Raw genomic sequence first — 57,671 nt, 5'->3', positions numbered from 1 at the left:
GGTCCAGAGTCCATCACCAATTTCCCATGCTTTTTCTACCACTTCGTTACCCAATAGGATACTTCTATTGGTTAAAAACTCCTTGCGTTTTTTCTTACTCATTTTAGCTACCTCTTGGTCGATGGCAGCTTGATCTTCGAAATATTGTTTCTGTAGAGGAACAAAAACTGTATCAACATCATGTCTCATATCACCCCAGCGTTGTGCTGTTAAAGTACCTAAACGGTTAAAGGCCCACCATGCCGATTTACGAGTATAGCCTGTTCTGCGAGCTTTTACCTTGTAGGATTCGGCCAAATCGGTAGTTCCTGCATATACAGGAATGTAAATTGATGTAGCAACATTATCCTGTGCCAACCAAACAATTCCACCTACTTCATCAGGTAACCAGTCTCTACACTGAATAATGGTTGCATACATGGTATACCAGCGAGCGATGGTTCTTTCGCCAAGTTCGCCCCAACCACCGTTAACTCCGAACAAACGGTTCATATCGTAAGGCATAAAAGGATTCGCAAATGGAGAAAGCACCTCTTTACCATCCTTATCTGCCTGTTTAATGTTTTTAACGAAGTTATATGGAGTTCCTTCATAGTAATCCTTGAAGATTTCAACCAACTTATCCATTGTGATTTTTTCATCAGGTTGAACAGAGAATGGATAATCTTTGTCATTGGCATCTAGTTTTAAGGAAGGAGCAGCCATTGAAAGCACTCTCCACTCTCTTCTGCGAGAAGCCAATGATAATCTGCTTTTAGGTGCATAAGCGTAGTTCCACTTAAAAACCTCACCTTCTTTCCACCATCCATTTTCTTTGGCAACTGCGTAAATATTTTTCGATGCCATAAAATGCTCTTTGTCTTGAAGGTTGATTTCTTTAATGGTACTTGCATTTGCGTTTACCGAAATGTGATTGTCAGGTACACGCTGAGCAACCCAAACTGCACCTACTTTTCCTTTACCAGGACCTACAACTTCAAAATGCCAAACTTCCTTTTTATCGGCAATGGTTAAACATTCTCCGTAATCTCTCCAACCATATTTCATTAAAAGCTCATCAGCCATTTGAATTGCTTCTCTTGCAGTTGTACATCTCTCAAGCATTAATTGTTGTAAGCGCTGACAATCGATTAAACACTCTTTCGAGAACAATTCTTCACGCCCACCAAAAGTGGATTCACCAATTGCCAATTGCTTTTCGTTGATACAAGGATAAGCTGTATTAAAAAACTGGTAAGTTTTTTCAACCTGGTCGATTTCTCCAATCTTTTTGTGCTGGTAAGTAGGCATTGCCAAACTATCGTATGCTGATCTTTCATACAAAGCAAACTTACTTCCCTTTTTGTGTTTCATAGAAGGAGTAACATCCATCCAAGCACGTGTTCTGTGGCTATCATCTGTATGCGAAGTGATAACCGATCCGTCAGTGGTGGCCAGTTTTCCAACCGTTACAGTGGTACATCCTTCCGGTACACCTGCTTTCCAATCCGATTTGTCCTGCGCCATTGTATTTGTCGAAACCAACAATACAATAGCTAGAAATAAATTTCTTAGATAATAATTCATGTTTAGTTAGTTGTGTTTTAGTGATCTTGTATTAGAGGATTTAATTTTGTGCTAACTGCTAACTGCTAACTGCTAACTGCTAACTGCTAACTGCTAACTGCTAACTGCTAACTGCTAACTGCTAACTGTTCACTGAACCAGGTAAATTCCAGTATCCTCAATGGTAATTAGCTTTTGTTTGTACAAAAGACCAATTGCCTTTTTAAAATTTTTCTTACTCATTTTAAGGGTATAGTAAATGTCTTCCGGCGAACTCTTATCATTCAAAGGAATGAACCCTTCTTCTTCTTTCAATAAATCAAGTATTTGTTGTCCCGATTTTGGTACTTCGTTGACATAACCTTGTTGTTGAAGGCTAACATCAATCTTGCCATCACGGCGGATTTTCTTAATGTATGCTTTTCTTTGATCACCGATTTTCAGGTGTCCAAAAACTTCGTTTTTGTATACCATTCCCAAGGCATCATCATTAATCAACACCTGGAAACCCAATTCACTTCTTTTTCCTACTAAAATATCTACTTCATCACCTTCTTTATATGATACTTCATTGTCTCGAAGGATTCTTTCAATTTTAGCTGTAGCAACAATTCTACCTGTGGCATTATCCAAATAGATGTATACCAGGTACGAAAGATCAACCTGCATTTTATCTCTTTGTTCGCTAAACGGAACAAGCAGATCTTTGGCCAATCCCCAATCTAAAAATGCACCTACATTGGTTACCGATTTTACTTTCAGAACAGCAAATTCTCCAACAATTGCTTTTGGTTTTAGCGTTGTGGCTATAATTCGATCTTCCGAATCTCTATATATAAATACTTTAATTTTGTCGTCAATTTGTGTTTTTGGAGGTACATATTGATTTGGTAGCAAGATCAAAGCTTCATCTTCACCCTCTAAAAACACTCCAAAGTCAACCAATTTGGCAACTTTTAATTCTGCATATTGTCCAATAATACTCACGAGGTATATTTTTAATTGATTCCAAGCTAGAATAGAATCATGGATTGATAATTAACAGCGTAAAAGTAAGCAACTTTTTAAGAATTTACCGTGACAATATTGAAAAGAAAAGAATGGCAGAAATTTAAAAATACAAAGCTTGGTTTGAACTGGATGTAATTCTTGTTTTTAATTCAAATCGGAAAAAATATTCATGTTGTAGAGCATGTTTGATGAAATCGATAAAATAGGAATGGGTGTTTTACTGTTTTTTTAATAAACAGTAAGTGAAAATAGTTAAGTAAGGGTATCCAGTGCTTGAACTTACGAAGCTATGCACTATTATTGAGTTTTTTCAAAAATGTAAAGTTATGATGGCAATTTTCGTTATCGATTGCGAATTTTAGTCTTTATTATTAGGGAAAAATATCAGTATTAAACATGAGTGTTTATACCCATAAAATCAGATATTGTAGAACATACTTGTTTTAATAAAGAAATAATTCCTTATTTAAGAATAGTTTTTATTTTTGATGAGTGATCAAGAAATCGGGGATTTTGAGATTAATAAAATAACTCTCTCTCGAGTTAATTTGGTATAAGAATTCAATAAGTCAGGTTATGAAGACAAGGAAATTATTAGTTAGAGATCTAACATTAAGAGATGGTCAGCAATCTCTTTTTGCAACCAGAATGCCACAGGCAGAGATAGAGAAAGTTTTGCACTTGTATAAAAAGGCGAACTTTTATGCGATGGAAGTATGGGGTGGTGCGGTACCTGATTCTGTAATGCGTTATTTGAATGAGGATCCTTGGTACCGTTTAGAGTCCATTAAGAAAGAGATTGGCGATGTTTCCAAACTTACGGCCTTATCTCGTGGACGCAATCTATTCGGATACAGTCCATATCCTGAATCAGTAATTGAAAAGTTTAATACACAAGCTGTAAAATCAGGATTGGGTATTATGCGTATTTTCGATTGTTTGAACGATATTGAAAATATGAAGTCGACCATTAAGTATGTGAAAGCTGCTGGTGGTATGGCCGATTGTGCAGTATGTTATACTGTAGATTCTAAATTTCCTGAGAAAAAAGAGGATAGAGAAAGACTTACCATTAAGAATCTTCCGGATCAGATTTTTGACTTGGAATATTTTGTGAACCTGGCGAAAAAATTAGAGGCTCTTGGAGCTGATATGATTTCCTTGAAAGATATGGCTGGTTTGGCTTCACCTTCTCGTGCGGGGCAAATTATTCGTCGATTTAAAGAAGAGTTAAGTATTCCGGTTGATTTCCACTCGCACTCTACACCAGGCTATGGTTTGGCTTCGGCTTTAACTGCCATTATTAATGGTGTGGATGTTATCGATACGAACATCATGAACTTTGCTGGTGGATCCGCAGCTCCTGCATACGAGTTGATTTACCTGTTCTGTCAGAAGTTGGGCATTGAATTGGATGGAAATCCTGAGGTAGTGGTTGAAATCAACAAAATTTTGAAAGAGATTCGTGCGAATGCTTTGGCTGAGGTGGATAGCTACAAGCAGTTCCCAATTGAATTTGATATTACGAAAGATAAGCTTCCTGCTGAGATCGATCAACTGTTCGATGAGGCAATAGAATATGCTAAAGCTGATAAAGAGGCTGAGCTCCTGGATGCTTGTCATGCAATTGAAAAATATTTTAATTTCCCCGCTCCTAACGAAATGGTTAAGAAGGCGGAAATTCCTGGTGGTATGTACACAAACATGCTGAACCAGTTGAAGGCTTTAGGTTTGGAAACCCTGCTTGAGAGAGTGTTAGAAGTGGTGCCAGTGGTTCGTTTGGACGCAGGTTGTCCGCCATTGGTTACCCCTTCTTCTCAAATTGTTGGTGTACAGGCAGTAAACTGTGTTATCGATGAGAACTCGGGTCGCCCGTTCTATACAAATGTATCCAACCAGTTTTTTAGCTTGGTAAAGGGAGAGTACGGTACTACTCCAATCGAAATTGCTCCTGAGTTTCGTGAAAAGATCACTGGAAAGCCAGAAAGAGAAGATTATGATGTGAGCAATTACCAGGCACCGGAAAATCCAAATCTGCCACAATACGGAAATGTGAAGTTGGCTGTAGATGATAAAGAATACATGCTTTTGGAACTGTTCCCATTGGTAGCAAAAGGATATTTGGAAGGCAAGCGCAAGGATGAATTCGAAGCCCAAAGAGTAGAAAATCGCAAGAAAATTGCTGCTGAAAGAGCTGCAATTAAGAGAACCCGCAAACTGAAGATTCGTGATTTGACATTGCGTGATGGTCAGCAATCACTGTTTGCAACTCGTGTGCCACAGCACGAAATAGAAAAAGTTCTTCCTTTGTATAAAGATGCAAACTTCTACGCATTAGAGGTTTGGGGTGGTGCAATTCCCGATTCGGTAATGCGTTACCTGAACGAAGATCCATGGCATCGATTGGAATCCATTAAGGAAGTAATTGGTGATGTTTCGCACTTAACAGCATTGTCGCGTGGTAGAAACTTATTTGGTTACTCGCCTTATCCTGAGTCGGTAATCGAAGGTTTTAACAAGAATGCTGTGAAATCAGGCTTGGGTATCATGCGTATCTTCGACTGTTTGAACGATGTGAAGAACATGGAAACTACCATTAAATATATGAAAGAGGCAGGAGGTATTGCCGACTGTGCGGTTTGTTATACGGTAGATCCAAAGTTCACCAAAAAACAAAGATGGAAAGCCCTTTTATCAGGAAAGAAATTGCCTAAGAAGATTTTTGATGTAAATTATTTCGTGAACAAGGCCAAGCAAATGGAAGCACTTGGCGCGGACATGATTACCGTGAAGGACATGGCAGGCTTGATTCCTCCATCATTATCGGGTAAGATTGTGAAGCGATTGAAACAAGAGCTTAATGTTCCGATTGATTTTCACACCCACTGTACTCCAGGTTATGGTTTAGGTGCTGTATTAATGGCCATAGTGAATGGTGTGGATGTGGTAGATACCTGTATGCTGAACTTTGCAGGAGGTCCTGCTGCTCCATCATTCGAAATTATCCAGCTTTTCGCTGATAAATTAGGTTTGGATACAGGAGTGAATTTGGATTCTGTTGTTGCCATTAACAAGGAGTTGAAGGGAATCCGTGAAAGAATTGCAGACTTTGATTCTTATAAAATGTTCCCATTAGAGTTTGATATTACTGCTGATTATCTTCCTAAAGAAATTGATGCATTATTCGATAAAGCAATTGAATTGGCTAAAGACGATAAAGAAGAAGAGTTGTTGGCAACCTGTCATGCAATCGAGAAGTACTTTAACTTCCCTGAACCAAACGAGAAAGTGAAAGCTGCTGAGATTCCAGGAGGTATGTATACCAACATGCTGGCTCAGTTAAAAGCACTAGGTTTGGAAGATTTATTACCAACCGTTTTAGAAAAAGTTCCAGAGGTTCGTGTAGCTGCAGGTTGTCCTCCGTTGGTAACTCCATCCTCACAAATTGTAGGGGTGCAGGCAGTAAACTACGTATTGGATGTGAACAGTGGCAAAGCTCCATATACAAACGTAAACAATCAATTCTTTAATTTGGTAAAAGGAGAGTATGGGGAAACGCCAATAGATATCGATCCGGAATTCCGTCATAAAATTTGTGGACAAAGTGAGGCTACCGATTATGATGTAAACAAGTATCAGGCTCCTGAGAATCCGGTATTGGATGAGTTTGGAGGAGTGAAGCTTGCCGGAAATGAGAAAGAAATGCTGTTGTTGGAATTGTTCCCAACTGTAGCGACTCCATTCCTGAAAAACAGAAAAGCGGATGCTTATTACGAAAAAGTAGCTGCAGAAGAGAATGAAAAGCAAAGGCTTATTGAGGAGAAGAAAGCTGCTTATGCTGCAATTCCGATCCAAGAAAAGTATGAAATGATGCTTCGTGGATTGTACAGCTTAGCAGGAGATTCTAAACAGGCTACTGCGGATATTACTCAACCGGAAGAGAAAGAGTCGAAACTTGATATCAAAACCAAAGAAATGCTAACGACACAAAAGCCAAAAAATAGATTAGTAGGATAAAGTTTTCTGTTATATTTTTTATAATCAACTTAAAAGTGCTATTCGTATAGGGTAGCACTTTTTTTTATTATCTCTCTACAATTGTTACAGACAGGGATATTTTACTACAATCCTCTAAGCTTGGTAGAAGTGGCAGTTACTATTTTAACAAATGCTTACTATCACAATAAAAAGTAATACCTAGCATTTTTAAAAGTTCTACCTACCACTTTGTAACGAGGTAGTAATCACTTAAGAAAGTTCTAGTAACCACTTTTAAAAGTTGTAGTAAGAACATTGACAAATTGTAGTAACAACAATGTATAATGATAATTAAAACAGGAAAAAGACTGTATCTTATCTAGGATACAGTCTTTTGTAATATAATCAAGTTTGTATTGTTTGACTATTCATATTTTAATGCATACACCGGATCTTTCCTTGCTGCATTGTAGGTTTGCCAACTAACGGTGATGATTGCAATCAAGATGGCAATTACACCTGCCAAGGCAAATATCCACCAGCTTAGATCAATTCGATAAGCAAAACTTTTTAACCAGTCATCAGCAGCATAGAAAGCAATTGGAGATGCAATTACGAAAGCCAAAGCCACCCATATAACATATTCGGAGATTAGTTGCAGCATAATTTCCAAGGAACTTGCTCCATTGGCTTTTCTGATTCCTATTTCTTTTGTTTTGTGTTGAATACTGTAGGAAGACAAAGCATACATTCCCATTATAGACAATAAAATGGATAGAATTGCGAATAGGGTAAGCGTTCTCATTTCGTTGTATTGATTTCGATACAGTTTCGCATAAATGTCATTTAAAAAAGCACACTTCAATGGATCATCAGTAAATAGTTGATCCCATTCCTTTTTAAGGATTTCAAGAGCTTTGGCTTTTTTCTGCTTGTTGATTTTTAAAAGAAAAGTACCATTGAAAATTCTTTTTAATCCAAATGCCATAGGAAGTTCTTTCTCAAACAAACTGGTATAGTGTAAATCTTTAATTACTGCTACAACTTCTCCCTTTCTAAAATATTCAGGTGCTCTAAAATGATACTGAAACTGTTTTCCAATTGCTTCTTTAGGATCTTTAAATCCCAATTTTTTGATAGCTGCTTCATTTAAAATGTATTGTTCTTTAAAATTGGTATGTTTCGCATCTAGTTTGGATAACATTTCATTGGCTATCTTTTTGTCTGGAATGATTGCCTTCGATTCCCATACAAAATCAGAACCACTAGTTAAATTCACACTTCCTGCTATTGGTTCAATATTAAAAAGCTTAAAGAAATCTTTTTCTACCGAATTAATCATGATCCGATTCCCTTTTTCAACTCCTTCCATGTCAAAAGGATGCTCAAAATCAGAAACCATACCAGGAGGCATCATAGTGGCGCTTAAGTATTCAATTTCGATATGTTGTTCTAACCTTTCTTTCAATAAATCGAATTGGGCAATTGCTTGGTAAGGAATATTGCTTATTGCTACAATTGCTTCCTTATCATCACCAGGATGCATTTTATGAATGTGCTTCACTTGTTTGTGCAACACTATGGTAAGAATGATTGCACTTATAGATAATACAAATTGAAATACCAATGAAACAATGAATTTTTTAGAACCTTCTTTCGGAGCAAGATTGAGATCATTGGATATTTTCTTTGTAAAAAATGGCAATATCGAAATCAATACAAATGCGATTGTAAACAGTAAGCTGACCTTTAGAAATAATGGTAATAATATTTCATAGGAAAGGTCGAAGTGCAATAGCTTATTGAAATTAACAATCAATACCGTTCCTATTATCAATGAAATTGTAATTTGAACAATCGTTTTTTTAATTTGATTGGCAGATAAGTCTTTTATTGATGCGCCATTGATGATCTTAATTTTTACATCTTTTAATTGAGTGGTAAACTTCACATAGTTTATGTTGGAGAAGTTTACTAAAGAAATTAGTAATACAATTAATGCTCCAAAAATCAGCACAATAATAGAGTTCCAATTCCCATTTGTGCCCAATTCATCTGTTTTATGACTTTTAAGGTGAATGTCTTTTAACTTGAGTAAGCGAAAAGTTGGGGATAGTTCTCCTTCTTTTACATTTTTCTTCCAATACTTGTTTAAAGCATCAACCAAAGTTTCGGGTTGATTTTCTTTTTCGAGAAGCAGATATGTATAGGCAAATGGATTTTGTAACTGTTCGTTTTTCTCTGAGAGTAAAATGTCAGGCGACATGTGTGAGTTATCAGGAAAATCTTCTAAAATGGCTTTTATCGTGTATGCTTCTTCACCATTCAAATAATAGTTTGATTTTACTTTAAATTCCTTTCCCAGGATATCAGTAGTTCCAAAATATTTTATGGCAGCCTTTTTACTTAAAACAGCTTCGTTTGTATTTTTGAATAGTTCTTTTTTATTGCCTTGTAAAAGCTTAAAATCAAAAATGTTAAAGAAGGAGTGGTTAGTGTAGCTTACGGATTTGATGTCAAAAGATTCATTTCTAACTTCTAGTTTTCCACCAGGCATATTTTTTAATAAAGCCACATCTTTTATTTGCGGGAAATTATTGAATAAACTTGGTAAATAATAATTGCTTATGGTGGCCGTCTTTAAATCATCTGCAGTTTGCAAAAATCCAACTCTGCCTGGTTTATCTATGTGTAGCCTGTAAATATCATCAGCTTTGGAATGAAAATTATCGAAAGACAATTCTTTTATTGTGTAGGCGCTAACAAATAGTACGGAAGCAAAAGCAATTGCAATTCCAATGATATTAATCGCAGCCCATTTATTTTTTTTTGTTAAAATATTCATAGCTATCTTATTAATATTCAATTTGCGCAAACTCTTTTTTTGTATTTTCTATTGTAACTTCACCATCAAATAATCTGATTACGCGATGTGCGAACTCAGCATCGCGTTCTGAGTGGGTTACCATTATTATGGTGGTTCCTTCGGCATTCAGTTCGCTTAATAAGTTCATTACCTCAAGGCCGGTTTTTGAATCGAGGTTACCAGTTGGCTCATCGGCCAATAAAAGTTTTGGGTTGGGTGCAATGGCGCGCGCAATGGCAACTCTTTGTTGTTGTCCTCCTGATAATTGTTGTGGATAGTGATTTCTTCTGTGACCTATTTTCATTCTATCCAGCATTTCCAGTACACGTTTTTTCTTCTTGCCTAAATCGTATCGTAAATACTTTAATGGCAATTCCACATTTTTATACACACTCAATTCATCAATCAGGTTGAACGATTGAAAAACAAAATTGATATTCCCTTTACGAAATGTATTGCGCTGTTTTTCCTTAAGGCTACTAACCTCATTGTCGCAGAAATAATATTTGCCATCGGTAGGACTATCTAACATTCCCAGGATATTTAAAAGGGTAGACTTCCCACAACCCGATGGTCCCATAATGGCTACAAATTCGCCTTCTTTAATTTCCAGGTTTACTTTATTCAAGGCAGTGGTTTCTACCTCTTTGGTACGAAATACTTTGCTTAGGTTCTCTACTTTGATCATTTTGTTTTATTAAAGATTCGTAAGTTATATAATTATTATTGTCATGCATAAAAGAATAGTGGTTCTTCACACTCAAACAGTATTACTATAGTTGTGCCATTGGTTCTAATTGTTAGTTTTAGAGATAGTTGTGTGGTAGTAGTGGTTTGGGCAGGATATTCTAGCTGTAAAAATTCTTTATTCTTACTGTATAGTTTCTTTACATTCTGTTGAGTTGTTGATTCCAATTTTCTACATTTGAAAGACCTAATCCGAAAAAATATGTCAATAGGAAATATTTTAATTGTAGACGATCATAAACGCATACGAATTTCTCTTCAAATGTTATTACAAGATGAGTTCGACACGGTTAACGTACTTTCTAATCCCAAAAGTTTACTTAGCGAGTTACAGGACAATTCATATGACATTATTCTTTTGGATATGAACTTTTCCGCTGGAGTGAATACTGGAAATGAAGGCTTGTTTTGGATGAATGAAATCCTAAAATATGATCCTGATTTGGCAGTTGTGTTACTAACGGCCTATGGAGATGTAGAATTGGCAGTAACAGCGGTTAAAAAGGGAGCTACAGACTTTGTATTGAAGCCATGGGACAACAACAAGTTGATCTCTACTTTGAAATCGGCTTTAAGCTTGAGACAATCGAAAAAGAAGATACAAAAGCTGGAAACCGATAAGCAAGACTTAACCAGAGAGTTGAACCAGAACAAGTCTGAAATGATTGGTAGATCAACCGTAATGATGAATCTGCGAAAGCTCCTGCAAAAAGTAGCTGTTACCGATGCAAATGTCTTGGTATTGGGTGAACATGGAACAGGAAAGGAGTTGATTGCACGAGAAATACATCAGCAATCCAATAGAAGCAATAAACCAATGGTTTCGGTAGATATGGGTGCCATGAGTGAATCGCTTTTCGAAAGCGAATTGTTTGGTCATGTGAAGGGAGCCTTTACCGATGCCAGGGAAGACAGGCAGGGAAGATTTGAATTGGCTTCGGGTGGAACCATTTTTCTGGATGAGATTGGAAATCTATCATTGGCCATGCAGGCTAAATTATTGTCGGTATTACAAAATCGAGAGGTAATTCGTGTTGGCGATCATCAAACAAGGAGTATAGACATTCGTTTGGTGTGCGCTACCAATAAAAATCTTCAGGAAATGGTTGCCGAAGGAACTTTTCGTGAAGACCTGCTTTATCGCATTAATACCATTCAGGTTGATGTGCCAGCTTTGCGCGATCGTACTAGTGATATTGCACTGTTGGCAGAGTATTTCCTAATGAAGTATGCAACGAAATACCATAAAAGACCATTGACCTATACTGATGAAGCTTTGGTTAAGCTGCAGAATTATCCGTGGCCGGGAAATGTCCGGGAATTGCAGCATGCAGTAGAAAAAGCAGTAATCCTTTCTGAGGGAAATAGGATTACCAAAGAAGATTTTCTATTAAAGCAGAATACAACTCAGACAAGAAGTATACCACCTCTAAGCTTTGTGGATATGGAAAAACAAATGATACTTACTGCCTTGGAACGTCACGAAGGAAATCTAACACATATGGCTCGAGAGCTTGGCGTTACCCGCCCAACTCTTTATCACAAAATCAAGAAATATGATTTATAAAAGCCTCTTTATTCAGGTTCTGATTCGCCTCAGTAGTATTCTATTGTTGAGTTTTCTTATGGGATGGATCTTTTGGGCTACGGCTTATCCCTATATGGCAATATTGGTGTTAATGCTCATTCTTTGGTTAAGTTATGGTTTGGTTCATTATCTGAATACAACCAACCGTTTGTTATCGCAATTTTTCCTGTCGGTTAAGAATGAGGATTCTGCACTAAGTTTTCCTAAAAACATTTCTGGTAAATCCTTTGGTGAGTTACGCAGGGGAATGCAGGAGGTGAATTACACCATCAGGGATTTACGCATAAAAGCACAGAAAAAGGAGATGATAAGCGATGCCATTATTGAACATGCATCTGTAGGTTTGTTATCCTTTGACGAGAATGGATTGGTAGAGTGCATAAACCATAGAGGACGTGAACTATTGGGGGTGCATAACCTCTACAACATTAAGGCTTTACAAAAAAACGATGTAAACTTGTTTGAGCTGTTTGAGATAATGAAGGCTGGCGATACTCGTGTCTATCATTTGCAGGGGAATGGAGTAAGTAAATACTTGCTAATTTCTTGCACTACTATTAAACAGGAAAACAAGGAATTAAAGCTGTTATCTTTTACGGATATTAAAAATGAGATGGATGCACAGGAGTTGGAATCCTGGCAGAAGTTGATTAATGTGCTTACCCATGAAATCATGAATTCTGTATCGCCTCTTACCTGTTTATCTGAAAAGTTAGAAAGTAATTACCAGCAAATTGAAACGGGAACGGTTCTTACTGAATCGGTTCTTACAAAAACACGCAACGGACTTCAGGTGATAAAAGAGCAGGGGCAGGGACTCATGTATTTTGTAGAGGCCTATCGTGAACTCTCTAGAATTCCAAAACCTAATCCGCAAGCCATTGTTGTATCTCAACTGTTTAGGTATCTGCAAGATTTGTTGCACATGTATTCCAACGAGCAAGTGCAATATCATTTCAGTATAAGTCCAAAAGACCTTCAACTCTATGCCGATGAGGCTCTTGTGAAACAGGTTTTAATTAACCTGGTAAAGAATGCTCGTCAGGCCATTCACAGCAATGGGGAAATATTCCTGACAGCAGAAGAAAAACAAGATGGCCATGTAGAAATCAGAATTACCGATACTGGCTGTGGTATCTCTGTCGAGGATATGAAAAATATATTCATTCCATTTTTTACTACCAAGGAGGAAGGATCTGGAATCGGCTTAAGCCTTACACGTCAGATTATGCGTTTGCATAATGGTAACATTTCAATAGAATCTGAAGAGGGAGAAGGCACAAAGGCCAAATTGGTTTTTCCAATAAAGTAGTTTAGTAAAGGAAAAAGCTTATATCCATTGGGATACCCTGTTAGAATTAAGATCCCTTAAGGATTTTTAACCAATTTTATACTTTATTTCGTCAAACTATTGGTTTGAAGATAAAACATATACGCTATTTAAACCGTATTTAAATAGACAGCAATTCCTTTTTATTCAGCTTTAAACCAAATACCATGTTATACAAAAAAATGAAATGTATTATTGGTAGGTGTTATTTGATACTTGCCATATTGGTTGGCACAGCCATAGTTACAAGTGCGCAGGAACAATTTATACAAGATTCTATCCCATATGATGATGTACGTGCTGATGAATCAGATCAAATTCAGAAGCAAGAAAAACAGAATAAGAACGACATTCCCATTGGGTTGTTTGCCTACAATAAATGGGTGGATTTAAACGAAAATGAAATCGTTGAGAAGAATGAGTTTTTTGGACTAGGGAAACAATCTTATGCCAAAGGAGAGTCTATTAGTGCTTCTTTGTACGATCCGGCAATACAAGAGGGAACAAACCTGAAACTTAGAATTTGGGATACAAGCGGAAACTTAATTCGAACGGTTCGTAAAAACTATACTACAAAACCTTTGTTTACCTATTCAAATTTCGATGCTTTTCTGCCTGTGGGAGAGTATATAATGACAATTAATCCAGCAGAATCGGGGAAAACATATCAGATTAAGTTCTTAATAAAGGAACCTAATGGCAATGCATTTGCAAAAATCAGAAAAAAACTACTCCCTGAGAGTTTTCATCTTTTTAAAGAATGGATTGATGAGGACGGAGATATGAAAATGGATAGTGCAGAGGTAATTGGTTTAAATCAAAGGCAATTTGAGCTAGGAAAAGTTGATTTTCAAGTTGGACTCAACCTTCCAATGAATAATAAACAAGTGGTTTATCAGATTTGGAATTCTACCTATGATATGATTGCGATGAATATTTCCCGAATGGATAGTTTGCAACATTATACCATGAAAGAAGATACGATTCATCCTGGCAATCAATTCTTACGAGTTTTAAAAAAGGTGCCTGAGGGTGAGTATATGATTACCGCTTCTTTGGATATGAAGGACCCAATACAATATCGAATATTAATACAAATAGGCGATTCTACTGCCAATATTGTTAAAACCGATGAGGCTGTAGCGGCCCAAACTGATGAAATACCAGAACTGGAAGAGGTAACAGAAGAGATTCCCGAAACTCCAGCTATGGCAATGAATATTAGTGAGAATGTTGAGAATTTGGCTCCAGAGTTCACCAAAGGTCAGGAAGGATTCTTCTTTTTTACAGGTTTTATTGATTTGAATGAAAACAACAAGCAGGAGAGAGAAGAATTTATGGGAGCCGATCAGGAGTATTATTATTCAGAATCGGAGAATGTGTTTGTTCAGTTTCATTTAAAGCAGTTTGTCAATAGTGAATTGAATTTGAAACTATTTAATACAGAAGATCAGCTGGTTCGTGAACAAATTGGGAATTATACCGAGTCTCCTTTTGTATTTAAAGTATCAATGCCTGATGAGCCTTTAATTCCTGGCGAATACAAATTAATTATGCAACCAGGTGGTTCGGAAATCAAATACCGATTGGAGCTTACAATTAAATAAGCTTACATTTATAAAATATAAAAACTCCCACTTGGCATTGTAGCTAAGCGGGAGTTTTACTTGATCTATAAACTATAAAGAAAACTAATTACTTTTTTATCACTTTTTTGGTCAGTTTAGAGCCATCTTCCATTTCGAAAATGAATAAATACATGCCACTTGCTAGGTTGCTAAGATTTATTTCTTCCGATCTATTTGGACTACCGATTGTTCTTACCATACGACCATTTAAACCATATATCTTAATCTGATCAACCCCTTTTAAATTTGATATGTATAGAATATCTTTAACAGGGTTAGGATACAGCTTAAGCTCTTTTTCCAGTATGTCATTTATTCCTGTCGTGAAAGCGATTACATCAGTATAATTACTATACACTTTATTTCCTGTAAGTAGTTCTCCTGTTTGGGCAACCGGTGTAACTGCAAAGCGGATGTATTTACCACCATCAGCATTAAGAAGCGTGTAACTTAAGCTTGTAGCACCCGAAATTTCGCTTTCATTTGTGCCTTGCGTATCGTCTGATCTGTACCATTGGAAAATTGAAGTGCCTTCTGCATCATTTTCAGGATCACTATATACATAGCTTGCAGTTAGAGTTTCACCTTCGGTAAGAGTTCCAGTTATTTCTACATTGCTTGCTACAGGTGCATTTACCAATGACACTACCTGTTCTGTATAGGTAGAATAAACTGTTTTACCCTCAAGTAATTCGCCAGTTTGTGCAACAGGAGTCACTGAGAATCTAATGTATTTGTTGCGATCATCGCCAGTAAGCTGATAAGTTGTATTTGTGGCACCACTTATACTCATTTCATTCCTACCATTGGTATCTTCAGCTCTGTACCATCTGTAAACAGATGCTCCTTCAGTATCTCCATTTACATCTGAGTAGGTATACGATGCGGTAAGAATTTCGTCTTCTTTAGCTGTTCCGGCAATACTAACATTACTAGCAACAGGTGCTGAAATAATATTAGGTTGAGTCAATTGCTTTGTAGTATAGACGTGATATTCACCTGGCTTAAGAGTAATGTTGGCATTTGCATCCGTTACATTAACCTCCTGACCAGAGAAATAATCATACCATGTTCCTGTTTTACTAAAATTAGCAGAAATACTACCTTCCTTGATATCAAAATTACCGATAATACGAACATCCATATCAGTATGGTTGATTTCGATACGCTTTAAGGCTTGTGAAGTAATTAAATTAAAATTATCTGATTCAAATGCAGGTTCTTTCTTTTTAATCTTTGCCAAGGCAGAAAATACCTGATATACTTTTTTACGATAAGGATCATCCTGATATTCCCATTTTACTGGTTTTTTACCAGTTCTTCCATTCTCGTCAATTGAGATATCGTATCCCAATTCCCCGAATTGCCAAATCATTTTTGGTCCAGGAATGGTTAGGAAGAAAGCTGCCGCAGTTTCTATTCTGGAAAGAGCAGTATTCAGACTTCTTACATTGTAGCCATCTAAAGATTTACCTTCATTAAGGTTACGATACATCATGCGTTCTTCATCGTGGCTTTCCATATAACTTACAAGCTTAGGTCCATCCCAACTTCTGCTTTTCCATGAGGTCCAATTAAAATCTGAACCATTGCCTATGGTTGCTGCACTATAATCATGATTGGCATTACCCCAAAGCATAATGCCATGAGCTGCCAGCTCTTTCTCTTCCTCATTATCCGAAAGATGCTCGAAAATAACCACTGCATCTGATTTTACAGCCCAAATTTCATTGGACATTCTCTTTAGTAGTCTAATACGATCATCATCTGGATCGCTTCCCCAATTATCTGATCCACTATTAGGATGTATTTTATTTGAGAATCCTTTGGTGAAATCAAAACGGAAACCATCAATGTGATACTCTTCCATCCAATACTTGTTGATGCGATCCACAAGGTCCTTAGTTGCCTGGGCTTCATGATTCAAATCATATCCCCAATGAGCAGCCGTGTTTTCGAAATTATGCTCCTGGTTGTACCATGGATTATTAGCTGTTGGTTTGCTACCATCAAAATACATGCGCAAGAATGGCGATTGTCCGTAAGTGTGATTCAACACCATATCCATAAATACGGCAATTCCTCTTTTGTGACATTCATTGACAAAGGCTTTGTAATCGTTTTTAGTACCATATGCTTTATCGGGAGCAAAATAAAATGATGGATTGTAACCCCATGAATCATTTCCTTCAAACTCGTTAAATGGCATTAGTTCAATTGCATTTACACCTAATCTTTCCAAATAATCTAAAGTATCAGTAACTGTCTTGATATTACCAGCTGCAGTAAAATCTCTTACATGAAGTTCATAAACAACCAAGTCTTCCTTTTTAGGCATGGTAAATCCAATATCAGTCCAGCTAAATGCTGTTTGTGCTGTTTGGAATACACTGGCAATTTCGCTTGTTTTTCCTTCCGGATAATCAATTAGATTAGGGTAGGTTTCGTCAGTAATGTATTTGTCATTCCAAGGATCTGATATTTTATCGGCATATGGATCTGCAATTTTAATGTCTCCATCAATAAGATATTGGAAAATGTACTCTTTACCAGCTTGAAGGTTATTAATGGTCACCCAGAAGTTATCACCATCCTTTTTCATTTGGTACATGTTATCAAGTTTCCAATCTGAAAAATCTCCAATGGCATATACATATTCCTTTTGGGGAGCATACAGAACAAGTGTTACTGAGCTATCATCAGTATAATTGATACCAGCAACAACATTGGCAGGCATACTTTCATTTACAACATCATCTCGAACGAAGAAATTAACTGTATCTCTTACCTCTTCTGTACCATCTGAGGCAACAGCTACCAATTCATGATTACCTGCAACATTAGTATTAATGATTTTACTAATTTCAGTTTCGGTGGTAGTTTCATTTTCAACCCCATCTAGAAATAGGCTTAGATTTGAACTGGCATTTGATTGTATTGTTACCTGCAAATCTTCATTTTTTTGAATGACTTTGTTGTTGGCAGGAGCAGAGAAGCTAACATTTAAGCCACCTTCGCTCACATCTACAAATATATCAGTTCCGCCATCACCTTTTCCTTCTTTTTGAGTATCCTCAGAACGGAATACGAAAGCCATTTTTAATATTTTTTCTCCATCAGCAACAGCATAGTATTCACGAATGCTTGGAGTAATCTTCAATTCCCACTTGTTATTTCCAAGTGAGGTTAATTTGTACTTGGCACTATTATCTCCCCATTCAGGAGCATATTTCCAGTCGGTATCTGATGTGCTTTTGTCAGTGATTACACCTGTATGGGCATAAACATCTCCGGTGTAATCCTTTAATCCTCCAGTTCCCAAAGTAGCGTCAAAAGTAATGGTTACTTCATCACTTTCGGTAGGAAAGGCGGGAGAGGTTGTTATGATTTGTGCCTGACTAATGAATGACATTAGCAGGAATATAAAGGTAAGGTATGTGTAAAGTTTCTTCATAATCAGAACTTTCTATTGATTGAATTCCGTTTGGTTTCAGTATAAAAAAATGCAATCAGCAACCAGAATAGTTACCAATTGCATTTAATTATTTAAAGCAGGGTAGCCTCATGACTACCCTACATGCTTATAGTTTTATTAAGGAGTTGTGATCGAACCAGCTCCAGTTAAGAAGTTAAGAGAGATATTGTCACCTGCAGTAACATTTACTCTTTCCTGATCACCACCAGTTCCTCTGAATTCAATTTTGTCATTAAGAACGATAAATTCAGCTTGCCACCAATCACAGTTTAAAGTTGGTGCATCAACATACATTCTTAATTCTCCATCATTAGGAACTCCATCAAATTTAATTACTTTATTGGTATTGTCAACAGTGAAAAGATCGGCAGGATCTCCACCATCCCATCCACCAAACACATTACCCATACCGTAAACCTTAGGCTCGGCAATTTCGATTGTGTTATTTGCTAAATCAACAACAACCATATAATATCCGGCAGTACCAGGAGCAGGAATATTAGTACTTCCAGTAGTGTAGACTCCATTGGTTGCATCACCATCTCTACCAAAGTCGTTACCTGCCCAAGCTGCTTCAGGAGCACATTTAAATTGACCATCACTATCCATCCATACAATTTTCCAGAACAATTCAGGATGACTGTGAACAGGAACAAATTGAAGTTTATTTTTCCAATCCCAGTTTTCATCATCTGGACCAACGCCGCTACCAGTCATGTAAAGTTCGGTTGGATAAACAGGCTTGGCAACAATTGAGAAAGTACCTGCGTTAAGATCAACAGTAATGGTATATTCAGCGTCACCACCGTCGAAAGTAATGTTACCATTAGCAGTTTTTGGACCTAAGATACCTGTGTTACCATTTTCTTGAATGTTACCCCAATCAAGGTCACCCCAGCTTTGTTGGCCAATAAATTTGAATAAAGCACCATCTTTGATTGATTTTTCAATAGTGAAAACACCTTCACTTACTTTAGTCATTGCAACAGCATTTTCAGGATCCCATTCAGGATCTGTAGAGTTGTAACCTCCTACCAAGTAAAGATTGTCATAGTCAAATCCATAAGTAGTTGACTCTACAACATGTGAAGTAATAGTAAGTGCACTTGATACAAAATCAGCTTCAACTTTATACCATCCTGTTTCACCAGTGAACTTAAAGTTTTCAGCATTGTCTCCAGCAGCTTCGATATTATCAGATTTTGTTGCGAATTTACCAAAGTTGTAATCATATCCATCGCTAGCCTGTTTTTCAGCAAATTTGAATAAACCATCTTTAGTAAGCTTCAAGTATTTGGTGAAAATGTCATTAGCACCATAAGCTTTTAATGCCTTTGTTACATCTGATTCAGAAGTAGCGGTTCCATAGATGTAGAATTCTGATGGAATTGGTACATCAAGGTATGGAGTTACTTTCATAGAAACAGCATTCGAGTATAAGCTATTTAGATCTTCATTTGCAAAAGCTCTAATTCTTGCTTCCAACTCTACTTGTTTCGCAGGAGGATATCTTCCTGATATCAACTCATTAAGACCTCCTACTTTAATTGCCGTTGTTGTTTCTGCAATTCTATCAAATTCCAATGGGTTGGCAAATTCATTACCCACAGTATCAATCTGAACGTAATATCTCACTCCAATAGGATCTGCGAAAGTAGATTCAGACCAGGTAAGTTCAACAATGGTTTCATCTTCGTTCTTTTTCATAAGAACCAGGTCAATCTCTTCTGCTAGTTCATTAAGTACCGGAGCGGTACCTTGAACTGGTTCTGTTACATTTGGCGTGTCAAAATCATCGTCGCAGGCAACGAATAGAACCGCCAAAAGTGATATAAATAAATATTTTATATTTTTCATGTTTATTTGATTTTACCAGTTTGATTAATAAAGTCAAGCTCTATAGTCTGTTCGCCTGCATTAACATTAACTCTTTCCTGATCATCACCAGCTTCTCTGTAAACAATCTTACCATCAAAGAATAAGAATTCAGCATGCCACCAGTCTCCAATATATGGGTGGGTAACGTGTAATCTAAGTTCTCCAGCTTGTAAAGATTTTGTCAAGAACATTTTCTTGTTCTCAGCATCTAACTTAAACTTGTTATCATCTACAACAGAATTAGTAGGCCAAACATTACCAATTGTAGGACCTGTAATGTATATGTTAGCAGGTTCTATTAGTAATTTGTTTGTTTCTAAATTAACACCAACGGTATAATAGCCAGCAGTTCCCGGAACAGGAATATCTTCACCTCTATTGTCAGTAGTACCTAATGTGTACTCTCCAGTAGCAGGGTCAGCATCTCCAATTTTACCGATTACTCCTTTATAGTTTTCATCCGAACAAAGTTTGAAAGTACCATTAGCTTCCATCCAAACAATTGTCCAGGAATCATCTGGTTCACTATGAACTTTATTGAATTTAAGCTTGTTGTTTTGTGCAACACGTCCTACACCATCACCAAATAGATAGAATGTTTCAGGAGCAAAAAGAATGTCCAAATATGGAGTAGTTGCAAAGCTAACAGGTTCAGAATAAAGAGTATCAACTCCTGATAAAGAATAAGTCATAACTCTTGCAGAAACATTTGCTTCTACATCTACGGGTAATAAAAGAGATTCAGTAAGAAGCTCATTTAATGCTCCTACTGTGAAAGTAAAAGAATCGTCTGCTGCGTCAATATCAAAAGTAACAGGGTTTGCAAAATCACTTGATGTAGCAAATTGAAGCTGATGAGTTGTAACAATATCCACACCGTATGATGCCGGAGTATATGTTATTTTAATTGACTCAGCTTTAATATCCTTAGAAATGTTCAAAGTTGAACCGAAACCTGTAATGTTACTAGCAGGCTCATAGTTTGAATCATTTAATTTGATAATATCATCGTCATCGCAAGAAAAAAAGCTTACTGCGAGAAGTAATATTAGTATGTATTTTATATTCTTCATAACGTATTTTTAAATCTATTAATAACCTGAGATATTCGACAGATTTGGATTCGCATTGATATCTGAAGCAGGGATAGGAAATACATTGTATTTGGCATTAGTTGATGTACCATTAGCAACGGCACCTTTCCAAGGCCAGTTGTATTCTCCACCTGTTAGTTTTCCAAATCGAATAAGGTCAGTTCTTCTATGGCACTCCCAATAAAGCTCACGAGCTCTTTCATCAAGAATAAAATCTAATGTAAGATCAGCTTCTGAGATATTTTCTGAGGTATTACCATATGCTCTTTCTCTTAATTCATTCACATATCCAACAGCAGTTCCCAAGTTTCCACCTTGACCACCACGAACAACAGCTTCAGCATAAACTAAATAGAAGTCTGCCAATCTGTACAATGGGAAGTCGGTATCAGGGAATGATAAACTCGAGCCTACAGAACCTGTTGAAGTAATGTTTTTAAACTTACGTAATGCATACCCATCTCTAAAGTTAAAAATATCAGCAATTTCAAGGTTTTGACCTTCTGTCCAAATTAAACCTCTTTTATCTGTTCCATCAACATCAGGGAAAAGATTTACAAAAGCAGAAGTAGTTCTGTTACCACCCCATCCGCCATCAATACCGGATTGTACTGCAGGCATGTCACCACCTACTGTTGAGTGAATGATAAATGTCATACCTCCCCATGTCTGAGAATTATTACCATCAGAGGCAATAGGGAAGATGATCTCGTTGGTTCTTAAGTGATTATCTGCTAAGAATAAATTCTCATAGTTTGGTTCAATAGAATATCCACCTCCAATAATTTTATTACTGTAAGTTATTGCTTCAGTATATTTTGGAGTTCCAACATAAATTTCAGCATTTAAATACATTTTTGCTAAAATTGCCCAAGCTAAAGCTTTATCAGCTCTACCATATTCATTGGTTCCTGGTTCCATTAAATCATCCTCGATAGTTGTTAATTCAGTTTCAATATAATCGAAGATTTGTTGTTGTGTGGCCATTTCTGGGAAGAAAAATGAACCAACTTCATCTTCTTCAGTTACGAATGGTCCGCGGCCAAACATATCCAACATATGATAATAGCTTAGAGCTCTTAATGCTCTTGCTTCATCTCTATAAGCTTTGTAATCTGGCTGATCAGTTGTCAGCTTAATTAGATTGTTACAATAGGCTATTTGAAGGTTAATACGATAGTACATTGCTCTTACGAATTCATTTGAACTGTCCCAATCTTGATCATGTAAATCTCTCAAGTTACCATCGTTCCAAGCACAAATGGCTTCGTCAGTTGGAAGTTCTTGGTGATTCCAAAGTAATCTTAAATATGATGAAAACCCGCCATTGATACTACTGATGTCTGGTTCTCCGTCCACAGCTTCTTGTCCACCTAGAATAAGACCTGCATAGCATTTTGCCAATAGTTGCTTATATGATTCCGCATCAGTTAAAACATTATCACCAGTTTTAATATCCTCATCAAGAGGTGTCGTGTCCAAATCATCCGTACATGATACCAATGCAAATATTAATGCAAATGCTATCAGGATGTAATTTGTTTTATAATATTTCTTATTCATTGTTAATGTTGTTTGCTAATTAAAACTTAACATTTAATCCAAACAAGAATGTTCTTGGTCTTGGATATACATCATTATCGATTCCTCCGTTAACTTCAGGATCTAAACCGCTATAATCTGTTATCACGAATGCATTTTGTACTGAAGCATACGCTCTTGCATTAAAATCAAAACCTAACAAAGGTTTCAACAATTTAGTAAAGTTATAGCCAAGAGTTATATTATCAATTCTTAAAAATGAAGCATCTTCAAGGAAATAGTCAGAATATTGCTGTGCAGTTTCGAATTGTGATTTGTTAATTTCCGTAGGTAGGTTTGTTAGGTATTCATTTACAGTCATCTCCTGATATCTACCTCCAACAATAACATTGTTGTAAATTTGTCCACCAATTCCAATTCTACCATTAAATCCAAAATCAAAATCTTTGTATTTCAAGTAAGATGAGAATCCCATATTTACATCCTGTGCAGGATCTTCTGCATAGTATCTGTCTTCAGATGTGATTTGACCATCTTTATTTCTGTCTACATAAAGTCCCTCAATTGGTTTTCCGTTGGTATCATAAACTTGCTCGTAAACGTAGAATGTATTCAACGCATGACCTACTGCATTTTTCTGAATTGTATTTCCAACACCTACTCCACTAATTCCACCAACATCAACACCTCGGTAGTTAGGATCATCATAGTTTGTTAAACGAGTAACTTCGTTTTTGTTATAAGCAAGATTAAAACCAACTTCCCAAAATAAATCTTCTTTATCAATTGCGATACCATTAATCGAGAATTCGAAACCATTATTTTCCAAATCACCAACATTGGTTAGCAATAGATCTGTAAAGTTAGTTCCTGCAGGTACCGGGATGGTATTTAAAAGGTCTTCAGTTTTACGCTTGTAAACATCGATTGTACCATTAATTCTGTTATTGAAGAATCCAAAGTCGATACCAGCATTATATGTGGTAGTCTGTTCCCACTGTAATCCTTCATCATATCCGTCAGGTCTAATTAAAGTATAAAATTGACCTCCAAATTGGTATCTAGTTCTTGAATCACTCAAACGATAAGTTCCTAAATATGGATAATCACCTTGATTTAATTCTTGTTGACCTGTCACACCATATCCTAAACGAACTTTAATACTACTAATAGCATCAATACTTTTCATGAATTCTTCTTCACTCATTCGCCAAGCAAATGCTGCTGAAGGGAAGGTACCCCAACGATTGTCTTTATGAAATCTTGAAGAACCATCTCTACGAAGAGTAGCTGTTAAGATATACTTATCTTTAAATGTATAGTTGGCACGACCAAAGAATGAAACTAAATAATTTTCGGTTTCATTTGATGAATCTACTATCTCTCCACCTTCTCTGTTAATTTCATAGGCAGTAGATTTTGACCAGAAGTGTTGCCACTCGTAACCTCCCATAACGCTTACTTTACTATCCAATGATGGTAGATCTTTATCGTAAGTAAGGAAGAAGTCTAATAGTTCGTTTTCTTTTTCTTGAGTATAATCTCTTCTTACACCATCAGATAGGTTTCTTACCCATGCAGCATCTAAATCTGTAATGATTTCTCCATCACTATCAGAGCGATCATATCCCAGTTTTAAACTAGCTTTTAAATCAGGGAAGAAGTGTAATTTGTAATCAGCTTGAAAATCAGCAATAACTCTCGATACTTCTGACTTATCTTCTCTTTGTTGTAATTGAGCAACAGGGTTACGTGTTCCATTTACGTTTCTAGAGCCATCGCTCATCAACCAAGTTGTATACCCTCCGTAAATACCTGTTTTATTGAAAACAGATTGAGTTGGGTCAAAACGTAATGCATTTCCAATAGCGCCTTTGTCAGCAAACTGATTTTCAATCATCATATACTTAAGACCCATGTTTAGTTTTAGATGGTCTTCGAAGAAACTAGGATTTACATTTAAGGTTCCTGTAGTTCTTTGCATTTCTGAAGTTTGCAAAATACCTTTTTGATCAGTGTAACCAATTGATGCACGGTAAGGAATGTTTTTAATAGCACCTGTAATACCCACATTGTGCTCATGACCAGAAGCATCACGATAAATTTCGTCTTGCCAATCTGTTGAAGCATTACCAAGTAAATTAGGATTTACAGAAGAATTTGTCTTTGCTCGTTCATTTACTAGAGCTCTAAATTGATCAGCACTTAAAACATCAATTGTTTCTTTAATTTTACCAAAAGAAAATTTTGCATCGTAAGTTACTTGAATATCTTGTCCGGCTTTTCCTTTTTTGGTAGTGATAAGGATTACACCATTGGATGCTCTGGAACCGTAAATTGCTGTAGCAGAAGCATCTTTTAAAACTGTAAATGTTTCAATATCATTTGGGTTTAATGAACTTAAAACATTGCTCATACCATCAATGGCTCTGTTGTCCAAAGGAATACCATCAATAACAATTAATGGATCGTTGCTAGCAGACATGGAAGATCCTCCACGAATACGAATTGTAGAAGCCGAACCAGGGGCACCTCCATCACTTACAATTTGTACACCAGCAACTTTACCTACTATTAAGTCTTGTGGAGAGCTTGTTGATCCTTGATTAAAATCATCTGAATTGACTGAAAAAACAGCTCCCGTTGCATCATCCTTTCTAACTTGGCCATAACCAATAACAACAACTTCGGAAAGGTTTTCGGTTTCTACACCAAGAACGACATTAATCTGAGATTGCTCTCCAACCAATATTTCTTGCGTTTTATATCCTACAAATGAAAATACAAGTGTAGAATTAGCATCGACATTAAGCACATATTTTCCGTCAATGTCAGTCGTAGTACCTATTGTGGTACCTTTAACTACAACGGAAACACCAGGTATACCCATGCCATCGTTTGCATCGGTAACAGTACCACTAACTGCTTTTTCTTGTGCTTGCAAAACGGTAAATGAAAAAACCGTAACAAGCATGAGAAGCAGTTTTCTTAGCATACTAATGTTAAGTTCCATAAATAGAAATTTAAGATAAATTAGAATTTAGTTAATAGCTTAGATATATTTTAAATACGATAAAGAAATATGAACTCAAGTTTCCGACTTTTTAGCTTCCTTCTTCAGCGTTTAAAATTATCTAAGTCTTAAGTTAGCCTTAATTTTTTCTATTACCAAAGATACGTAATGGCAAAATCAAGTTTTTAAATCATTGATATATAAGTGCAAATAAATCATCGCAATCGTTGCCGCAAACGTTTGATATGTAATTATGTCGATATGTAAATTTAGTGACTAAATTATAATGAATAAGCCAATGGTTTTGTTTTAATTTTCCTATATTTACAGATGCTACAGCAATTTTGATTGGGATAATTCTGATGTGTTCTTAATGTTTTGATAACATTGGAATTGTGTAATCAATTTGATTTATTAAATCTCTATAAAATATCAATGAGAAGCGGACAAGTAACGATTAAAGATATTGCAAAAGAATTAGGCATCTCTGCCTCTACCGTATCAAGAGCCTTAAAAGATCATCCTGATATCAGTGCAAAAACAAAAGAAGCTGTAAATGAATTGGCAAAAAAATGGCATTATAAACCTAATGCTGTTGCTCTTAGTTTAAGACATAGCAAATCGAATGTTATTGGAGTTATTATTCCCGAGATTGTTCATCATTTCTTCTCATCTGTAATTAGTGGGATTGAAAAAATTGCGCATGAGGCTGGGTATAACGTTATGATGTTTCAGTCCAATGAATCTTACGAGAGAGAAATGGCCAATGTGCAGGCCTTGTTGTCGAGTAGGGTAGATGGAGTGTTGGTATCTATGTCTAAAGAAACAAGTGACTTTAGTCATTTTAAAGAATTAAGAGATAATGGTATACCTGTAGTTTTCTTTGATAGAGTTTGTAATGAACTTTCTTCTGATAACGTAATAGTTGATGACTTTGCGGGGGCTTTTACAGCAGTAGAGCATCTTATTAATACAGGATGTAAAAGAATTGCTCATTTATCTGCACCACAACATATGCTTCTTGGGCAAAATCGTCAGAAAGGTTATAGGCAAGCCTTGATGAAACACAAGCTTCCAATTGATGACGAATTAATTATTAAATGCGATAGTTTTGAGGAAGCATTGGAGAAAACTCCAGATTTATTAAGACTTCCGCAACCACCTGATGCCATATTTGCAGTTAATGAGCTTACAGCAGCAGGAGCATTATCGGTTGTAAAGAAAACTGGATTTAAAGTTCCAGAGGATATATCTATTATTGGATTTACAGATGGTGTTGTTTCACGAACTTCTGATCCAGCTTTAACCACTTTAGAGCAACATGGATATGAGGTTGGCTTAAAAGCCAGTGAGTTGCTTGTTGGAAGAATCAAGGAAGGTGATATGGACTATGAGCCTGTAACCAAAGTGGTAAAGACCAATTTGATTGTTAGGGGATCTACTAAAAACTGATAATCGATATTAAAATATTGCAAGGAGTTGAGAAAGTTCAACTCTTTTTTTGTTTCTAAAAGTTAGAATATCGGCTTTTAAATTTAAAAAATGTAAAAAAATATAAAATTTGTTGCAATCGTTTGAAATAGGTTTTTTGGCCTGTTTTTACTGGATTTCAGAGAGGTTGAAGTGAAAAACTTTTTGACAGATTGCCGACTTTTGCGTACTTTTGACGCAGAGGGAAACCTCTTTTTCCGACTTTATTAAATACACTTCCTTATAATATGATCTCATTTCTGGATAATCGAAGGAGATGAATAAGATCAAATCCATTTTTTTAATTGTGATGTAAAAGTTAGTTGGTCTTAAGCTGTATTGTGCTAGCAATATTGTGGATCTTTATTAATTCATTTTGTTTCTTTTATCCTGGTGTTGTGATATAAACTGTTACTTTAAAGACAGTTTAAATTGAAATCAAACTTCTAAAAAGTAAGAAGAATTAATATCGATCAAATGAAGAAACAACCTCGTTTAAGCTTTTGGCAAATCTGGAACCTGAGCTTTGGATTTTTAGGTGTTCAGTTTGGATTTGCATTACAGAATGCAAATGCCAGTAGAATATTAACAAGTTTAGGAGCAGATCCTCATGAATTATCATTTTTCTGGTTGGTGGCCCCAATTATGGGATTGGTAGTTCAGCCAGTAGTTGGTGCAGCTAGTGATAAAACATGGAACCGATTGGGAAGAAGATCTCCTTATATTTTATTTGGAGCAATCGTTTCGATGTTGGCAATGTTCTTAATGCCTAATGCACCAATGTTTGTAAAAGCGGGAGGAGCTTTGGTATTTGGGGTTGTAATGCTTGCTTTAATGGATGGATCTTTTAATGTTACTTTCCAGCCATTTAGAGCATTGGTAGCAGATATGACGCCAGAAGAGCAACGAAATGTTGGTTATTCAGTGCAAAGCTTTTTAATTAACGTAGGTGCTGTAATTGGTTCTGCATTGCCTTTTATCATGACTGCTTCTGGAATTTCTAATGAATCAGCAGGAGGTAATGTTGCTCCTTCGGTAATTTGGTCATTTTATATTGGAGGTTCCCTTCTTTTAATTAGTGTACTAGTTACAGTATTTAAAACAAAGGAATATCCACCAGAAGAATTTGAGGCTTATAACGATATTACAGAAGAAGATAAGGAAACGAAAGAAAGTTTTTGGAGTTTGTTGATGAATATGCCAAAAACAATGAAGCAATTATCAATCGTACAATTGTTTTCGTGGTTTCCATTGTTTCTTTTATGGGTTTACTCTACAACCGCAATTTCTCAACATTATTTCGGTGTACCTATCGATTTTAATGCAAAAACAGAAACCAATAAGCAAATTTTAGATGCTTTTAACGAAGCAGGTAATTGGGTAGGTATTTGTTTTGCAGTTTACAGTTTGGTAGCAGCATTGTTTTCTATTGTAATGCCTAAGCTAATTAGCTTGACCAGTAGAAAAACAGTTTATGCAGGAGCTCTAGCTATGGGAGGTATCGGTTTTATATCTACCATGATGTTTAGCAATTATTACTTGCTGTTGATTTCTATGGTAGGTGTTGGTATTGCGTGGGCAGGTATTTTGGCTATGCCTTATACCATTTTATCAGGAGCGCTTCCAGCTAAACGAATGGGAGTTTATATGGGACTGTTCAACCTAACTGTAGTTGTACCTCAAATTTTAAGTGGTGTATTTGGTGGTCCAATACTTCGTACTTTTTTTGGCGGCAATGGAATTTACATTCTAGTTCTAGCCGGTATTATCATGATTTTAGGAGCGATATCTGTATTCTTTGTTAAAGAATCAGATAAATAACAAAAACAATTTATAAAAACTGATGGGAAAGATTAGTGCATGCATCTTCGATTTAGATGGTGTGGTTGTTGATACCGCAAAGTATCATTATATCGCATGGAAGAGTTTAGCAAATGAATTGGGATTCGACTTTACAGAGGAGGATAATGAAAGATTAAAAGGCGTGAGCCGTATGCGATCATTAGATATCCTTTTGGAAATTGGTGGAGTTGAATTGGATGAAAAAACAAAACTGGAACTGGCTGATAAGAAAAACAAAAACTATGTGGAGTATATATTAAAAATGACTCCAGATGAAATACTTCCAGGTGTTAAAGATTTCTTTAATGAACTTAAAGCTAAGGGGATCAAAATTGCCTTAGGCTCAGCTAGTAAAAACGCTATGACCATTTTAAATCAGTTAGAACTTACTGATTATTTCGATGCAGTTGTTGATGGAACACATGTTAGCAACGCAAAACCAGATCCTGAAGTATTCCTAAAGGGTGCTGAGTTGTTAGGTGTTTCTCCATCTGAATGTATTGTTTTTGAAGATGCAGAAGCTGGTGTTGAGGCTGCTATAAATGGTAATATGAAATGTGTAGGTATCGGATCGCCTGATGTATTGGGGAAAGCAAATATTGTTGTTCCTGGATTCGTGGGTTTTTCAATGACTCAATTAAACTTTTAACGATAAACAATTAACGCTTAGCAGTAATTGTTTGAAAAGTTAACTGCTAATAGCTAATTAAAAGAAAATCAAACATGAATGAGTATTTAAAGCATGATGAGTGGTGTATAATTGAGGAGGGCTTTAATCCTGAAAACCACCGTTCATCGGAAAGTATATTTAGTTTGGGTAATGGTAACATGGGACAAAGAGCCATGTTCGAAGAACATTATTCAGGCGAAACTTTACAAGGAACTTACGTAGCTGGAGTTTACTATCCGGATAAAACCAGAGTAGGATGGTGGAAAAACGGTTATCCTGAATATTTTGCAAAGGTATTAAATGCGCCAAATTGGATTGGTATCGATGTGAAAATTAATGGTGAAATGCTTGACCTTGCCAAATGTGAGGTGAGTGATTTTGTGCGCACTTTGAACATGAAAGAGGGAGTTTTAGAGCGTAGTTTTGTAGCTACACTTTCTAACGGAAACAAGGTGAAAGTTGAAGCCAAAAGATTTTTAAGCATTGTTACGTCTGAAGTTGGTGCCATTCGTTATTCTGTAACACCATTAAATTTTGATGGAAAGATTGGTTTCACTCCATATGTGGATGCCGATGTTACAAACGAAGATTCAAACTACGACGAACAATTTTGGAATGTTCTACAGACTAAGTCAATGAAAGGTGAAGCATACATTACTGCTGCAACTAAAAAACTTGACTTTCATGTTTGTATGAGCATGAAATATGAGGTGTTAAAGGATGGTCAGAAAGTTGATTTAAATCCTTCTTTAACTGAGGATGCCAAATATGTTGCCAATACAGTAGAAGTTGATGCCGAGCAAGATCAAGAGATTTCAATTTATAAATATGCAGCTGTATTAAGCTCATTAAATCACAGCAAAACTGATATTGCATCAGACGCACTTTCTGTAGTTGAGGCTGCTCAAGCTAAAGGCTATGGTGCTTTATTGGAAGAGCATGTTAATGCATGGGCTGACAAATGGGACCATAGTGATATTGTTATTGAAGGTGATATTGCTGCTCAGCAAGCTATTCGATTCAATATTTTCCAAATGAATCAAACATACACAGGTGAAGATGAAAGACTAAATATTGGTCCTAAAGGTTTCACTGGCGAAAAATATGGTGGATCTACCTATTGGGATACTGAAGCATACTGTGTTCCATTTTATTTGAGTACTTCGAAACCTGAAGTAACTCGAAATCTATTGATCTATCGTCATAAGCAATTACAAAAGGCCATTGAAAATGCAGAGAAACTTGGTTTCACAAACGGTGCTGCATTGTACCCAATGGTAACAATGAATGGTGAAGAGTGTCATAACGAGTGGGAGATTACTTTCGAAGAAATCCACCGAAATGGAGCAATCGCTTTTGCCATTTACAACTATATCCGCCACACAGGCGATAAAAAATATTTAGAAGAATATGGATTAGATGTGTTGATCGGAATTTCAAGATTCTGGAGTCAGCGTGTATCCTATTCTCAGGCAAAGAAGAAATATGTAATGTTAGGGGTTACAGGTCCTAACGAATACGAAAATAATATCAACAACAACTGGTACACAAATACCATTGCAAACTGGTGTATGAAATATACTCAGGAAGCTATGGCTCATGTGAAAGAAACCAATCCAGCACGTTTCGAAGAAATCATGAAGAACCTGAACTTCGATTTCGATAAGGAAACTGCAAAATGGAGCGATATTGTTGAAAATATGTACTATCCTGTTGATGAGGAAACAGGTGTTTACCTGCAACAAGATGGCTTTATGGATAAAGAGCAAATCCTGGCTGCTGACCTGGATCCGGCAATTCGTCCGATTAACCAGCATTGGTCATGGGATAGAATTTTACGTTCTTGTTTCATTAAGCAAGCAGATGTATTGCAAGGAATCTACTTGTTCGAAGATCAATATGATTTGGAAACAATTCGTAAGAACTATGATTTCTACGAACCAAGAACAGTTCATGAGTCATCATTGTCGCCATGTATTCACTCTATTTTGGCAGCAAAAATTGGTGATGAGGAAAGAGCTTACAATTTGTACCTAAGAACTTCTCGTTTGGATTTGGATGATTACAACAAAGAGGTACACGAAGGACTTCACATTACAAGTATGGCAGGAACATGGATGTCTGTTGTAGAAGGTTTCGGTGGTATGAGAGTTGTAAACGGAAGTTTGGTATTTAATCCAATGCTTCCTAAAGTTTGGAAATCTTACTCATTTAAAGTGCGTTTTAGAGGCAACTTGTTAAATGTAAGAGTTTCGGAAGATGGCGTAGGAGTTATTAATGAAGAAGGAGAAGCTATCAATATCTTCATTAAAGATGATGAATACAAAGTTGAAAAAGAAAGCAGTCTAGTAGTAGAACACGCTTAAATAATAGTTTTTGCAATTCAGGATGGTAGTTGATCTACTGTCCTGAATTTTAATATTAGTAATACTCATGATGAGCACTGTGAAAAGAACATTTTTCCTAATTGTATTTTTTTCTTTTTTTAGCCTGACTTCTACAGAAGCAAAAACAAAAATCGAAAAAATTGAACCAGAATTCTGGTGGGTAGGAATGGAGAATCCCAATCTGCAATTGTTAATTTATGGTCAAGAAATTGGAGATTATAAGGTAACATTGGATTATCCAGGTGTTATTCTGCAATCAGTGCAAAATGTTGAGAATGTAAATTACCTGTTTCTTAATTTACAAATTGATAAATCTGCGAAAGCAGGAAAATTTGATATTACATTCACCAATTCCAAAGGCAAGCAGCTAAAATATCAATATGAACTGAAGGAGAGAAAAGAGAATTCTTCAAAACGCAAAGGTTTTGATTCTTCGGATGTGATTTATTTATTGATGCCGGATCGATTTGCCAATGGAAATCCGGAAAACGATTCAGTTGATGGATTGGATGAAAAAGCAAATCGAGCCAATTTTGATGGTCGCCATGGTGGCGATATTGAAGGAATCATTAATCAGCTAGACTATTTACAAGATTTGGGAATAACTGCATTATGGAGTACTCCTTTATTGGAAGATAATGAAGCTAGAGGTTCATATCATAGCTATGCAATTTCCGATTACTACAATATAGATGCGAGATACGGAGGTAATGAAGCTTATCTTGAATTGTCAAAAGAGTGTAAGGAAAGGGGGATTAAGCTGATCCAAGACATGGTTTTTAATCATTGTGCCCGCGCTCACTGGTGGATGAAAGATCTTCCCCAGAAAGATTGGGTACATCTTCATGATGAATACACAAACTCGAATCACCGTAAATCAACCTTATTGGATCCACATGCTTCTAAAGTGGATAAAATCAAATTTTCGGATGGCTGGTTCGATAAAAGCATGCCAGACTTAAATCAACAGAATGAACTGTTGATGACCTACTTGATTCAGAATAGTATTTGGTGGGTGGAATATGCCGATTTAGATGGAATTAGAATGGACACGCATCCGTACAACGATCCACAGGAAATGTCCAAATGGGGAAAGGCTTTATTGAGAGAGTATCCTCATCTGAATATTGTCGGTGAGACTTGGTACAAGAATGTGGCCGACATAGCCTATTGGCAAAAAGATGCCTTAAATGTAGATGGGTACAACTCCAATTTGCCATGTGTTATAGATTTTCAATTGTTTTTCGCAATGGAAAAGGCATTTCTCGAACCTCAGCAATGGGAAAATGGAGTAGTTCGATTGTATAAGAGTCTTGCAACAGATTATTTATACAAGGATTTAAACAATATTCTGATTTTTACAGAAAATCATGATACCGATAGAATTATGTCTACTTTAAAAGGTGATCTTGATAAGTTTAAATTAATGAACACTTTTTTGATGACTACAAGGGGAATTCCTCAAATTTATGCCGGGATTGAAATTCTGATGGAAGGAAAGAAAAGTGATGGTGATGGAAAAATGAGAATCGATTTTCCCGGAGGTTGGGAAGGAGATGAAAGAAATGCTTTTACAGCCGGAGGAAGAACAAATAAGGAAAATGAAGCATTCAATTTTTTACAAAAGCTGCTTCAGTGGCGAAAAGTAAATCCTGTAATTCACACTGGCAAACTAAAGCATTATATTCCGGAAAATGATGTGTATGTCTATTTCCGATTTAATGATGAGAAAACTGTAATGGTTATTCTAAATAATGGTGATGAAAGTCAGGAGTTGAGTTTAGATCGTTTTTCGGAAAGTATAAAAGAATTTACAAAAGGATATGATATTTTGAGTGAACAGATCATTCAACTTTTAAATGGAAAATTGAAAGTGAATGGGAACACATCAATGGTATTAGAATTAAAATAGAAAATAGCTTGAGGGCATTTTGAGAAAGATTATGAGCTTATTACAAGGTTTTAGATTGAGATTATTCGTTTTTATTGCATTAATTGCAATATCAACAACTGTTTTTGCACAAAATAGTGCGAGAGAATTTCTTTCATCTCAATTAAGAGGAAAGGTTTTGGAAATTAAAACCAATGATGGTAAATATGAAATTCAATTCTACAATGAGAACATTGTAGAAACTGCATTTATACCGAATGGTGAAGAGAAAGGCGTTTCACATGCTGTTGTGTTGAAGCCTAAAGTTGATGGTCTTAGTCTGGTTGAGAAGAATGGTTCTATAGAATACATGTCGAAAGGACTTGCGGTGGAGATATCAAAGTCACCATTTTCGATTCAATATCTATATAAAGGAAAGAATCTGATATCAGAAAAAGAAGGATATACTAAAACCGACAGTACCGAAAATATTGACTTTACACTTGAAAAAAATGAAGTGTTATTTGGAGGAGGAGCTCGTGTTTTGGGTATGAATCGCAGAGGCAATCGTCTTCAACTCTACAACCGTGCACATTATGGATATGGAACCCATTCAGAATTGATGAATTATACCATGCCAGTTGTAATTTCTTCGAAGAAATATGCAATACATTTCGACAATGCTCCAATTGGATTTTTAGATTTGGATAGTAAGAAGAACAACACACTTCGTTACGAAACCATTAGTGGCAGAAAAGTATACCAGGTTGTTGCTACTGATACATGGGAAGATTTTACTTACCAATTTACAGAGCTTACCGGTCGTCAGCCAATGTTACCACGCTGGTCATTTGGTAACTTTTCGAGTAGATTTGGATATCACTCGCAAAAAGAAACGATAGAAACCATTGATCATTTCCTGAAAGATTCGATTCCGGTGGATGCTATTATTTTGGATTTGTTCTGGTTTGGAAAAACCGTTAAAGGTGAAATGGGAAATCTTGCATTTGATAGAGATTCATTTCCAAATCCTGAGAAAATGATCTCTGATTTGAATGATAGAGGTGTTAAAACAATTTTGATTACCGAGCCATTTATTTTGACTACTTCGGATCGTTGGGACGAGGCAGTTCGTGAAGGAGTTTTAGGTTTGGATTCATTGGGAAATCCATACAAATATGATTTCTTCTTTGGAAATACAGGATTGGTTGATGTATTCAAACCAAAAGCAATTGATTGGTTTTGGAATATTTACAAAGGATTGGCCAATAAAGGAGTTGCCGGTTGGTGGGGAGACCTTGGAGAGCCAGAAGTACATCCATCCGAATTGCTGCACGTAAATGGTACTGCAGATGAAGTTCACAATATTTATGGTCATTATTGGGCCAAATTGGTTTACGATGGATATCAAAAAGATTTCCCTGAGCAGAGACCATTCATTTTAATGCGTGCCGGAGCGGTAGGTTCTCAGCGATATGGTATGGTACCATGGACTGGTGATGTTAGCAGAAGTTGGGATGGCTTAAAACCTCAAACCGAAATTTCGTTACAAATGGGCTTGCAGGGTATTTCATACATGCACTCTGATTTGGGAGGTTTTGCAGGAGCAAATCTTGATGATGAATTGTACACCCGTTGGTTACAATACGGAGTCTTCCAGCCAATATTCCGTCCACATGCCCAGGAAGATGTGGCTTCAGAACCAGTATTTAGAGAGCCAACAACCAAGGCATTGGCAAAAAAATCGATTGAGTTAAGATACAAGTTGATGCCATACATTTATACCATGGCTTTTGAAAACCATCAAACAGGTTTACCATTAATGCGACCATTGTTCTTCGAGGAAGAAGACAATCAGGATTTGTTGCACATTTCAGATACCTACTTTTGGGGTGATGCATTTTTGGTGTCTACTATAACAGATGCAGGACTGAAAAGTAAAGAGGTGTATATGCCAAAGAATTCTGTTTGGTTCGATTTCGTTACCGATAAAAAGTATGATGGAGGTAAAGCTTATACAATTAAAACACAAAAGGAAAACATTCCTGTTTTTGTTCGTGGAGGATCATTTATACCTATGGTTCAAGGAATGAAAAATACCATTGGATATTCTCTTAAAAATATGGATTTGCACTATTATCGTGCTGCTTCGGTTAGCGAGAGTGAAGGCAAATTGTACAACGATGATGGAGAAACTCCTGCCGCTTACGAAAAAGGTGAATATGAGATGTTAAGATTTAATTCAGCTTACAAATCGGGCAAACTAAGTATTGATTTGATTAGTGAAACAGGAGATCATTATAAAGCCATTGATAAAAGGATTTCTCACACGATTCATAATATTGAGAAACAGCCAAAGAAAGTTAGGATTAATGGCAAAAGAGTGGATTTCATTTGGGATGAGAAATCAAATACTCTTCGTTTTGTTGGAGTGCTTAAAGCAGAAAAAAATCAAACCATTACAATAAAATTAGCTAAATAATGAAGATGAAACTATTCAGCATTTTTGCAAGTGTGTTAGTGTTGTTATCAGCCTGTTCTAAAGTTGATAAGAAAGTAGAAAAGAAAGATACACCATTTGTTTGGGAGGGAGCTAATCTTTATTTCTTATTGACCGATCGTTTTAACAATGGAACAACAGAGAACGATGTGAATTTTGAGAGAAATTTGCCAACCGGAAAACTACGTGGTTTTGAAGGTGGTGATCTAAAGGGAATCACTCAGAAAATTAAAGAAGGATATTTTACCGATTTAGGAATCAATGCCATTTGGTTTACCCCGGTAACAGAACAAATTCACGGAGCAGTTGATGAAGGTACAGGAAACACCTATGGTTTCCATGGATACTGGGCAAAGGACTGGACAGCATTAGATCCAAACTTTGGAAGTATGCAAGACCTGAAAGACCTGGTTGAAACAGCTCATGCCAATGGAATTCGTGTGGTTATGGATGCTGTGATTAATCATACAGGTCCGGTTACCGAGAAAGATCCTGTTTGGGAAAGCGATTGGGTAAGAACAAGTCCGCAATGTACTTACGATAGCTACAAAAATACCATTGAGTGTACATTGGTGAAAAATCTTCCTGATGTAAAAACGGAAAGCAATAAAGAAGTAGGTATACCAGAAACTTTAGCCCAGAAATGGAAAGCTGAAGGAAGATATGAACAAGAAGTAAAGGAGTTGGATGAATTCTTTGCTCGTACTGGATATGCACGTACTCCAAAGAACTATATCATCAAATGGTTGTGTGATTATATTGTAGAATTTGGGATTGATGGTTATCGTGTAGATACAGTAAAACATACTGAAGAGTCGGTTTGGGCCGATTTTCGTAAAGAATGTGAATATGCATTCGAGCTTTATAAGAAAAATAATCCTGATAAAGTTTTAGATGATAATAAATTCTACACTGTTGGTGAGGTTTATGGCTATAGCATCAGCCACAAGTTTGCTTACGATTTTGGAGACAAAAAGGTGAATTACTACGCCAATGGTTTTACAGATTTGATCAACTTCGAATTCAAGTACAATGCTCAATCATCATACGAAGAATTATTCTCTATGTATTCAGATATCCTTCATGGTGATTTAAAAGGATATGGCATATTAAACTACTTGACATCGCACGATGATGGTTCTCCATTTGATCAGAAAAGAGAAAGAACATTCGAATCGGCCACCAAGCTTTTGTTGTCACCAGGTACATCTCAAGTTTATTATGGTGATGAATCAGCCAGACCTTTGTTGGTTGAAGGAGCAGTTGGTGATGCTAACTTGAGATCGTTGATGAATTGGGATGAAATCGAAAATAATGCTGAAACACAAGCGATTTTAAGTTACTGGCAAAAGCTGGGACAGTTCCGTGTGAATCACCCTGCTGTTGGAGCTGGTGTTCATAAAATGATTTCAGAAAATCCATATGTATTCCGCAGAACATTCGAAAAAGGAGAATATCAAGATCAGGTATTTGTTGCTTTGGATTTGAATAAAGGATTAAAAGAAATTTCGATTGCTGAATTGGAAGATGGAACAAAATTAAGAGATGCATACTCAGGTAAGGAAACAGAAGTTAAGAATGGAAAAGTAAGCATTGATACTGAGTTTGATATTTTATTATTAGAGTTGATTTAGAAAAGAACATCATACTAACTAATCAAATTATTGAAATGAGAAGAGTATTTCAAACAGTTTTAAGTCTATTGTTGGTTGCAGGAACTTTGGCTTCATGCCAGAATAAATCTGCATCAAATAAAGTAGCAGAGGAAAAGAAGGCGGAAAAGCCTTTAGAGTGGAGTAGAAATGCTAATATTTACGAGGTAAACATTCGTCAGTACACTCCTGAAGGAACGATTAATGCTTTTGTTGAGCACATGCCACGATTAAAAGAAATGGGCGTTGATATTCTTTGGTTAATGCCAGTTTATCCAATTTCTGAAAAGAATCGTAAAGGAAGTATGGGAAGCTATTATGCTGTGAAAGATTACCGTGCAGTTAATCCTGAGTTTGGTACAATGGAAGACCTGCAGAATCTTGTGAAAAAAGCTCATGATATGGGAATGAAAGTAATTCTTGACTGGGTAGCAAATCACACTGGTTGGGATAATGTAATCATGGAAGAGCATAAAGATTGGTATACTCAGAATGAGAAAGGCGAAATTGTAATTCCTGAAGGAACAGATTGGAGCGATACTGCTGATTTGAACTACGATAATGAAGAAATGCGTAAGTACATGATCGGATCGTTGAAGTTTTGGATTGAAAATGCAAATGTAGATGGATTCCGTTGTGATGTTGCAGGTATGGTTCCAACTGAATTTTGGGAAAAAGCACGTATTGAATTAGATGCTGTTAAGCCTGTATTTATGTTGGCAGAAGATGGTGGACATGAGCTTTTAGAGAATGCATTTGATATGGGTTATGGATGGGAATTTCACCATATTATGAATGAAGTTGCCAAAGGAGAAAAGAATGCCAATGATATGGAAGCATACTTCCACAAAATTGATACTGTATTTCCTGCAGACTCGTACATTATGAACTTTACTACCAACCACGATGAAAACTCTTGGAATGGTACAACTGAAGAGAGAATGGGAGAAGGTGCTAAAACTTTTGCAGTTTTGACCTTTACAATGCCAGGTATGCCATTAATTTACAGTGGTCAGGAAGCTGGTTTGAACCACCGATTGAAATTCTTCGAGAAAGATGAGATCGATTGGTCTAATCTTGAAATGTCAGAATTTTACAAAGAATTAATTGCTTTAAAGAAAAACAATAAAGCACTTCAAAATGGAGTGAAAGGTGGCAAATTGGTTCGTATTCCATCGGATCAGAACGAGAAGATTTTTGCTTTCTTACGCGAAGCTGAAGGAAACAAAGTTGTTGTGATTTTGAACCTAAGCAAGGAAGCTATAAACGCTACTCTTGAAATGGGAGAAAATGCTGGAAATTATGCTTCTTACAAGGATGGTAGCAAGCATGATTTGGCTGCTAAACTTGAGGTTGAATTAAAACCTTGGGAATACAGAGTATACGAAAAATAGTAAAACCGTTTCCGATTTTTCGGAATCCGATATCCCAATGATGGCCGCTCTTTTAAGGGCGGCTTTCTTTTTATAAAATAGATTTTTGCTCAAGAACACTAATTACCATGCTTTTGTAATTGCGCCCAATGGGTATAAGTTTTCCTGCAATTTCGATATTGCTAGAAGTATAACTTTGTATTTTGTTGATGGATGCAATAAACGATCGATGTATTCTTAAAAAGGATGATTCCGGAAGTTTCTCCTCAATATTACTGATGGTATTTAGCGTTACAATTTCTTGTCCATTTTCCATGTAAATGGAAACGTAGTTTCTCAAACTCTCGATATACTGAATCTCATGCAAAAAAACTTTTACCATACGTTTCTCTGATTTGACAAAAATAAATGGCTGTTCCGAAGATATTTCCTCTTTTTTTTCTGGAATTTGAAACTGTGGTTGATTGATTTTAAAATATCGGTTTATGGCTTTAATAAAACGACCAAAAGGAATCGGTTTAATCAAATAATCCAGCGCTTCCAATTCGTAACTTTCCAATGCAAATTCTGAATAAGCAGTTGTGAAAATCACACTTGGAGGATTGGATAGGTTTCTTAACAATTGAATACCTGTTAAACCAGGCATTTGAATGTCAAGAAATAATAGGTCGATTTGTTTCGAATTTAGAACCGATAAAGCTTCTACCGCACTCTTGCATTTTCCTTCCAATTGTAAATAATCTATTCTATTGATGTATTCTTCAATCACATCAATAGCCAAGTCTTCATCATCAACAATTAAACACTTTATTTTCATCGCAATTTTAAATTTAAGTGTACCGAATACGAATCTTCATTTGCTGTTATCTTCAAATCGTGCTTCTCGGGATAGATTAAAGATAGCCTCCTTTTTACATTTTGCAAGCCAATTCCTCCAATTACAGATTCTTGGTCGGAGCCAGATTGAGGAATGCTATTTTCAATATTTAGTTTCAACTCATTGTTTTTTACTCCTAAATCTATGGTGATCCAAGCATTTCCATCGAAACCTTTTGTGCTGTGTTTAAAACTATTTTCAATAAACGGAAGGATAATCATTGGAGCAATTTGATTTAAACCAATATCTCCCCAAATGTTAAAACTGAGATCAATTCTATCGCCATATCGTATTTTTTCAAGCTCCAGGTAACTTTTGATGCTGTCAACTTCTTTCTGAAGATCAACACTTTTTGAGTTGGTTTCATACAGCATATATCGCAGCAGCTCCGACAATTTTAGGATTACATCCAAAGATTGATCAGACTTCTTTAAAATTAAAGAATACAAGCTATTTAAAGTATTAAAAAGAAAATGGGGTTGAACCTGATTTTTCAGGAACACCAATTCAGCTTCAAGCTTTTCCCTTATAAGATGTTGTTCGTTTTGTTGTACTTTATTAACATGATCTACCAGTTTTAGAATAAATGGAATGGCCATCACCGTACCCAGGTTAATCGAGCTACGAATAATCTGTACATAGCTAAATATTGGCTGCACTTCAAACTCTTTCAAATAGTATTTCAAAATGATGTAGTTGTCTGTAAATCGTTGTGTAAACGAAACGATAATAAGGGAAATTCCAAATAGCAAGATAAACTTGCCAATTTTTCTTTTGTACAGAAATTTTGGGAACAGGAAATAAATCACCCAATACACCAATGCAATTTTAGCAGGAAGATTTATTAGCTCAACCATCATTGTTTTTCTGAAATTCATGTCGTAGCTTCCCCAGGTAACCGCAAAGAAGAGCAGGTAGAATATCCAGTAACTAATGTGTTGAACCCATTTGTTATTTAGGATTTTAGCAAAATTGTTTTTCTCTGAACTTATGATTTGCATATTGAGTTTTTGCGTTTGGATATCAATTCAATGCTATTTTACCGTATTTTTAATTACAAAGCAAGTTTGAATCTGTTTTGCTTGGTTTTTCAGGACCAAATACAATTTAAGAAGGTAAAACAGTCAAGATTTTAGGATAAATTACAATCTGTTTCTATTTAGGCATTACATCCCATTAGAAATGTATTCTGTTAAAATAAATTGCTAAATTATGAAGACTTCCATTACTTAGGGCTTGGGTTGGAAAAATATCAACAACCAGGTAATTCAAAACTTATAATATGAAACGTTTATTATTGGCATTAATCACGGTTTTGTTTTTAGGAAACATTACTGCTTCAGCAAAAAATAAGATTGATCATTTGGAACCTGCATTCTGGTGGGTTGGAATGAAGAGTCCAAAACTACAATTGTTGGTGCATGGCGAGAACATTTCAGACTTGAAACCAGAATTGAATTATGATGGAGTGAGTATTGAAAAAGTAAGTCGAGTATCAAATCCAAATTATTTGTTTGTTGATTTACTAATCGATAAAGGAACAAAGGCTGGTGAATTTGATATTCTTTTTAAGAAAGGAAAGAAAACAGCAGTTACATACAAGTATAAACTTTTAAAAAGAGAAGAGGGCTCAGCAGAAAGAATTGGATTTACTCCAAAAGATGTGATGTACCTAATTACTCCGGACCGTTTTGCCAATGGTAATCCTGGTAATGATAACGTGAAGGGTTTAAGCGAGCAAGCTGACAGAAGCAATTCCAATGGTCGCCATGGTGGCGATATTCAAGGAATGATCAACAGCCTTGATTATATATCAGATATGGGATTTACTGCCATTTGGGTGAATCCTTTGTTAGAAAATAATCAGGATAAATATTCTTACCACGGATATTCAACAACCGATTACTATAAAATTGATGGGCGATATGGATCGAATGAGGAATATCAGAAGCTATCTCGCTTGGCTAAAGAAAAAGGCGTTGGCTTAATTATGGATGTGATACTAAACCATTGCGGATCGGAGCATTGGTGGATGAAAGATATGCCATCAAATGATTGGATAAACAACAAGGGTGAGTTTATGCAGTGCACTCACAAGCGATCAACAATACAGGATAGTTATGCATCTAAAGAGGATTTGAAACAGTTTGCCGATGGATGGTTTGTAAAAACAATGCCTGACTTGAATCAAAGAAATGAGTTCATGGCAACTTACCTAATCCAGAATGCAATTTGGTGGATAGAGTATGCTGGTCTTTCAGGAATTCGTGTTGATACTTACCCATATTCGGATACAGAATTTTTAGCAGAATGGACCGGAAGATTAATGGAAGAATATCCAAACTTCAACATTGTTGGAGAGGAGTGGAGCACGAACCCTGCAATTGTATCCTATTGGCAAAAAGGGAAAGTAAATCACGATGGTTATAGATCGAATTTACCAAGTTTAATGGATTTTCCATTGCAAAATGCAATGGTAGAAGCATTGACCAAAGAAGAAACCTGGGGTACGGGTTGGATCAAGCTATATGAAATGTTGGCAAATGACTTCCTGTATGCCGATCCGGGTAATTTGGTGATTTTTCCAGATAATCATGATATGGCTCGAATTTTTGATCAGGTAAACAGAGATTACGATTTGTATAAAATGGCAATGGTATATACATTAACCATGCGTGGAATTCCTCAAATTTATTATGGAACCGAGATTTTAGCAAAGAGCGATGCAGGAGGTGATCACGGAAAGCTACGAACTGATTTTCCAGGCGGATGGAAAGGCGATAAAGTAAATGCATTTACTGGCGAAGGTTTGAGTGCTCAAGAAAAGGATGCGCAGAACTTTATGAGAAAACTGATGAATTGGAGAAAAACAAGTGATGTAATTCATAATGGTAAATTAATGCACTATGCTCCTGAACTTGGGATTTACTCTTATTTCAGATTTACTGATGAGGGAAAAGTAATGGTGATTTTGAACAAGAACAAAGAAGCTGTTCAAATGGAAACCGCCAGATATCATGAAATGTTGAATGGCAACGAAACAGGCAAAGATGTCATTTCAGGTAAAAACTATCGTTTGAATGGAAGTATTGAGGTTCCGGCACGATCGGCCTTAATTTTAGAGATAAATTAGAAATAGAAGTTAGAATGGAAGAATCCCTTGGTAATTTTACCAGGGGATTCTTTTATGCCTTTATTTCTTTTCCTTTTTACTTTTTGTTTTTTCCTCCTTCGAATCCATTTTTAGCTCTTTGGTATTCCTTGGCAATACCTCTTCAGGGAATGGGAACAAAATGGTTGAGTTCTTCTCAGATGCAATATTAGCCAAGGTTTGATACAATCTCAATTTAATGGCAGATGGTGATTGGTCAATCATTTTACCTGCAGATAATAGGTTTTCTGCAGCTTCTTCTTCAGCCAAAGCAAGAATGACACGGGCACGGCGCGAACGCTCAGCTTCAGCCTGATTGGCCATCATACGGCGCATATTCTCAGGCAACTGGATGTCTTTAATTTTTACATCAATAATAACGATTCCCCATTCCTGGGTTTCCTTCTCAACAATGGTTTTGATGTTTTTTCCCATCTCTTCTCGTTTCGATAGAATGGTGTCTAGCTCTACCTTTCCGCAAACATCGCGCAAAGCAGCCTGAGCCAATTGCATAATGGCAAATTTGTACTCTTCTACTTCCAAAACGGCTTTCTCCGGATCATCAATTTTAAAGAAAACCACCCCATCAATGCTACAAGGAACATTGTCCTCGGTCATTACCTCCTGTGAATCGATATTGATGGTAATCACACGTATATCAACAATATTAACCGTTTCTACAATGGGAATAATCCAGTGGAATCCTGGATTTAGGATTTTAATGTACTTTCCGAATCGGAATTTTAAGGCTCTTTTGTATTCGAAAATAATTCTAATGCCTGCAAAAAAGAATACTACAACTGCCGAGAATAAAATAAGTAAAATGTCCATGAGAAATGTTTTTAAAGTTGAAACGGATTAGAAGAAGTAAGTTTGAGAAGTGCTCTAATGAATAGTATTATCCAATGATGATCGGCGTTTATTAAATTTACGAAATAATACTGATTAGCATTTAAGACTATTTATGATTTTTAGTGGATAGCTCTAATTTGCCTATAGCTTGTAAGGAGAGGTATAAATGAAACCTACTTTGTTCTTACGCGCCCAAGATTCTTTGTTTACTTTCTCATCAATGGAGAAAGTAAAAGCCTTTCGGCTTGAGCAAAGCAAAAAGAAAAGATAGGATGATTCTTGAAAATTATGTGGTATAACTTATTACGAAAGTTTAAGAGAATCATAAGTTTACATTTGGTAAGCAGTTTTTTGTTTCGTAGATTCAACTTAAATTATTGTAATGCAGTACCATGAAAAACCTACAAAAAGTAATAGAAAATTACATTCTAGCCTATAATCAGTTCGATATCGAAGGAATGATTATGGATTTGCACGAAGATGTAGTTTTTGAGAACATTTCAGAGGGAATTTTGACTTTGCGAACAGAAGGAATCGATGAATTTCACACTCAGGCCGAAAAAGCCATGAATTGTTTTAGCCAGCGCGAGCAAATTATCAGGAATTGGGACATTCAAGTGGATAAAGTGGTAATTGATATTGATTATAAGGCCACTTTGGCCACCGATCTTCCCAATGGAATGAAACAAGGAGATATCCTACAGATTTCGGGACAATCTGAATTTGTTTTTGAAGAGGATAATATAATTCGGATTGTAGATAGAGCATAAAATGGTAATTTGAAATTATCGATGTATGCACAAAAGCTTGACATCTAAATTTTAGCGCGGTATCTTATAGGTTAATACACAAAAGTAAGACTATGCCTTTATTTAAATCATCACTTGAAAAAAGATTGTGGCTATACGCACTGTTGGTATGGCTAGCCATTTTAACCAGCTTGATTTTTGGATATCCCTTGCTGCAGAAGCTGGGTGCTGAGAATATGGAGGCGCTTATTTTTATTCTGTGCATGATTATTATTGGGACCACTGTTATTTTACACACCTTTCGTCGTGCCAACGACAAGAACGATACCGTTACCGTACTTGGCATACTGGCAGTCTTCATGATGCTATTCCTTCGCCTTGGCTTGGCCGAGCGTTCTCACCTGATAGAATATTCGGTGCTTACCGTTTTTATACACCGTGCTTTACTCGAACGCTATAAGGACCAATACAAGGGTTTTACAATTGCACTATTATCTTTGCTACTTTCCTTTTTAATTGGAGTGTTCGACGAATGTGTGCAGGTATTTATTCCACGCCGTGTGTTCGATATGGCCGACTTTCTTTTTAATGGTTTGGCTGCAGGTATGGCCATTGGAGCCAGCTTGTTGTGGCAATGGATTCGAAAGAAAACGGCTATGCCTCAGTCTCGACCGAAACGCTAAAGGCTGACAAGTTTTTCTCCATCTTATTTCTCGAATTATTATTTTGTTAAGCGGTGTTTGTTTTGTAGATTTATGGAGTTTAAAACCCAAATCCATGAAATACAACTTACTTTTAATACTATTAGGATTCTCTTTGTATGCAAATGCTCAAAGTAATAAACTCATCGGTTCTTGGTTCTGGAGTGAAAGTGAGGACTACGATGTATTGGTAAAATACAATGAGAAAGAGTGTCAAATTACAGGTTTAGGAAAAGGAACCAAATCAAAGATATCGGAAAGGTATTTTCTGTATGAGGTAAAAAATGATACGATATTGTATAAAAATTACTCAGAAAATAATGATACTCTGTTATTTTCATATATCCTTTCTGAAGTAAATGATGCATATCTAAAAACGATTGACCCAAACGATGGTGCTTGTTTTAATTATAACAAGATTTCTTCTGAAACTCCAGAAATAGAACCTCATAAGCTTAATGAATTTTATCAGCACAATAATGCAATTGTTTTTGTAGCAGACACTGAAATTGATAATTATAGAAATGCTTTAAGTGTTGGATATATTAATATTGATGATAGTTTTAAAGAAACTTTGAGAAAATTAGGGAAGCCATATAAGGTTATGGAAGGGAATGCAGGCCTTAAAAATTATATATTCCTTATTGATCGACTTGAGAATTCAGACAATTATATGGTTGTTTCTGCTAAGTCCGATACCATTCAGGCTATCCAAATTACAGGAAGTACACGAAATGAAAAGTTTAAATTTTCGTCGGTACGTTTGGGCGATTATTCAAACTATGTCTATCAAAAGTTTGGAAATAGATTTAAGGAAAGACGGGTCGAACAGATTAAAGGAATTAGTTGGGACTATTATCCATTCACTTTTTCATTTGAGTTTGTAGAGGATAGAGTGTATTCAATTCGTGTGTACCGTTGATTAATAAGTTATGAAGCTGAATAAACTATTTACATTCATTGCATTTATTTCTTGTTTAGGAATTTCGGCTTGGTTGATTACCGATTTTTTTGGAGTATTAATCATGTTTCTAATTCTATATCGATGGATTATCATACCCTTATTAATTCTATATCTGATATCCATTATCGAAACCATTTTTAGCCTGATAAGAAGAGGATACAAGAGCAATCAAATTAAATTAACCTCACATCTTATAACTTTAATGGTTATAGGAGCATTGGTAATTAATAATACCGATCTATTCAAATCACAGAGTGTACTTAATGCTACCTTACATGATGATTTAAACCATTATACTTTAACCTTAAGAAAAAACGGGAACTGTGAAATAGATTGGATTGGTATGTTTGGTGTAAGTGGTAGTTATGAGGGAGCATATAAAATGAAAGGTGATACCATCATTTTTACAAAGGTTCCTTATGAGAATGATTTTATTCCTGATACCGTTTATTGGAATAGAGAAGAACAAGCCATTTTTATCACCAAAGACGATAAGGGGAATTTTAGTAATACTAAAAGCTTTTTGAATCATTTCGAGGTAAACTCCAACTAAAACTTGAAAAATGAAATTATATTTTACTACACCTAAAGACGAAGAACTGGCTCACGAAGCGAAGGAAGGAATTATTATTGCTAATAAAGAAGATGCGATTAAATTATGTTCCTTTTTTAGAACAGTTGAAGAGCATTTAAAAAATAATGAATCTTGTCACATGCACTATCAAGATTTTGTTGAAGGTTGGAATGCAGATAAGGATATTGATATTGAAATTAGTGTGGAATAATACAATTCTCCCCTCGCTGGTGCGCAATTCTATCACGTTACCAGAGGTAAGGCTTAACTACACGACAGGAGGGAATTCTACTTATATAAAATTCTAACGCAACTAAATAGAATTAAAAGCATCTTCATATAAAAACAAAGTTATGAAACACCTAAAATTAGTTTTGATTCTGCTTTTAGTTACATTCATAGGATGTAATGATGAGGATATGTCTCAATTAGAAACGCATGTTGATTACATTGAAATTGCAAAAAGTGAATTATACGGCAATGGAGAGGAAGGAATTTCTCAATCAAATATGGTAATTCGAAATGAAACCGATTGGGAAAATTTAAAGAATCAAATGGATTCATATAATGATGTCACAGACAATTTCAATGAAACAGATATTGATTTCGAAACCAATATATTAATTGCGGTGTTTTTAGAAATCAAAATGAATGGTTATGAAGTAAATATTAAAAAGGTTACTGAAACAGAAAATATAGTAAGTGTTTCTACAACAGAAAATGCATTTATATCTTCAGTTATCTGTCAGCCATTCTGCATTATAAAAATACCGAAAACAGAAAAACGTATAATATTTGAATAAAACTACATATTACAGTCAAGGTGCAGTAGTATACCAACCGCTACATTTCACCAAAAACCAAACAATCATGAAACCAAGCATCAAAATATTCGGAATCCTATTGATACTGGTAGGAATATCATTGCTTTTTACCCCCGAAATCATCTTTGGTTTTTTGGAGAGTAATAAGGGGGCGTTTGGGGTTTATTGGCTTGCCATTTTGGTGCGCTTGGTGTTGGGAGCTATTTTAATTCTATCGGCTAAAGAGTCAAAACATCCGCTTGCTGTTAAAATAATTGGTGGCTTGTTTGTGCTTGCTGCACTCATCTTTTTGTTTATGGGTCAGCAAAACTTTCAGGAGTTCATTGCTACTGTGCTTAGCGCATTTACTTCTTACATTCCTCTTGTAGGGTTGGTGAGCATTGCCTTTGGCAGCTTTTTTATTTATGCTTTTACTGGGCGAAGTATTAATGACTAAGTACATTATTACAACTTTTCAAAGAGTTGGGTTATTGCAGTTGGAAAAACTCCAATTGCAGAATATGCATATTACATGCTAACCTATGCAAAACTAATTGAGCGAACTTCGCAATTAATCGAAAAGATTAATGAATCAGGTTTAAAGAGTGTGTTAAAAGAGAAAGATGATTTGCGTGCCACAATTTACAAAGTGGAGGCCAAATGAAATCGTCGTCCATGTGCACAACAAGCCGGTCCATTAAATGTTAGTGCGGCTTTAGATCAGTATGGAATTCAAATTATCAGTGATAGTTATCTCAACGAAAGTGCGCAACCGAATCGCTGCATACAAAAGAAAAATTGAGGCGGATGCTGATGTTCAGTAGTTTATAAATTTGTGTTGGACCTGACAGACCTTATTGGCTGTCTGTTTTTTTTATGTCCATATGGAAAAGTTTAAAATAGGATTGCATAAGAGTGTTTGGTTTCAGGATTTAAGACAAAGAGTGAAAAAAACATTTTTTTTATTGATACATATAAAAAGATTTTGTTCTATTCAAAGAATAATCATAACTTAGATATACTTCGAACTACTTAAATGAAATTTATGAATACAAATAATTTAAAATAGATAAGAAAAATCTCACAAACTAAAATCCATTCTATCTAGCAATAAAATGAATCATCAAGCAATACTAAATTTAATTTTTAATTCACATTTATCAAAGAAATGGCTGTTCTTGAAAATGTAGTTGATGGCGAAAGAATGATTCTTTTCTGCCAACACAGTATTGGTCGTGATTATCACAATCGCTGTGTAATCCAGGAAAGAGATGTTTCCAGAAATCATGCAATTATTCATTGGGAAAATGGGAATTGGTATTTAACTGATTCCAGTAGAAATGGTACACTTTTAAATCAAAATATGATTTATCACAGCAGTACAATCATTAAAAAAAACGATATCATTCAATTTTCCATATACAAGCGTACTGTATGGAAGTTGATTGATGATAGTCCTCCGAGTAGTTTTCTGGAACATAAAACTTTTTCCAGATCCTATATAGAATTAAGAGATGGAGCTATTTTTTTGGAAAATAATGATGCTAAAATTTTATTCCGAAATTCGAATTCCGATTGGGTAATTCATGACCAAGAAGGTGAGAAAATACTAATTGATGGTGAATTATGTATTATTGATGATGAGGAGTATATTTTTGTTGAAAATGAGAAATTGGAGGAAACTAGTAGAAAAATAGATTTTAGCGAAGAGGCTTGTATAAAATTACAGATAAGTAATGATGAGGAGGAGGTGACAGCACGAATTCATATTAATGATTTTATACTTGATTTGGGTACTCGATCCTATAATCTATTGCTTTTGTATTTGATACGAATTAAGCAGGATGATAGGGTGAGTGGATTGAATGAAGAGGCTAGTGGATGGGTTGATTGTAAAGATGTAATTCGGGATTTAAGTAAGGAAGTACTCAAAGAAATTGATGATTTTTATATCAATAATTTAATTTACCGATTGCGGAAAAAACTAATGGAATTAGAACCTTATGGACATTTATTGATGAACATTATAGAGCGAAAAAAAGGAAGATTGCGATGTGGTTTATCAAAATTTGAAATTCATAAGGACTACTTATTTATTACCAATGAAGAATAATTCCTGAATCGTAACTTATGAACAATTCAGATCATTCCCGTTTGAAAAACTCTCTCAAAAATCAGTACCAAATCCTTGAGAAGATAGCCGAAGGTGGATGTGGATGTGTTTTTAAGGCGAAGCAACTAAGTACATTACAATTAGTTGCTATTAAAACCTTTAAAAAATTCTCATGCCATAAGGAGAGGTTGGCGATGGAAATAAAGCAACAATTTGAAAGGGAAGTAGAAATTTGTGCTCGAGTTAATCATCCCAATATTGTTCAGTTAATAGATAGGGGCTTTTTGTCTGATTTTGAATTTTATGTGGTGTTTGAATACTTACACGGGGAAACCTTGAAAAATTATATTTTAAGAAATGGTTCTCTAGCATTTGATAATATGGCCAACCTAATGGGACAAGTATTACAGGCATTGGTTTACGCACATAAAAGTGGAATTGTTCATGGCGATTTAAAACCAGAGAATATCATGATTATGCAGTATGGAGAAAACTTTCACGTAAAAGTGTTGGACTTTGGTAAGGGACATTTTGTTAGTGATATAAAAAATCAGAACGGCGAAGTTATAAATACAAACTGTTCTTTTGTTTCTCCTCGATACAATGCACCCGAACAATTAAGAGGAAAATCGCCCGGTTGTTATTCCGATTTGTATTCATGGGGGTTAATCGTATTGGAATGTATTACAGGTAAGGCTGCCATAGGGGGCTATTCTGAAAGAGTGATTTACAATGAGCAATTAAGTTCTGAAGACCTGTTGGTACCCAAAATAGTAAAAGAGCACGATCTGGGGGATTTGTTGCAAAAAGTACTGAGAAAGAAATGGCATGAAAGATGCAATGATTCAATGAAACTACTAAAAGAATTTTCCAGATTGCATTATACAGATCTTCCCTTTTGTTTAACACCTAATGATTCAAATTTTAAAATGAATAAGGATCATACTATATTTTTTCGTCCATAATTTACGTTTACAAATGTTTTGTTTAACAATTTCTTTTTGCGATATAAGGGATTGTGTATATTTCTTGTGTGAATAATCTTCTTTTGATGATGAATGTGTGATATACTGTGATATATTTTTATTTGATTAAATTTTAGACATTTGATTTAAGCTTTAAAACAACACGATCGATCAAGTAATTGCAGTTTTGTTTTAAGTACATGTAAGGCGTTTTCCGAAAAGCCCATTTTTAAATAGAGTAGGAATAAAAACAAATAACAATGTCAAAGGTTAATTGGAATAAAGGTAATTTAATTGAGTTATCACAAGGAGATACAGCCATTTGTGCAGGTAATTTGAATTATGGACAACTTTATTGTTTGTTCTTTTACAATGCAGCAGGAAATGATACACCTACTCCGGTTCATATTGTTGGAACTCAAGGTCAAGCACCTGTTGTTGTTAATGTTCCAGGAACAACTCAAAATCAGGGGTTAGCCGCTCTTTGTTTTGTTGATGGAAGTGAAACCAATACAATTTCAGCATCTGTTCTTAATGGAACACCAGGTGCTAAAATTCAGGCTTTTATAGGTAGTGTAAAAATGCCTCTTGATACGAGTGGGATTAATAACCGACAAATACCAATGAATGGCCAAATGCAGTCGTTTACAAAGTTTACACGTTACTATGGAGTGCCTGAGTCACATTGGTATTCAGGAAGAATTCAAAGTAATATTAATCAATTCATTTCTGTGCAATTCACTGAGAGAAAAGCTACCGTATTTGTAGTGAATCAACTTGTAGATCCTACCTTAACCATTGGTTATTATGGAAACTCTAAGAGTTTAGTAACGATTGATTCATCGAATACAGAGTATAAAGATTTTAACTTACAAGGTAACGGACAGCAATTTGTTTGGATTAATGCTGATAGTATTCAAAATAGCAATTCGGCTAGTATTGTAATACAATCGCTTATGGCTATTTACAATGAAAATATTACACAGCAAGCAGAAGCTTTAACAAGTTATGTGTAGTTGGTTGTTAAATTACCTCTTTTATCTGGACGTTTCACTATAGGCGAAGCGTCCAGTTTTTTTATGGGGGTAATAATGTGTGAGGCTTAAGTTTTGTTGTACATTCACAATAACCCGGTGTATCATGGCTTTTGCGATCATCCTATTGAATATGGTTGGAGCAGTTATATTGCTTGTACTAGTAACAAACCTACCAAGCTAAAAAGAGCAGTTGTAATCGATTGGTTTAACGATTTGCAGAATTTTAAAGAGTGCCACAACCAAGCATTGCAAGCTGATAAGATAGACGAGTGGTTGGGCATCTGATAGCGAGAATGTCTAAGCATTTCTGGAGAGGTTAAAGGATCAGGAGGACCTGTCTGGTTTCGAAAACCTGACAGGTCTAACTAATAATACGAACATTTCCATCTGTTAATTGTATATTTATTGTTACAGTAAATATAAAATCGATGAACACAGTATTACACAAAGCCAACACAAGAGGACATGCCAATCATGGATGGTTGGATTCCTATCATACTTTTAGTTTTGCGAATTATTACAATCCCGATAGAATACAGTTTGGAGTTTTGCGAGTAATCAACGACGATACCGTTGATGCTGGTAAAGGCTTTGGGACTCATCCTCATGAGAATATGGAGATTATTTCGATACCATTGGAGGGAGAGTTGGAGCACAAGGATAGTATGGGGAATGTTGCAAGAATAAAAGCAGGAGATATTCAGGTGATGAGTGCTGGTAAAGGAGTTTACCATAGCGAATACAATAAAAATCATGACAGAGCGGTTCAATTTCTACAGATTTGGGTGATTCCAAATCAACAACAGGTAGAGCCTCGCTACGATCAGATTTCTATAGCCGATATTTCGGAGGAGAATCAGTTTAATCAAATTCTATCTCCAAATGCCGATGATCAAGGGGTTTGGATTCATCAGAATGCCTGGTTCAATTTGGGACAGTTTACTGCTGCCACCGATAATCAATATCAATTGCATTCAAAAGATAATGGTGTATATGCTTTCGTGATTGAAGGAAATGCGATTTTCGAAAATCAGGAATTACAAAAACGTGATGGCTTTGGTGTTTGGGGAACAGATACCATTTCGATAAAAGCCAATAAAGATTCAAAAATTCTTTTGATGGAAGTCCCAATGAATCAATAATCGAATTAAAGCAACAACAGAGAATAGCTCGTAGATTTCACTATTTTTGCAACAAAATAAGAAGCTATGAGATATTTCCTGATGATTTTGATTTTGTTAGTGGGTTGCTTAATGCCAATACAAGCCAGTGTGAATGCCAAATTGGGTACTTTTCTGAAAGCACCATTAATGGCTGCTCTTGTAAATTTTGTGGTAGGTGGATGCATCTTGCTTTTTGTGGTTCTTGGTATGCGAACACCCAATAATTTATTGCAAGCAGTTAAGGAAGCTCCTTTTCATGCCTGGATAGGTGGTGCAATAGGAGCTGTGTATGTATCATCAGTTATTTTCTTGGTGCCACGTTTGGGAGCGGCCTTAAGTTTTGCTCTAATCGTATTGGGACAATTGGCTTTCTCATTGGTAATCGATCACTTTGGCTTGTTTGGAGTTTCTGTTCAGCCAATCAACTGGGGAAAAATACTGGGAGTATTGTTGATATTGGCTGGAGTTTTGGTGATACAAAAATTTTAATAAAAAAATGACCCTTCCAAATTGGGAAGAGCCATTGTATTTTGAGCTATGGGTTGAAATTACATGACTATTCATTTATTTCTTAAGTACCACATCGGCGGCCTGTAAAATTTTCAATTTTAAATTTTCGGGGTAATCTGGTCTTTCCTCTAAAAACTTGCGTGTGATATCGCCAGCTTCTTTCGATTGGTGGCCGCTATAGCTAACACTTAACCAATTGTAAGGGAAGAAAATATCACCGGTTACCTGAATTTCTTGTAACAATTCTAATGCTTGTGGCAAATAGTTCAATGCTTCTTGCTCTCTTAATGGATGATTCAAATAACGCAAACCTTCCAAAGCCCAACGCTCAATTTGTCTATTTTCTTCATTCTTTAAACTTTCAAAGAATGCTTTGCGAACTTCAACATCTGCGGAAAGGGCAGGAGCAACAAATTGCATCTTCTTCTTACGATCGGGATTTTGGATTCTTTCTGTTTGAGTTTTGATCAGTTCATCAGCTTTTTCAGGCATTTTAATTGCCAGATTACAAGCCAATGCAGTTGCTTTGGTTTCTGAAAGACTAAAACCGCCAATGGCAATTTCTTCTTTCCAAACTTTGTAAAGCTGAGATAATCTTTCAGGAGTTTCGGCAACACTACTCAAGGCAGAATACAAGCTCGATTTTTTACTCATGTCTTTCTCACTGCTTAGTCTGATCCATAGACTTTCTTCCAATGTTTTACCGAGCAGCTTTCTTTCGTTGGGGTTTAGATCTAACCAGTATGCTGATTTTAGATAGGAAAGCATACGTTCCAGAATTAGGCTGTTCTGTTCCTTTTCAATTTGTTTTTCAACGGCAGAAACGAACTCTTTGCCACTAACAATTCCTTCGCGTAAATTCTCATACAGATTGATTAATGCAATACCTCTTGCCAAATCATCTTTAATATTATCAAAATTATTCAGTAGAAAAGTTTTGCTACTGTTATCCAGTTTAAAAAATCCATAGGCATCACCTTTTGCATTGGGTATAATATAGTCGGGTACAGCTAATCCATTTGCTTCTTCAACTTCAACTATAGACTTATCCATTGTGAACTGAATCAATTTGCTCGACTCTTTGTATCCTAGTAATAAGTTTAAATCTTGAGTCCAGTCGCCAGGATTTCCTTTAGCATCTGTTTGAGAAATGCTTAGCTTGCTGATTTTTCCATTTTCAGATTCAATATTGCACTCAATTGTAGGTCTTCCTGCTTTATCCACCCAAACCTTGCTCCAATGTTTCAAGTCGAATTCAGTCGTAGCATCAAGAATAGCAATTAAATCTTCCCAACTTGCATTTCCATATGCATAGTCTTTCATGTAAGTCTGCAGACCTTTCTTTAAGGCTTCTTCTCCGGTAATATTTTCAAGCATATTCATCACAATAGGAGATTTGTGATAGATAATTGCTCCGTAAACGGTTCCTGCATCTTTTAGGTTTGGTAAAACTTGATTTACCGGGTTAGCACCAGAAGTTCTGTCTACGCTAAATGAGCTTGGAAAATGAGCCATTTGAAACTTTAGATCATGGTTCATTTCCGGAAAGCTTGGGTTTGTAATTTTATCTGCAAGGAAATTGGCAAATACTTCTTTTAGCCATACCTGATCGAACCATTTCATGGTTACCAAATCGCCAAACCACATGTGAGCCGTTTCGTGCGCAATTAGGTTTGCTCGAGCCAATAATCTGTTTTTGGTAGCGTCTTTATCCAAAAACATTCTTGATGCATTGTACAAAGTTGCACCAGTATGTTCCATACCACCATATTGGAAAGAAGGAATTACCACAATATCATATTTTGCAAAAGGATAGGGAACATCCGTATATTCTTCGAGCCAGTCTAAGGATTCAAACAAGATTCGGAATATTTCATCGGTGTTATTGGCTAATTTCTTAGGATCTGTTTCGCGGTGGTACATGGTGTGTTCACGACCATTATGCTCTCGGGTAATGGTTTCAAACTTACCGGCTACAAACGAGAATAAATAGGTAGGCAGAGGTTTCGTTTTGGCAAACTCGTAGGTTGTTCTGTCACCGTTTTCCTTTACCTGGTTTAATTTTCCATTCCCCATGGCTTTCCAATGAGATGGAACGCTTAGGCTAAGTTCAAAGTTTGCTTTAAGGTTGGGTTGATCGAAGCATGGAAATGCCGTTCTTGCGCGATCAGGAACGAATAATGTATATAAAAATTCATCATTTCGATTCAATGATGTATTGCCTGTAATAAATTCAAGCTCAATGTTATTTTGTCCTTTCTTTAGCTCTTCCTTCGGGATAATTACATGTTCTGATTCGAAACGGTAAGCAGAGACTTTTCCGTTTGTCTTAACCGACTTGATCAAGCTGGCACTCTCTCGGAAATCGATTTGTAAATCCTGATCTGTACTCGCTAAATTGAAAATGATCTTGTTCTTTCCAGGTATTTCTGCTGATTTTCCTTCCGGGATATCAAATTGAAGTTGATATTCCAAATTCGAAATGTTCTTTTTTCGATAATCAGCAAGAGTTTTTGCTATACCTGTTTCAACAGGAAGAGTTTTTGTGCTCATATTGCAAGCTGATAATAGCATACAAAAAAGAAGCAATAGTGTTAGTTGTTTGTTCATTTTTGGAGTGTTAGATTTTCCGCATAAAGATAATACTATCGAATTGCAAATGGAGTGACATTTGTTGCTTTGCACAAAAAAAGCAAAATCCAGTTCATGAATTTTGCTCTTCGAATGATATTTGATCTGATTATGCTTCTCTGTAGTTTGTACTGTCGAAAATTTTATTGGCATTGGCTGCAATAAAACCAGAGAATAGATCGCCAGATTCGTCGGGATAACGAATAGCAAATTCATAAAAGCAAGCAGGAATATCGTAAGTGCCTTCTTCAAAATCAACTTTAATAATATCCGATAAGGTTGAAGACTGTTGCAGGTAAACCTCAGGAGAACCTTTGATTTCGCCTCCAGACGTATTCATAGGATATCCATTATCTTTTAAAAACTGATTTACTTTCTCTATTGTATCAAACTTTTTCAAAGCATTAATACTAACCGTAAAATGATTTACTCTGAATCCATGCACATATAGCCAGGCTCCATATTCCGATTCTTCTCTTAACCTCTGATACGTTTCATACGAAGGTTTGCTCCATACACTACCTTTAAATATAAGATCTGGATCTGCATAGTAAGCATTACCCACGGAATTAAGTCTGTTTTTAATAATCTTCTGAAATTCTTCTGAAAATTCAGATAGAATTAGTTCAGATATAAAAACTCTTGGAGCTTCTTCGGTTGGATGTTCCAAATGAACCGCATTTAAGTGCTTATCGTCGAATTTGTATTCGCCAGCATATTTATATCCTGCTTTCAAAAATTTCTTAGCCAGAACTTGTATGTTCATTCTAGGATCATCAAAAGTACGAAATGCTACATGATCGTTCATAACAATTTCTCCTTCGTTTGAGAATAGATCATGTATTGCTTGTGCAGATGGATTTTGAGCTGTGTATCCTTTCCAAAGCTCGTTAAAAAGTTGTTGTTGCATAAGTGTGATTTTTATTTTGACTTAATTAAGATACGAATAAAAATCGATGCCAAACAAGATTTTTTGGAGCAATAAAAAAGCCTTCGACTCAAAAGAATCGAAGGCTTCATTTCTTCAGCGGTCCGGACGAGACTCGAACTCGCGACCCCATGCGTGACAGGCATGTATTCTAACCAACTGAACTACCGGACCAAAATATTTTAAAGAACTAA

The 57,671-nt window shown here is 35.9% G+C and carries 40 protein-coding genes and 1 tRNA gene (1 of these 41 running past the window's edge); 26 read left to right on the top strand and 15 right to left on the bottom strand.

Translation table 11 applies throughout. From position 1 onward, the window contains the following. Window positions 1-1,566, bottom strand: partial view of a dipeptidase gene (locus tag M0051_RS15215; protein ID WP_306742357.1) — the 5' portion only. It extends 21 nt beyond the left edge of the window; only the first 1,566 of its 1,587 coding nucleotides appear in the window; it begins with the start codon at window positions 1,564-1,566; its stop codon lies beyond the left edge, outside the window. A 129-nt stretch (window positions 1,567-1,695) separates the two neighbouring features. After that, the gene (locus M0051_RS15210; protein WP_306742356.1) at window positions 1,696-2,532 is read right to left on the bottom strand and encodes a S1 RNA-binding domain-containing protein; all 837 of its coding nucleotides are present in this window, start codon (window positions 2,530-2,532) and stop codon (window positions 1,696-1,698) included. Window positions 2,533-3,132: 600 nt separating this feature from the next. Between M0051_RS15210 and M0051_RS15205 the strand changes: the two genes are divergently transcribed. Next, entirely contained in the window at window positions 3,133-6,573 is a 3,441-nt protein-coding gene (locus M0051_RS15205) for a hypothetical protein (RefSeq protein WP_306742355.1), read from the top strand. 385 nt (window positions 6,574-6,958) lie between these two features. On the opposite strand, the gene M0051_RS15200 is transcribed toward M0051_RS15205, so the two are convergent. Then, window positions 6,959-9,379 (bottom strand): ABC transporter permease, encoded by a 2,421-nt coding sequence (locus M0051_RS15200; RefSeq protein WP_306742354.1) that lies wholly within the window; start codon window positions 9,377-9,379, stop codon window positions 6,959-6,961. Window positions 9,380-9,389: 10 nt separating this feature from the next. Then, window positions 9,390-10,088: an ABC transporter ATP-binding protein gene (locus tag M0051_RS15195; RefSeq protein ID WP_306742353.1), complete on the bottom strand. Its 699-nt coding sequence runs from the start codon at window positions 10,086-10,088 to the stop codon at window positions 9,390-9,392. 261 nt (window positions 10,089-10,349) lie between these two features. Here M0051_RS15195 and M0051_RS15190 point away from each other — a divergent pair, with 261 nt between their 5' ends. The 3 genes from M0051_RS15190 to M0051_RS15180 all read left to right on the top strand — a co-directional run bounded on the left by M0051_RS15190 (window position 10,350) and on the right by M0051_RS15180 (window position 14,672). Next, entirely contained in the window at window positions 10,350-11,714 is a 1,365-nt protein-coding gene (locus tag M0051_RS15190; RefSeq protein WP_306742352.1) for a sigma-54 dependent transcriptional regulator, read from the top strand. Continuing rightward, entirely contained in the window at window positions 11,704-13,047 is a 1,344-nt protein-coding gene (locus tag M0051_RS15185) for a PAS domain-containing sensor histidine kinase (protein ID WP_306742351.1), read from the top strand. The genes M0051_RS15190 and M0051_RS15185 overlap by 11 nt, the downstream gene beginning before the upstream one ends. 185 nt (window positions 13,048-13,232) lie before the next feature. After that, the gene (locus M0051_RS15180) at window positions 13,233-14,672 is read left to right on the top strand and encodes a hypothetical protein (RefSeq protein WP_306742350.1); all 1,440 of its coding nucleotides are present in this window, start codon (window positions 13,233-13,235) and stop codon (window positions 14,670-14,672) included. 88 nt (window positions 14,673-14,760) lie between these two features. Here the strand turns inward: M0051_RS15180 and M0051_RS15175 are convergent, their stop codons facing one another. From M0051_RS15175 to M0051_RS15155, 5 genes are all read right to left on the bottom strand, one after another. After that, on the bottom strand, window positions 14,761-18,147 hold the full coding sequence (locus M0051_RS15175; RefSeq protein ID WP_306742349.1) for an alpha-amylase family glycosyl hydrolase: 3,387 nt from the start codon (window positions 18,145-18,147) through the stop codon (window positions 14,761-14,763). A gap of 138 nt (window positions 18,148-18,285) precedes the next feature. Continuing rightward, window positions 18,286-20,025, bottom strand: a complete 1,740-nt coding sequence (locus M0051_RS15170) for a SusF/SusE family outer membrane protein (protein ID WP_306742348.1) — start codon at window positions 20,023-20,025, stop codon at window positions 18,286-18,288. Window positions 20,026-20,027: 2 nt separating this feature from the next. Next, window positions 20,028-21,119: a SusF/SusE family outer membrane protein gene (locus tag M0051_RS15165; RefSeq protein WP_306742347.1), complete on the bottom strand. Its 1,092-nt coding sequence runs from the start codon at window positions 21,117-21,119 to the stop codon at window positions 20,028-20,030. Window positions 21,120-21,137: 18 nt separating this feature from the next. Further along, window positions 21,138-22,703 (bottom strand): RagB/SusD family nutrient uptake outer membrane protein, encoded by a 1,566-nt coding sequence (locus M0051_RS15160; RefSeq protein ID WP_306742346.1) that lies wholly within the window; start codon window positions 22,701-22,703, stop codon window positions 21,138-21,140. Window positions 22,704-22,722: 19 nt separating this feature from the next. Further along, complete coding sequence (locus M0051_RS15155) at window positions 22,723-25,695, bottom strand: TonB-dependent receptor (protein WP_306742345.1); 2,973 nt, start codon at window positions 25,693-25,695, stop codon at window positions 22,723-22,725. Between the two features lie 435 nt (window positions 25,696-26,130). Here M0051_RS15155 and M0051_RS15150 point away from each other — a divergent pair, with 435 nt between their 5' ends. From M0051_RS15150 to M0051_RS15115, 8 genes are all read left to right on the top strand, one after another. Continuing rightward, complete coding sequence (locus tag M0051_RS15150; protein ID WP_306742344.1) at window positions 26,131-27,147, top strand: LacI family DNA-binding transcriptional regulator; 1,017 nt, start codon at window positions 26,131-26,133, stop codon at window positions 27,145-27,147. 495 nt (window positions 27,148-27,642) lie between these two features. Further along, window positions 27,643-28,986 (top strand): MFS transporter, encoded by a 1,344-nt coding sequence (locus M0051_RS15145; protein WP_306742343.1) that lies wholly within the window; start codon window positions 27,643-27,645, stop codon window positions 28,984-28,986. 22 nt (window positions 28,987-29,008) lie between these two features. Further along, window positions 29,009-29,656, top strand: coding sequence for a beta-phosphoglucomutase (gene pgmB / locus M0051_RS15140; protein WP_268189240.1), 648 nt, complete (start codon window positions 29,009-29,011; stop codon window positions 29,654-29,656). A gap of 74 nt (window positions 29,657-29,730) precedes the next feature. Continuing rightward, on the top strand, window positions 29,731-32,043 hold the full coding sequence (locus tag M0051_RS15135; RefSeq protein WP_306742342.1) for a glycoside hydrolase family 65 protein: 2,313 nt from the start codon (window positions 29,731-29,733) through the stop codon (window positions 32,041-32,043). A gap of 79 nt (window positions 32,044-32,122) precedes the next feature. Continuing rightward, entirely contained in the window at window positions 32,123-33,976 is a 1,854-nt protein-coding gene (locus M0051_RS15130) for a glycoside hydrolase family 13 protein (RefSeq protein ID WP_306742341.1), read from the top strand. Window positions 33,977-34,031: 55 nt separating this feature from the next. Next, on the top strand, window positions 34,032-36,416 hold the full coding sequence (locus M0051_RS15125) for a TIM-barrel domain-containing protein (protein ID WP_306742340.1): 2,385 nt from the start codon (window positions 34,032-34,034) through the stop codon (window positions 36,414-36,416). Then, complete coding sequence (locus tag M0051_RS15120) at window positions 36,416-38,068, top strand: alpha-amylase family glycosyl hydrolase (protein WP_306742339.1); 1,653 nt, start codon at window positions 36,416-36,418, stop codon at window positions 38,066-38,068. The genes M0051_RS15125 and M0051_RS15120 overlap by 1 nt, the downstream gene beginning before the upstream one ends. Before the next feature lie 35 nt (window positions 38,069-38,103). After that, on the top strand, window positions 38,104-39,480 hold the full coding sequence (locus tag M0051_RS15115; RefSeq protein ID WP_306742338.1) for an alpha-amylase family glycosyl hydrolase: 1,377 nt from the start codon (window positions 38,104-38,106) through the stop codon (window positions 39,478-39,480). 70 nt (window positions 39,481-39,550) lie between these two features. On the opposite strand, the gene M0051_RS15110 is transcribed toward M0051_RS15115, so the two are convergent. Both M0051_RS15110 and M0051_RS15105 read right to left on the bottom strand, forming a co-directional pair. Further along, a complete protein-coding gene (locus M0051_RS15110; RefSeq protein WP_306742337.1) occupies window positions 39,551-40,276 on the bottom strand; it encodes a LytTR family DNA-binding domain-containing protein in 726 nt (241 codons plus the stop codon). After that, on the bottom strand, window positions 40,273-41,337 hold the full coding sequence (locus M0051_RS15105; RefSeq protein WP_306742336.1) for a sensor histidine kinase: 1,065 nt from the start codon (window positions 41,335-41,337) through the stop codon (window positions 40,273-40,275). Before M0051_RS15105 ends, M0051_RS15110 begins: the two co-directional genes overlap by 4 nt. A gap of 281 nt (window positions 41,338-41,618) precedes the next feature. On the opposite strand from M0051_RS15105, the gene M0051_RS15100 reads away from it, so the two are divergent. Then, a complete protein-coding gene (locus M0051_RS15100; RefSeq protein ID WP_306742335.1) occupies window positions 41,619-43,469 on the top strand; it encodes a glycoside hydrolase family 13 protein in 1,851 nt (616 codons plus the stop codon). A 60-nt stretch (window positions 43,470-43,529) separates the two neighbouring features. Here the strand turns inward: M0051_RS15100 and M0051_RS15095 are convergent, their stop codons facing one another. Next, window positions 43,530-44,318, bottom strand: coding sequence for an SPFH domain-containing protein (locus M0051_RS15095; protein WP_306742334.1), 789 nt, complete (start codon window positions 44,316-44,318; stop codon window positions 43,530-43,532). Between the two features lie 413 nt (window positions 44,319-44,731). Here M0051_RS15095 and M0051_RS15090 point away from each other — a divergent pair, with 413 nt between their 5' ends. The 13 genes from M0051_RS15090 to M0051_RS15030 all read left to right on the top strand — a co-directional run bounded on the left by M0051_RS15090 (window position 44,732) and on the right by M0051_RS15030 (window position 53,897). Next, on the top strand, window positions 44,732-45,109 hold the full coding sequence (locus M0051_RS15090) for a nuclear transport factor 2 family protein (RefSeq protein ID WP_306742333.1): 378 nt from the start codon (window positions 44,732-44,734) through the stop codon (window positions 45,107-45,109). Between the two features lie 92 nt (window positions 45,110-45,201). Next, on the top strand, window positions 45,202-45,771 hold the full coding sequence (locus tag M0051_RS15085; protein WP_306742332.1) for a VanZ family protein: 570 nt from the start codon (window positions 45,202-45,204) through the stop codon (window positions 45,769-45,771). Window positions 45,772-45,865: 94 nt separating this feature from the next. After that, window positions 45,866-46,711: a hypothetical protein gene (locus tag M0051_RS15080; RefSeq protein WP_306742331.1), complete on the top strand. Its 846-nt coding sequence runs from the start codon at window positions 45,866-45,868 to the stop codon at window positions 46,709-46,711. Between the two features lie 10 nt (window positions 46,712-46,721). Further along, complete coding sequence (locus M0051_RS15075; protein ID WP_306742330.1) at window positions 46,722-47,306, top strand: hypothetical protein; 585 nt, start codon at window positions 46,722-46,724, stop codon at window positions 47,304-47,306. A gap of 10 nt (window positions 47,307-47,316) precedes the next feature. Then, window positions 47,317-47,538, top strand: a complete 222-nt coding sequence (locus M0051_RS15070; RefSeq protein WP_306742329.1) for a hypothetical protein — start codon at window positions 47,317-47,319, stop codon at window positions 47,536-47,538. 142 nt (window positions 47,539-47,680) lie between these two features. Next, window positions 47,681-48,130: a hypothetical protein gene (locus tag M0051_RS15065; RefSeq protein WP_306742328.1), complete on the top strand. Its 450-nt coding sequence runs from the start codon at window positions 47,681-47,683 to the stop codon at window positions 48,128-48,130. Between the two features lie 67 nt (window positions 48,131-48,197). Next, complete coding sequence (locus M0051_RS15060) at window positions 48,198-48,587, top strand: hypothetical protein (RefSeq protein ID WP_306742327.1); 390 nt, start codon at window positions 48,198-48,200, stop codon at window positions 48,585-48,587. Between the two features lie 711 nt (window positions 48,588-49,298). Continuing rightward, window positions 49,299-50,243: an FHA domain-containing protein gene (locus M0051_RS15055; RefSeq protein WP_306742326.1), complete on the top strand. Its 945-nt coding sequence runs from the start codon at window positions 49,299-49,301 to the stop codon at window positions 50,241-50,243. Window positions 50,244-50,260: 17 nt separating this feature from the next. Continuing rightward, entirely contained in the window at window positions 50,261-51,208 is a 948-nt protein-coding gene (locus M0051_RS15050; protein WP_306742325.1) for a protein kinase, read from the top strand. Window positions 51,209-51,468: 260 nt separating this feature from the next. Next, on the top strand, window positions 51,469-52,224 hold the full coding sequence (locus M0051_RS15045; RefSeq protein WP_306742324.1) for a hypothetical protein: 756 nt from the start codon (window positions 51,469-51,471) through the stop codon (window positions 52,222-52,224). A 93-nt stretch (window positions 52,225-52,317) separates the two neighbouring features. Continuing rightward, window positions 52,318-52,530, top strand: coding sequence for a hypothetical protein (locus M0051_RS15040; RefSeq protein WP_306742323.1), 213 nt, complete (start codon window positions 52,318-52,320; stop codon window positions 52,528-52,530). A 143-nt stretch (window positions 52,531-52,673) separates the two neighbouring features. Continuing rightward, complete coding sequence (locus M0051_RS15035) at window positions 52,674-53,387, top strand: pirin family protein (protein ID WP_306742322.1); 714 nt, start codon at window positions 52,674-52,676, stop codon at window positions 53,385-53,387. Between the two features lie 66 nt (window positions 53,388-53,453). Further along, complete coding sequence (locus M0051_RS15030) at window positions 53,454-53,897, top strand: DMT family transporter (protein ID WP_306742321.1); 444 nt, start codon at window positions 53,454-53,456, stop codon at window positions 53,895-53,897. A gap of 75 nt (window positions 53,898-53,972) precedes the next feature. Here M0051_RS15030 and M0051_RS15025 read toward each other — a convergent pair whose 3' ends face one another. The 3 genes from M0051_RS15025 to M0051_RS15015 form a co-directional block, all read right to left on the bottom strand. Further along, on the bottom strand, window positions 53,973-56,528 hold the full coding sequence (locus M0051_RS15025; protein WP_306742320.1) for a M1 family aminopeptidase: 2,556 nt from the start codon (window positions 56,526-56,528) through the stop codon (window positions 53,973-53,975). Window positions 56,529-56,658: 130 nt separating this feature from the next. Then, the gene (locus tag M0051_RS15020; RefSeq protein WP_306742319.1) at window positions 56,659-57,459 is read right to left on the bottom strand and encodes a DUF1338 domain-containing protein; all 801 of its coding nucleotides are present in this window, start codon (window positions 57,457-57,459) and stop codon (window positions 56,659-56,661) included. 118 nt (window positions 57,460-57,577) lie between these two features. Beyond that, window positions 57,578-57,651, bottom strand: a tRNA-Asp gene (locus M0051_RS15015). Between the last annotated feature and the right edge of the window lie 20 nt (window positions 57,652-57,671).

This window comes from Marinifilum sp. D714 (genome assembly GCF_030851345.1).
Classification (GTDB): Bacteria; Bacteroidota; Bacteroidia; order Bacteroidales; family Marinifilaceae; genus Marinifilum.
Note: the sequence above shows the minus strand (reverse complement) of the source record. Positions and strands in the feature narration are given on the sequence as shown.

Excerpts from the sequence above, each read along its gene's own strand:
- M0051_RS15205 (WP_306742355.1), top strand. The coding sequence starts at position 3,133 with ATGAAGACAAGGAAATTATTAGTTAGAGATCTAACATTAAGAGATGGT.
- M0051_RS15200 (WP_306742354.1), bottom strand. The coding sequence starts at position 9,379 with ATGAATATTTTAACAAAAAAAAATAAATGGGCTGCGATTAATATCATT.
- M0051_RS15195 (WP_306742353.1), bottom strand. The coding sequence starts at position 10,088 with ATGATCAAAGTAGAGAACCTAAGCAAAGTATTTCGTACCAAAGAGGTA.
- M0051_RS15190 (WP_306742352.1), top strand. The coding sequence starts at position 10,350 with ATGTCAATAGGAAATATTTTAATTGTAGACGATCATAAACGCATACGA.
- M0051_RS15185 (WP_306742351.1), top strand. The coding sequence starts at position 11,704 with ATGATTTATAAAAGCCTCTTTATTCAGGTTCTGATTCGCCTCAGTAGT.
- M0051_RS15180 (WP_306742350.1), top strand. The coding sequence starts at position 13,233 with ATGTTATACAAAAAAATGAAATGTATTATTGGTAGGTGTTATTTGATA.
- M0051_RS15175 (WP_306742349.1), bottom strand. The coding sequence starts at position 18,147 with ATGAAGAAACTTTACACATACCTTACCTTTATATTCCTGCTAATGTCA.
- M0051_RS15170 (WP_306742348.1), bottom strand. The coding sequence starts at position 20,025 with ATGAAAAATATAAAATATTTATTTATATCACTTTTGGCGGTTCTATTC.
- M0051_RS15165 (WP_306742347.1), bottom strand. The coding sequence starts at position 21,119 with ATGAAGAATATAAAATACATACTAATATTACTTCTCGCAGTAAGCTTT.
- M0051_RS15160 (WP_306742346.1), bottom strand. The coding sequence starts at position 22,703 with ATGAATAAGAAATATTATAAAACAAATTACATCCTGATAGCATTTGCA.
- M0051_RS15155 (WP_306742345.1), bottom strand. The coding sequence starts at position 25,695 with ATGGAACTTAACATTAGTATGCTAAGAAAACTGCTTCTCATGCTTGTT.
- M0051_RS15150 (WP_306742344.1), top strand. The coding sequence starts at position 26,131 with ATGAGAAGCGGACAAGTAACGATTAAAGATATTGCAAAAGAATTAGGC.
- M0051_RS15145 (WP_306742343.1), top strand. The coding sequence starts at position 27,643 with ATGAAGAAACAACCTCGTTTAAGCTTTTGGCAAATCTGGAACCTGAGC.
- pgmB (WP_268189240.1), top strand. The coding sequence starts at position 29,009 with ATGGGAAAGATTAGTGCATGCATCTTCGATTTAGATGGTGTGGTTGTT.
- M0051_RS15135 (WP_306742342.1), top strand. The coding sequence starts at position 29,731 with ATGAATGAGTATTTAAAGCATGATGAGTGGTGTATAATTGAGGAGGGC.
- M0051_RS15120 (WP_306742339.1), top strand. The coding sequence starts at position 36,416 with ATGAAGATGAAACTATTCAGCATTTTTGCAAGTGTGTTAGTGTTGTTA.
- M0051_RS15115 (WP_306742338.1), top strand. The coding sequence starts at position 38,104 with ATGAGAAGAGTATTTCAAACAGTTTTAAGTCTATTGTTGGTTGCAGGA.
- M0051_RS15110 (WP_306742337.1), bottom strand. The coding sequence starts at position 40,276 with ATGAAAATAAAGTGTTTAATTGTTGATGATGAAGACTTGGCTATTGAT.
- M0051_RS15105 (WP_306742336.1), bottom strand. The coding sequence starts at position 41,337 with ATGCAAATCATAAGTTCAGAGAAAAACAATTTTGCTAAAATCCTAAAT.
- M0051_RS15100 (WP_306742335.1), top strand. The coding sequence starts at position 41,619 with ATGAAACGTTTATTATTGGCATTAATCACGGTTTTGTTTTTAGGAAAC.
- M0051_RS15095 (WP_306742334.1), bottom strand. The coding sequence starts at position 44,318 with ATGGACATTTTACTTATTTTATTCTCGGCAGTTGTAGTATTCTTTTTT.
- M0051_RS15090 (WP_306742333.1), top strand. The coding sequence starts at position 44,732 with ATGAAAAACCTACAAAAAGTAATAGAAAATTACATTCTAGCCTATAAT.
- M0051_RS15085 (WP_306742332.1), top strand. The coding sequence starts at position 45,202 with ATGCCTTTATTTAAATCATCACTTGAAAAAAGATTGTGGCTATACGCA.
- M0051_RS15080 (WP_306742331.1), top strand. The coding sequence starts at position 45,866 with ATGAAATACAACTTACTTTTAATACTATTAGGATTCTCTTTGTATGCA.
- M0051_RS15075 (WP_306742330.1), top strand. The coding sequence starts at position 46,722 with ATGAAGCTGAATAAACTATTTACATTCATTGCATTTATTTCTTGTTTA.
- M0051_RS15070 (WP_306742329.1), top strand. The coding sequence starts at position 47,317 with ATGAAATTATATTTTACTACACCTAAAGACGAAGAACTGGCTCACGAA.
- M0051_RS15065 (WP_306742328.1), top strand. The coding sequence starts at position 47,681 with ATGAAACACCTAAAATTAGTTTTGATTCTGCTTTTAGTTACATTCATA.
- M0051_RS15060 (WP_306742327.1), top strand. The coding sequence starts at position 48,198 with ATGAAACCAAGCATCAAAATATTCGGAATCCTATTGATACTGGTAGGA.
- M0051_RS15055 (WP_306742326.1), top strand. The coding sequence starts at position 49,299 with ATGGCTGTTCTTGAAAATGTAGTTGATGGCGAAAGAATGATTCTTTTC.
- M0051_RS15050 (WP_306742325.1), top strand. The coding sequence starts at position 50,261 with ATGAACAATTCAGATCATTCCCGTTTGAAAAACTCTCTCAAAAATCAG.
- M0051_RS15045 (WP_306742324.1), top strand. The coding sequence starts at position 51,469 with ATGTCAAAGGTTAATTGGAATAAAGGTAATTTAATTGAGTTATCACAA.
- M0051_RS15035 (WP_306742322.1), top strand. The coding sequence starts at position 52,674 with ATGAACACAGTATTACACAAAGCCAACACAAGAGGACATGCCAATCAT.
- M0051_RS15030 (WP_306742321.1), top strand. The coding sequence starts at position 53,454 with ATGAGATATTTCCTGATGATTTTGATTTTGTTAGTGGGTTGCTTAATG.
- M0051_RS15025 (WP_306742320.1), bottom strand. The coding sequence starts at position 56,528 with ATGAACAAACAACTAACACTATTGCTTCTTTTTTGTATGCTATTATCA.
- M0051_RS15020 (WP_306742319.1), bottom strand. The coding sequence starts at position 57,459 with ATGCAACAACAACTTTTTAACGAGCTTTGGAAAGGATACACAGCTCAA.